This is a genomic window from Actinomycetospora sp. NBRC 106375, assembly GCF_030269665.1.
In the GTDB taxonomy this organism is placed as follows: domain Bacteria; phylum Actinomycetota; class Actinomycetes; order Mycobacteriales; family Pseudonocardiaceae; genus Actinomycetospora.
Genome location: NZ_BSTS01000015.1, coordinates 1 through 57,671 on the forward strand (window position 1 = coordinate 1; position 57,671 = coordinate 57,671).

Here is a 57,671-nt window from a genome sequence, read left to right on the forward strand (position 1 = left end):
CCCTGCGAACCCGCCTCGGGCTGCTCACCGACCGCCAACGCGCCCGCCTCGAGACCGTGTTCGCCTACGACGAGCACGTCGCGGTCGAGGTGACCTGGTGGGCCTACCAGCAGATCATCGCCGCCTAGGAAGACCACGACCGCCACCGCGGCAGAACCCTGCTCGCCGCCGTGATCGACCGGCTCCGATCCGGGCTACCGGCCGGGCTCGAGGAACTGGCCACGCTCGGGCGCACGCTGCACCGCCGCCGCGACGACGTCCTGGCCTACTTCACCCACCGCGCCTCGAACGGGCCGACCGAGGCCGACCGAGGCCATCAACGGCCGGCTTGAAGCCCTCCGACGCAACGCCCTGGGCTTCCGCAACCTGATCAACTACCGCATCCGAGCCCTACTGCACTGCGGCGCACTCGCACTCTAATTCCGGAAGAGCCGTTTTAGGCCAGGATCGCCGTACTGGACGCTGCAGCGGGAGCGACAAGGGACCCGCGCCCTGCTTGCACGGCCCCGCGGGCTAACATCAGTTCGGCGGCGACCGAGATGCACTTCGTCCCGTGCGGGTCATAGGAGCGTCCCCGGACGGGAAACACCGAAAGCTCGCCAAGCCCAGTCTTTCTATGCGCGGTGCGCAGAGCCAGCTAGCCGACCGATGAGCGATTCGAGAGCACGCGCGCGATACGACTCACGGAGATCAGGCGTCCCACCGTCGAGCGGCCCTTCCTGGAAGAGGCTGAGAGGTTCAAACGAGGTCACCGGGCGCGTGCTGATCCCGTCGCTCCGAGCGCGTTGAATCAAGAGCGTGAGCTCATTGAGGTGGAGCAGAAACTCGGGGCTCAGCGGCTGCGAACGCCCCTCCTCGATCGCGCACAGCATCTCTGCTACTCCAAGTAGCTTGTCCTGCGCATAAACCTCTCGGATCCGCAACCAGCTCACCAATCGCTGCTTGACCGATGTGCCCGCGTCGCGCTCGGCGCCGACGGCGTGCGACTTCCACTGCTGAACCAACGGTATGCGCCGCCCGCCGAGCCCAAATCGGCGGCCAAGCCACGGGTTGACACGCACACTGCGCAACTTTCTCGCACTCAAACTCGCTCGTGAGAAACGCTCAAGAAAGACAGGGGACCTGTCATGAAAGACGTTGTCAACGGATACTTGACCTTCCTCTCCTATGATCCTGAACGAGTGATCACGCGGCGCGACCCAACTGCACGTGACCCGAGCGGAAACACCGTTCGCGAACGTCAGCGTAGCGACCGAGAAGTCTGGCGTGTCGGCCGGCGAGAGGTCTTTCTCAGTCTTCCGATGCACAAGCCAGTGCGATGCCGCAACCACAGCCTCCGCTGGGCCGAACATCGCGCAGAGCCACACTAGATGATATCCGACGTGCTCTACCGTGCAACCTTCCTGCAGCTCCTCTTCGTACGGGAACGGCGCGCCCGTGGGGCTCCGCACAGACTCGAGGTGCATCAGGTGTGCGGGGCTGTCGTCGAGCTCCGCGTACACGAGGACTGGCTTGCCAATCGCGCCGTCTGCAACCGCCTTCCAAGCCGTGCGGACAGCGTCTGTGTAGACGTTGCTCGGGGCGCAGGTGAGAACGAGATTGCGGCTTGCCGCTAGTCGGAAGAGCTCCTGCGCGTTGCCGAGCTCGAGGGCAAGGGGCTTCTCTGAGTAAACGTGCTTCCCAGCCTCAAGCGCACGTCGAGTGACCTCGACGTGCGATCGAATACTTGTTAGGTTCACGACGACATCGACTTCAGCGTCGGCAAGAAGTTCAGCGAAGTCACCGTAAACGCGAAAGCCATAGTGTCGGCGGACGACTGCCGAGCGCTTGGTGTCGATATCGTAGACACCGGAAATCTCAATCTCTGGATATGCCCAGACCGTCCGCATGTAGATGTCGAAAACGTAACCACATCCAACGAACGCGATTCTCAACGCACATCCCCCTGGCGATCGTTCCGAGCAACCATTTCGCGAAGCTCTCCGATCGTCGTCGAGACGGAGATGCTGTCATTGAGTGGGATCACGTCCGACTCGATTGCCCCATCACGTACGCGCGCTGCTACTTCATCTGCCTCGTAATGGTAGCCATTCCCGAGATAGCGATGGGGCTCGCGGCTCCCTCGCCCACGCGAAGACCTGTCAAGACGTTGCGCCACCTGATGGACGAGCGCACTCTGACGCAGGCGGTCCTTCCAGCTAGAGCCCCCCGCGCGAAGTGCCACGGGCTCCTCCCGCGTGATCTCGACGCCGTGCGAACGTACGATCGACCCGCGCACGTTGGCCATCCCGCGATCTCCCATCACGCGGAAACCATCTGCTGCCCACGACCGAACGCTGACGTGATATGAACCCAGCACCCCACCCGAGTACTCCACTTGGACAGCGACACTCTCGTCGACACCGCTGTCACCCACCGTACCGATGGCATTGGTCTGACGTGGCGCACCAAATAGCCATTGGCCTAGCGACAACGGATATGGCGCAAGATGAGTCAGAGCACCTCCACCCAAGTGCGAGCTGAAGATGCTGCTGAGGGGGTCCGGAAGCATGGATTGGCCGAACTCGCCGGACACCACCTGGATCTCACCGAGGGCTCCGGACTGAATGTGGTTGTGCAGGGCCTGCGCGGCAGGAAGGAATCGCGTCCATAGCCCCTCCATGGCGAACACCCCTCGGGCACGGGCAGTATCAGCAAGCTTGCGTGCATCAGCACCGGTCGTCGCGAAGGGCTTCTCGATCAGCACGGGGATGTCGCCCTCGAGGCACAGCAACCCGTGGGCGACGTGCTCCGATGGTGGCGTCGCAATATAGACCGCATCAACGCCACCCGCGGCAGCGGCATCTCTGTACCCCTCAATCGCCCGAGGGGCCCCTACTTCCCTTGCGAGCCTTTGAGCACGCCCGAGGTCCCGTGACGCGACGAAAATGACCTCGGCATCCGTACCAGCCCTCAGTCCCGCTACGAACTTGGGAACAACTGATCCGGTACCGAATACACCCCATCTGAAACGCGACATATCACTTCCCTCCCCGAGGCCGGCCCAGTCCTAGTGCCCCACGCCGACTCACACTTCCGCGGGACGACGCGACTGTCCTAATTGCCCGACATACCTCGTCGACGAGCGGACTCAGAGCCTCTGCCCAGCTGTACTGCCGCACGGAATCTCGGACGACGTCCGGACAAGTTCGCTGCGCGGCGAGACGGACGATCTCGTCAGCGAAGACTTTCGGATCGTCTGCAATCACGAAGAACGTGCGATCAACGAGAGCCTCAAGGCCTAGAGCTCCAAGCCGTGTGGCAACGACAGGAGTGCCTGTCGCAAGTCCCTCAATAATCTTCAATCGGGTACCCCCGGCGGCTAACAAGGGTGCCGTACTAACTCGTGCACGTGCGAGGTAAGGAAGCACACTTTCCACATCGCCATCGATCAGCACGTCGTGGCTCGCGAGCCCGAGCACCTCGGGCGCAGGGCTACGTCCGACCAGACGCAGAAGTGCCCCTGGAAGCGCCCCACGCACATGTGGCCACACGGCCGTTACTAACCACTGAGCCCCATCGATGTTCGGACGCCATCCGAGGTGCGCAACAAAGACGATCTCGGGTGGTTCGCCGACGATCTGTGCCGCAAGCGAGAAAGCATCGCCACTAACGCCATTCGAAGCTACAGCCGGCCGGACGCCGCTTAAGCGCTCGAACACGTCGGCGTCATTATCAGACACCGCAGTGACGCCGTCCGCCCAACGGGGAATCTTCGCCTCGAGTCTTCGGAGGAACAACGCGTCGAGCGATGCGGCGAGCCGGAGCAGCCCCTTCGCGACCTTGGCGTAGTTGCCGATGATGTCAGCTTCGACATTGTGGAGATCGAAGGCGACCGGGCCGCCGAATGCGCGGCGGTACGGCGCGAGCTGTGAGAACGAGATGAGGAAAAGGTCAGGCCGGTGCCGTGCCGCCGCCACTACACGATCCACGGCCACGGGGCTGTACCACTTGAGCACAGAGGGCGACAACGTCGCGAGCGCGCTGATAAGGACACGCAGCCGTGCCCACCATGCAGGGGCCGGACGCGGTAGCGCCGTGTCGCCGCGAACCGCGAACGCGTCAACCACGAACCCCGCGTCCCGAAGGACATTGACCGCCGCAGCTGCCCTCAGCGTTCCGCCATCGCGTGGTAGGCGAAAGTCAATCTTCGAGACAAAGAGGATTCGCTCACCGATCCTCGCCTCGGAGTCGGATGACATTCCGTCCGACCCGCTTGAGTCGACGTGTGCGTACAGGCGAGCCCTGTGCTGGCGTCGCTGCTTCATCCCGCGCCACCGCAGTCGCATGAAGAGCCAACCCTCCCTAGGTTCCCAGGTACAGATGCCGCCAGCAGAGGCAAGGGAGCAGGCGGTTCAGACGGCTCTTGACGAACCCCAAGGCCTAAGCCCGCATGCTTGCGACCGCAGAAGTCAACCACGGAACGAGTGTGTATAGAGGCGAGTATGTCACGGCGAACCGCCTCATCATCGACAGACACTTCTGCGCCTCGTGAGCCTCGTCTGCACGGTCGCGGCTTCATCACGGTGCGCTCGGAGCCTTCGTTCGACGACCTGTTCTTGCTGCCTTCAGAAGCAAGAGCCAGGCAGGCAAGACTGAACAGAGTGCTGCGATCGCAAATCCAAACGCCGCGCCGCTGGCTCCTCCCACGTACACGCCAGCGACCGGCAGAACAAGGACAAGAACGCCGAGAACAACGCTAACAACAAGAGCAAGGTCGGCCCGGTTGAGTCCTCGAACTACGGTCGTCGCGCCAGCCGTCGCCGCGATTCCGCATAGATAGACACCAAAGCCCGGAAGGCAAGCGCGCGCCTCTACCCAAGTATCACCGAGCAGTGCCACACCCAGCGAATCGGGCAAGAAGAGCAGCACAACGACCCAGAGTCCGTGCACAATGAGCAGAACTGTCGACATCCAAGCAGCCCATTGAACATACTCCGCACGCGTCAAGCGACGCCGCGAGACCTCTGGCAGCACAAAAGCTGCCGCAGCAAACGATAATATGTTCAATGGACCCAGCAAAGTCTGCGCGCCTCTCAACGAGCCCACGTCCTGTAGAGAACCGATCGCAGCAATCAAGACAAACGAAATCTGGGCCGCACCGAGGGTCGCCATTGCTGAACCAAACGTCGGAAAGCCGACCGATCTCGTTTCTGAGACCCACGTCTGCAATCCACGAAACGTAGGCAGGACTCGATTCTTTGCACAACACAGCACGCTAGCGACGAGCCCCGACGCTCCCCAAGCCAAGACGAATGGATAGGCGGCCTCTACATCCCAGGCGATAAGAAGCACACAGAAGCAGCCCAGTGACAGCAATCCGAGCGAGTCCGCTAGCAGCGCGGTTAAAGGTCGGGCACGTGCTAGTAGGACCGCTCGCCATGTATCCTGCATCAATAGGAAAGGAAGACTTATTGCTAGGCAGAGCAGCACTGGTCGGAGGTCATCGGGCAGCAAGCTCGCTGCGAAGCACAAAAGAACGCCAATGAGAAGCCCGAACCCTAGGGCGCTCCCCGTCGACGTTCTCGCCGCATAAGTCGCCCGGGCACCCTCGGCATCAGCGAAGAGGATCGACACGACTTGTCCGGAGAAGGACGCAGACGCCGAGATTGAAAATACAAACACCGAGAACGCGATCGCGAAAGCGCCGAACTCGGTTGCCGAGACCTCACGCGCAACAACTAGAGACAGCCCGGCGTTTCCAAGGCTCGATACTCCTTGGTCGAGAGCAGTCCAGATTGCGCGCCGCTGTAGAGAGCCACTCCTAAGTTCCACTGATCGCCGCCATACTAATTGAGATCATCACGCTGTTGCAATCTCAAGCTCATTAGAAATACGCCCCACGTAAGATTCAAGGGTGTACTCCCGAATGACCTTCTCCCTCGCAGCGGCGCTTCTACTCGACATCAACGCTGTATCTCCAAGTCGCTCCAACGCACAAGTGAGCGATCCTATGTCGCCCGGGTGAGCTATGCCTGCCAGACACTCGGGGTCTAGGTAGTCAGCCAGTCCACTAGTCCCAGTGACAAAGACCGGCTTCGCCATAGACATCCCCTCGAGCATTCCGTTGACACCTGCCGCGTAGTCCGTGTTTGGCTCGATAGCAACTGCGACCGCCAGCGAACGGCGATAGAGTTCTCGGAGTTCCACCCACGGCAACCTACGCTGAACAACGATAACGTCGCTCCGCTCAGATCCCTGAGCTTCCTCGCCGACCCATTCGCTCGACGGGACGATGACAAGCGGAACTCCTGCCGTCCTTGCTGCACCGATCAGAGTCTTATAGTCGCGACGCTCTTGACCTACTGCCAACAGAAACTCACTGGGCAGTCCAAGTTCTCGCCCTCTACCAGCTGAACCTTGGCCAAAACCGCCGTCGCTAGAGTCGATACTTGGATCGAAGAATGCAGAATCGATATAATCTGAAAGCACCACGATCTTCCGTCGTTCTATGCCAACGCCCAGTAGGGCATCGCGTTGAGCCGTCGCGACAACGAAGATTCGCCTGAGTCGATTCATCCACCCTGTGGATTTGGCCAACGCTCTTCGCTGCCTGCTCAAATTGTGAGCGACACAGGAATGTCGGCTATTTGGCATGGCGAGCATAGCAGGAAACGCGAGACGTTCCGCAAAACTCAGCACCGAGCTTGGCCTTAGCCTCCTGGCAGCTAGAGCGTGCCGGAGCTCAGTCGAGGTAGCCGCCTCTAGAGCGGTTAGCACGACACGCCTATCTGGTTTCGGCACCATCGTGGCCCCGTACCGCTGCTGTAGAAGATCCAGATCTGTAAGTGGCCGCGACTCCAGAACTCGCCCTGGATTCGTCTGAGCGAGGAGCGCTAGGTCGGTCATTCTGCACGTCTCCAGTGATCGTACGAGGAATGTTGTGGCAATTTCCCTTGCCCTGGCGACCGACGGGGTTAACACTTGGATTGAGTAGCACCAAGAATAGGATCGTCGTGTAGGCGAGGGTAGGCTGGAGGAGTCCCGCGTTAATAACGAGGTAGGACACGAGTAGGCCGAGAGAGTACGGACGTCGATAGGCTTTACTAAATACCGCAGCCAGAAATATTAGAAAGGCTAGCCCGCCGTAGACCCCGTACTCGTATAGCAACTTGGGCAGGACCGGAGAAATTAGCGCTCGCAAGCCAAGATCTTCGATAACATTCGACGCACTTCCCGCTCCATGCCCCAGGAAGATGGACTGCATAGACTCGAAGGCTCGCGGAAGGAACACTTCATAAGGCTGTACAAGCCGAAAGTTGGCACTTGAGTCGTTGCTGTTAATCTCCGTGCTTCGGCTCAAGAATATCTCGCCCAGGGCTGTCGAGAGGAGAATCCCAGTTAGCGCAAGCACTGGGACCACCAACTTCAGCAGCACTTTGCGATACTTGCTCGCCGTAATCGTAATGGCCCCCAGGACAACGACTACGACACCATTCCCCGCTAGTGTCGGGGCGATGCCACCCATGAGAAGCAACAACACCAGCGTGCTCTTGCTCCGATACAGGGCGCAAACTACCCCGAGGCCGAGAAAGAACGAGATGAACGAAGGCTCGAGGAAAATCAAAGCATTTGATCTAATCAGTGGAGATCCATATACGATCGGGTCCCCGCTGTTGTAACCTCGTAATAGCAGGCTTTCTGGTAGGCCCCTCGCTAGTGGATCAATCCGACCGGATATACCAAACTGGAGGACGAACTGAGCGATCGATAGAATCGACGCTGCGACCATAATCCGTACGAATCGGTCAAGAAGGTAATCGATGTCCCCCCACGTCAGATTCGTTGGACGTAAGACTGCGAGTGAATAGATTGCGAGCAGTAGGACGAGGGATGTTGCCGATATCCCCGTGCCTGTCGAGACAACTGCGAAGCTTAGGATCCCTAGAATCCACAAAGCGATTGCGAAAACCGTGGCTGATGGCACATCGACTCGCAGAAATCCCAGCATCAGTCCAGCGACAGTAACGATAGTGACCACCGGTACAGTAGCTGGTATCTGCGACGAACCAATAGGAACAGCGAGACGTTGACTACCGAGTATTAGGCACAACAAGACGAAGAGGAAGGTCGACGTTCGACTAGTCGGCACGGCGCTACTCACCAACGCGAGGGGCCCACTCTTGCGCGGATTCATGGCACGAAATCTAATGGCGGTCCCGATGTCTTTCACCCGTGTCGGCGCCGAAGGCGTTTCGGACAGCGACACGATAGCGAAAGAGAAGCCAAGCGCCAGCCAATAGCAGACCTATGGCACCGCCGGTCGCTGCGCCGAGCGCTGGCGTCAGCGAACTTGGACGTTCAGGAAAGTCAGCCGCGGCGAGTACTTGCACTTGACCTGGAAATATCTCCGCAGCAGTCCGGAGCTGTTCTTGCCGCTCGACGAAGTCAGCGAGCTGGTTGTTCAGCGCTGTCCGAGCTCCTTCCTGAGCCGGTGAGACAGTCCCTAGGCGGGCCCTGACGCTGTCTATTGGTCTCTGCATTCCATCGGCCTGGTCTTGGAGCGCCCGCTTCTCGCTCTCCCGACTATAGTTTCCGTAGCTCGATGCCACCGTCGAGGTGAGAGTTCGAGCGTCCTCGGCGGAAGGTCCGTCACCTTCGATGATGAGAATGTCACTGTCCGGGACTGCGGTCACAGAGACGTTCTCGCGGAGATCGGACAACGACGAACTAGTCTGCTCGCCTACAGGTCCGAGAACGCCGTCGCCTAAGACCACATCGATCTGGGTGTTCAGCAGGCGTTGTCTTTCGCCATCGGACGAAGCCACAGTCCGACCGGTTATCGCCGCGTTCGAGTCCACACTAGTGAAAATAATTGAGCTTCGACTTGTATAGGTAGCCGGAAGGACGAACGCAAGGCCCGCCACCACGGCCGCGCAGACCACCATTGAACATAAGATGATCGCTAGATTGGCAACGGCCGGCGAGCTTCCAAACTTTGCAGTCAGCCGTCGTTCTGCGCTGCTATCTGCCGCTCTCCTCCTGCCGTCGGGTTCTTCTTGAGCATCCTGCTGACTCGTGGCTCCAAGAGCAGATAGCGGAACAGTCCCGTCAGCAACCCGGTACCCCATGTGACGTGGACTAGGGCTGGGACGACTGTGCCCTTCAACGGGCTGGCCATCTCTTGACGGGCCGACCTCGCTCCCAGAATTGCGGTCGCTATCGCGTAGGCGACTGTCAGCGCTATCAGACGACGGTCCCGTTGGGTTAGCGCTGCGGCGATCAGGAGTACAACCAGGAGCGGCGCTGCCTGCCGCACCCTGAACGACGTCGGGTGGAGTTTGAGGGTGAGAGCCTTGTAGTGGCCGTACCGGAACATTTGCTTCGCTAGGCCACGAGGGCTCTCTCTGACGTACCATGTTGACCTCGTTTCTGGGAGTAGCCAAATTTTCCGTCCATTGGCCCCCATGCGGACATCTGCTTCGAAATCCTCGTTTGCCTTGAGCCTCTCGTCCCAACCTTGTATGGCTTCCAAGGCTTCTCGACGATAGCAGCCGGAGAATACGTGCTGAATAGGACCACCTGCACCGCCGACGCGATGGCGTGCTCCACCGAGTCCCCACGGTTTGCTAAGGACTGAGGCTATTGCCCGGCCCCAGTCGCCGACTCCGGCGGACGCCATCATTCCACCGACTCCTGCCACCTCAGGGTTCTCGCGCAGGAAAGTCGACACTGATTCCAAGTAGTTCGGATCATAATCGGCATGCGTGTCCATGCGGGCGACATATTCGCCACGGCTGTGCCGCAGCGCCAGATTCAGCGCGGCAGGGACGTGGCGACGGATGTTGTCCACAACCTGCAAATCTATGAATCGTGGCGCTGCAAGTCGGAGAAGCTCCCTTGTTCGATCTTCAGACATTCCGTCAGCTACGATGATCTCGTCAGGTTGAATCGTTTGCTGTTCAAGATGGTCAAGGAACTTTGGAAGGCGCTTCTCTTCGTTCAGGCAAGGTACAATGACTGTTAGTCGTGGCCGCTCGGCGCACACACCGACCTCATCCTTGTCTCCGCGGTAACGACGCTGCTCAGATCTGGAATCATGCAAGTCGGGGCTACTATTGCCCGCTCCTCCCCCCAAGCCGCGGTCTCCAATCTCGTGCAGTTGGTCCGAAGCCTGAGAATCTGGCATTCTGGAGTCCCTGCGGGCGGTACGAGGTGCAGGAAGTTCCTCTATGTCGCTCGCGGCAGCCGACATATCTACCGTCCCTTGGCGAAGAGAACCTCGCCAACCGTTCTAAGTAGCACTTTGGCGTCGAGCCACAGCGACCAATTTTCGATGTAATAGTTGTCGAAACGTGCGCGATCGGAAATCGGCGTGTCTCCTCGGAGTCCGCTCACCTGGGCCAGGCCTGTCAAGCCTGACGGAACACGGTGCCGATATGCGTAGCGTGTATACTCCGCCGAAAACTTCTCGACGAAATGCGGCCGCTCGGGCCGCGGACCGACGAGCGTCATGTCACCGCGTAGGATGTTCCAGAGTTGTGGGAGTTCGTCGAGGGACGTCCGCCGAATGGCCTTCCCCACGGGTCCCACCCGCTTGTCCGTGCCGATGTTCCACTGCGTCGCCGACTCGGTGGACGTTGCCGGCTTCATCGAGCGGAATTTCAGGCACTCGAAGGTCCGCCCGTCGCGGCCGATCCGCTCTTGGTGAAAGACGATCCCCGGCCCGCCCTCGAGCCGGACGGCGATCGCGCATGTCAGGAGGACCGGCGACAGCAGTAGTAGTGCACCGGCGCTCAGTACGACGTCGAACGCCCGCTTGACCTGCCACGCCACACCGGACAGCGACGGGTTCCGGATGCGCATCACCGGGACCGACCCGATGTGGTCGGACTGGCCGGTCTGCGTGTGGAAGGCGTGCAGGCGCGGCACGACCAGGAGGTCGCACTCCGAGCAGTCGGGTTTGCGGACGTAGTCGAGGAGCTGGAGCTCGTCGAACTGGCCCTCGGTGACCAACAGGACCTCGATGTCGTTGGCAGCCACGACCAGCTCGAGGTCCTCGATGGCGCCGAGATGGGATGTCACAAAGGACGCATCGCAGCGGTCGCCGTCGTCCACGAAACCGGCCACGGAGAGGCCATAGCGCGGGTATCGCTCGAGCAACGTGGCCATCTCTGCGGCGAGGGCGCCGCCACCGATGAGGACGGTCCGGTGCGCGACGACCGCGCGGCGGCGTGCGTTGAGGATGACGGCAGTGGTGACGAACCGCCCGGCGACCAAGAGACCGATGCTCGTGGCGGCGAGGCCGAGGAAGTCGATAGCGGCGAAGGCGTCATGCCGCAGGACGAAGGCGAGCGCGACGATCGCCGTCGCGGTCAGCCCCCGCGTGACGAGGCCGGGGAGCTCGTCGAGCACGGACAGGTGGAGCTTCGCTCGGTAGCGGCCGCGGCCGATCAGCAGGCCGATCGAGGCCACCGAGAGCGCCATCAGGGCTGGGAAGGCGTACGGCGCCCACAGCACCGGCGCTAGCAACGACGCCGCGTCCACGGGGACGACGAGCATCCACGCCTCGAGCCCGCGGGCGGACCGGATGCCGACGAGCGGCTTCGGGCTCCTTGGTGGCTGCGCTCCGAGGTACTCGGGTTCTCGCACGCTGGACAGGTCGGTGGCAGTCGCCTCGTCCCCCCACCAGCGCTCGGCGAGCGCACCTGATCTGTTCCCCACGGCAAGACCCCCCATGCCTGCCTGCTGGGCACCCGCGGGGGCGCCCCCATCCCACGTCCTGCGACGGGACCGCTGCTGCGGAGAGCGGTCCGGGCGTCGAGGCTGCGTCCTGTTACATGCCCCAACGAGCCCGATACCATTCCGTGACACCCATCGGGATGTCGGCCGCGGACGGTAGACCACCCAGCGTAGGCAACACACCACCGACCGCTCGATCGTGCGACAAGAGGGTCCTGTGCGCCATGCGAGCGGTCCTTGCGTGCGGTGGACAGCGGGGTGGGGGGTGATCAGCGGCCCTTGGCGAAGAGCACCTCGCTGAAGGTCCGCAGGAGGACCTTGGCGTCGAGCCAGAGCGACCAGTTTTCGATGTAGTAGTTGTCGAAGCGGGCCCTGTCGCTGATCGGGGTGTCGCCCCGCAGACCACTGACCTGCGCCAGGCCCGTGAGGCCGGCGCGGACGCGGTGGCGGTGGTCGTACCGGTCGATCTCGGCGGCGAACTTGCTGACGAAGTGGGGACGCTCCGGGCGCGGGCCCACCAGGGTCATGTCGCCGCGGAGGATGCTCCACAGCTGGGGGAGCTCGTCGAGCGAGGAGCGGCGCAGCACCTTCCCGACAGGGCCGACCCGGTGGTCGTTCGCGATGTTCCACTGCGTGGCCGACTCGGCGGATGTCGCGGGCCTCATCGAACGGAACTTCAGGCACTCGAAGCTGCGGCCGTCGCGACCAACGCGCTCCTGGCGGAACAGGAAACCTGGCCCGCCCTCCCAGCGTGCGGCGGCGGCACAAGCAGCCATAACAGGCGCGAGGACCAGCAGCAGCAGCCCGCTGACCACGATGTCGAAGGCGCGCTTGATGGCCCAGGCGGGCCCCTCGAGCTTGGGGGTGCGGATCCGCATGACCGGGACGGAGCCGATGTGGTCGACCATCCCGGCCTGCGTGTGGAACTGGGGCAGCCGCGGGATGACGAGCAGATCGCAGTCGAGGCAGTCGGGACGGCGGACCACGTCGAGCAGCTCGGCCTCGGAGACGTCGCCGTCGGCCATGAGGACGACGTCCGCGCCCGAGACGGCGACCGCCAAGTCGAGGTCGTCGACGCGACCGAGGCGTGGGAGGACGTTCCCAGCGGCGCACGCGGTGCCGTCGTCGACGAAGCCGACCGGAGCGAGGCCGTACTGCGGGTAGCGCTGCAGGAGCGTCGCCATCTCCTCCGCGCGGGTCCCGCCGCCGATGAGGATGGTCGGGTGCGCGACAACGCGGCGCTTGCGCGCGGTGAGGATCAGCTGCGTGGTGACGATGCGCCCGACGATGACGAGGCCGATAGTTCCGAGCATCTCGGCCAGGAAGGGCGCGACCTCCTGCTGGGTATTCACCAGTGCGAAGAGAGTGCCGACGATGGCGCCGGAGGTCAGGAGGCGGCCGATAAGGCCAGGCAGCTCGTCCAACACACTGAGGTGGAGCCGAGCGCGGAAGCGGCCGGTGCCGTTGAGGACAACCATCGCGACCGCCGCCATGAGCAGGATTGCCTTGACATGAGAGCTCCACAGGAGTGGAAGGAGGAGCATCGCCAGGTCGACCGGCGGAACGACCATCCAGGCAGCGATCCGACGAGCGGACTTGATGCCGGCCAGCGGCTTCCCGTCCGGGACCGGCTTCGGGTTGACCATCGAGGCCTGGCGCTGGTTCGGGACGAGCGTCAGAGGCCGCTCCCGCACGACGACCAGGTGGTCACGCTCCGTAGGACAATCGGCTCGCGCTGCGCACGACTCGATCGATTCCGCTATGTCGACGCCACTGCTCATTCCCGATGTCCCCCCTACATCACGGATGGTGAACGACCACCCAGTGGTGTGACGCGCCGACCGGGTCCTCCCGTTGAACCGCATGCCGTCGCTCTTGACCCGCTATCGGCTGACGTTGTCCGCGTCGTTACACACCAAGTGGTCCGCTTTCCGGGCGTGTCTGCGCGACACGCCTGAGACTATGACGCTCATTCACTCGTTCGGAGTCATGTGGTCTACGTCGCTTCGTGACCGACTAACGCTGCGGCTGCGGATCGCAGATCACCTGACAGGGCGAAACATCACTCATCCGAGTACCAGTGGGTCTTGCCGCCGTCCTCCGCCCTTGGTGCACCGCCAGTCAGATCAGCGACACCACTAGGCCGTTCGGGCCACGGCGGTCGTGTTAGCCGTCCATGACCGCGAAAGGTGCGTGAAAGCGGGACCGGTTTAGCTCTGCGTCACGGGCCGCCAGGCCCGGCGGCAGGGGGGAGCGGGCCGATGTCGATCGATCCGCTCAGCCGCCGGTCCGGGCCCGGGGCCACGGGTGACGCTCTCGCCCGGCCTGGCGAGGGGGGTACGTCAGGACGGCGGGAGCAGCCCGAGCGGACGGGCGTCCGGCGGGAGGGGGGGACCTCCCGCCGGACGCCCCTGCGCGCCGCCGGCCCGGACAAGACGAGCGAAGCCGCGAGCGGCCTCGGCCCACGGCGCCCAGCCGAGACCGTCGGCGAGGGACGCGGCGAGAGCGAAGCGCTTCTTGGCCTCGGCACGATCGCCGACCACGGCCGCCGCGAGGCCCCGGTAGAGCGCTTGCGGACCGAAGGTGGCCGAGCCGATGCCGACCACGACGACGGCTGTGGGGTCCAGCGGCATGTCGCGGCGCACGACCTCGGCCGTGGCCTCGTCGCCCAGCGCGAAGGCGGCGCACGCGGCGAGGCAGAGGCCGGGGCGGTCGAAGAGCGCGCCTTCGCGCCCGTCGCGCTTGCGGTGCCAGTCGGCGAGGTGGCCGGCCGCGGTCTCGAGGTCGCCGGCCATGGCGGCGTCCACCGCGGCAGCGGCCGACCAGGCGGCGACCAGCGGGTAGAGGGAGGCCGCGCCGGCGGGCAGGCCCTGGAGAGACGGCAGGGTGCCGGCGAGCAGGTGCCGGACGAGCAGGTGGACCCCGTAGGCGCCGACGGCGTCGGGGAGCCCCAGCTCCTGGCCTCGCTGCATGGCTGCGAGCGCGGCAGCGTCGGCCTCGTCGGTGTCGCCGCGAGCCAGGGTCAGCCCGGCGTCGAGCAGGGAGACCATCCACATCGTCCGCGGCCTGTGGCGGTCGACGGCGAGCGGCTCGAGGTCGCGCCGTGCGGCGAGGGCGTCGTCCTGGCGGCCCGCGGCGAGCAGCGCGGCGATGCGCAGCTCCTCGGCCTCGAACCAGAGCGCGTCGTCCCCCGCCTCGTCGGCGAGCCGGCTGGCCTGCTCGCAGACGGCGAGCCGCTGGGTGGCGGGCACGGGCGCGTCGACGAGGTGGTTGGCCTCGAGGACGCGGACGCCGGCGAGCAGGCGGGCGTCCCCGAAACCCTTCGCGGCGAGGGCGAGCAGCTCGGGCAGGGCAGTCGGGTCGCCGACGTCGCCGTGGAGCTGTTCCTCCTCGAGGATCAGGCTGCGCAGGACCTCGGCGCGCTGCCGGTCGGTCAGGGGCAGGGTGCGGACGCGCCGCAGTCGCCGGGCGCGTCGGGGGCGTCCGGCGACGTTGATGCCCATCGCGTCGTGGCCGACCGCGGCCACGACCGCGTCGGCGACGACACCGTCGTCGACCTGGCGAGCGTCCGCCGGGGACTCGACCTCCTCGACCCCCGCCGTGAGGGCCGCGGCCTGCTCGACGACCTCGTCGAGCACCTCGTCGGCGTCTTCCTGGAGACCCATCGCCTCCAGCACGAGCCCGCGGTACAGGGCCACCGAGCTGGGCTGCGAGGTGTCGAGCACAGCGTCGAGCTGAGCCCGGGCTTCCTCGAGCGCGCCCTGGCCATACGCCGCGACACCCGCGCCGAGGCGGGCGTCGCCCACCTCCCGGTCGGTGAGCAGCGGACCGGCGCCGACGGCGTGGCGCAGCAGCGTGAACGGCTCGGGGACGGCCTGCTCGACGAGCACCCGGTAACGGGCGTGGTGCAGCGTCTGCGCGCTCGCCGGGGGCACGGCGTCCAGGACGGCGTCCCGCGTGAGGGCGTGCCGGAAGACGAACCCGTCGTCGGTCGGTGCCAGCAGCCCACGGTCGACGGCGCTGCGCAGCAGGTTCGACAGTGGGCGGGGCGCGACGTCGAGCATGGTGCCGAGATCGCCCAGCGAGAGCGGGGCGAGCACGGCGAGCGACTCGAGGGCCTCCCGGGCGGCCGGGTCGAGGCCGGCGAGCTGGTGGTCGAGCAGCGGCCGCAGGCGGGCCGGGATGACGGTGGCGAGCTCGTCGACCGCCTTCTCCCCGTCGGGCTGGTCGAGCCCGGCGAGCGACTCGATCACCGCCGAGACGTGCAGGGCGTGGCCGCGGGTGCGCTCCCAGAGGGCGTCGGCGACGCGTCCGGCGCCGTCGGGGGCGAGGCCGGGCAGCTGCCCGACGACGAGCCGGCGCACGGCGGCGCGGCCGAGCTCGGGCAGACGCACGTCGCTGACCGCCTCGAACAGCGCGATCTCGGCGTGCGTCGCGCTCCAGCTCGGGTGCGAGACGGCGTCGGGCTCGCGGGCGGCGACGAGCACCACCGTCCCGGCCCGCAGACCGGCCCGTCCGATCGCGCGCAGCGCGGCGAGGGTCGCCGAGTCGGCGAGGTGCGCGTCGTCGAGGGTGATGAGGACGGGCCCGGGCCGCGCGGAGAAGCGCTCCAGCAGCGCACGGCCGGGGGCGGGCTCGCCGGGGTGGACGGGGGCGGCGCCGAGCTCGGCGAGCGCCTCGGCCCAGGCGGACCAGGGCGGCGCGTCGGCGTCGCAGGTCCCGCCACCGACGCACGCCCCGCGCATCCAGGCCTCGCGACGGGCGGCGCGCAGCACCGCGGTCTTGCCGATGCCGGCCTCGCCCGTGACGAGTCGGACGGCGCCGGCGTCGGGGGCCTCGAGCAGGACACGGACCGCGGCGAGCTCCTCCTCGCGGCCGACGAGCGTCGGGCGCGGGTGGCGGCTCGGGACCGGGGCGGTGAGGCGGAGCTGGAGATCCTCGATCTCGGCGCCGGGGGTGACGCCGAGCTCGTCGCGCAGGTGCCGTCGGGTGGCGGTGAGGGTCTCGAGGGCCTCGCTCGTGCGCCCCTGGCGGTGGAGCCCGGACGCGGCGATGACGGCGAGGCGCTCGCGGGAGCGGTCGGCGGCGAGGTCGTCGGCGACGAGGTCGACAGCCTCGGCGGGACGGTCGAGGTCGAGCAGCGCGGCGCCCATGCGCGCGACGAGGCGGACCCGGCGGTCGATGGCGCGGGTCTTCTCGGCTTCGAGTCGCGGGCCCAGTGGCGTGCCGGCGAAGGGCTCGCCGCGCCACGTCTCGAGGGCCCGTCGGCCGCGCTCCATGACGGTCTCGCGCGTCGCCTCGGGGTCGAGGGCGGCCGCGGCGTCGTCGTGGAAGCGGTGGAGGTCGATGGCGTCGCGCGGGAGGTCGAGCCGGTAGGTCTCGCCGATCGGCGGGATCGGCAGCCGCGTGTCCTCGTCGGGCGCCTCCCGGCGCAGTCGGCTGACCAGCACCTGCAGCGCCCCGTCGGGCCGCTCCGGGAGGACCTCGCCCCAGATCTCGTCGATGAGCGACGGCACCGCCACCGTGCCGCGGCACGCCGCCGCGAGCAGTGCCAGCAGCGTTCGCAGGCGCCGCCCCGGCCACCCGACGGCGCCTGACGCGCCTTCGATGCAGACCTCACCCAGCACACGAATACGAACATCGGGGGATGACGACGATGACACCTGACCCCCAGGAAACACTCAGCGTGACGGCGAACGGTGACTCTACGTCCTTCCGGAGCATCGATCCAGGCGAGGTTCGGCCCGGCGACCTACTCTTGGTGACACAGATTCCCGGCGAGCCGCTCGGCCGGCTCATGGAGCGTCTGGACGGCACGCGCTTCTCGCACTCCGGTATCGCGGTGCGTGGACGCGATGTGACTGAGGGCCCCGCCACCCACATCGCCAGCGCCCTCGCCGAGAACCTGCGCCTCGACTTCGGCGGCATCCGCCGCGACCCGTTCTCGGACTTCTGGCCGAGCCGGGACTTCTACATCGTCGCGATGCCGGACGAGCTGCGCTCCCGGGCGCTGAAGTACCTGGAGGGCTACCCGGACGCACCGGGCGACGAGGGGACGTTCTCCTTCGTCAAGCTCGTCAACATCGCAGCCGGGCTGCGGTCGTTCGAGCTCTACGACCGCGACGCCGCGCTGGCGGAACGCCTCTACGGTGCGGCCCGGGACGTGGCGGAGTCGTGGGCGGCATCGAAGGATCACCCGAGCTGGTACTGCGCCGAGCTGGTCGCCAACGCGTACGGGCGGTCGTTCACCCGCGCGGACCTGACGCCGCCGCCATCCCTCGGAGCCCGCGAGGACATCCCGGAGCCGGACGAGCTGCCGTGGGTGGTCGACAAGCTGTTCGACCGCATCGAGCGTCTGGACGGTCGCAACGGCACGGCGGCGCGGCTGCTGACACTCCTGGCCGACGAGGACCGGCCCTTCCTCGTCGATGCCGTCACCGCGATCGCGCAGTCCGGCGGGAAGCTCTTCGGGGAAGTGCTCGACGACCTCGTCGATCGAGTCCTGGACTGGCTGCGCGGCGACGAGGAGCCCGACCCGGAGGAGGAGCCGCGGACACCGGACCCGCTGCTCGACCCGCGGCCGATGCCCGGCCTGCCGGACCCGGACGCGCCGCTGCCCTACGGCCTCGTCACGCCGCGGATGCTGTGGCAGGTGTTCGGGCGGGACTCGCTGTGTCGCGTGCGACAGAGCTCGTCCTAGGTTTCCCCGAAGCGGCCGTGGCTGTCGGGGGTGCTCGCTAGACTCGAACATGTGTTCGACGGCGCGGGGTTCCAGCCGCTGCCCGTCGGCATCGACGAGATGCCGGCCGGGGCAGCGCTGGGGGCTGCGCTGGCGTCGGTCGATCCGGCGCGCGTCTCGCCGTACGACACGATGCGGCTGGTCAGCGCCGAACGACGGCAGCTGTCCCACCAGGAGGCGCGGTTCCACACCGCGGCGCGTGAGGCGGCGCTGGCCGACCCCACCTGCCCCGGCGGCCGGGCCGATCGCGACCTGTCCGAGGCCGGCGACGAGCTCCGGGCCCGGCTCTCGCTGTCGCGGACGGCCATCGCCACGATGCTGACGCTGGCCGACGCCACGGTGTTGCATCCGGAGCTGGGCCGGCGGTGGGCCCAGGGTCGGCTCGACCAGAAGCGGATCGAGCACATCCAGCGGGAGACCCGCGATCTGTCCCGGGAGCACGCCGCGAAGGTGATCGCCCGGGTGCTCCCGGTGGCGGCCGGCATGCCCTATGGCGCGTTGATCGACCGGCTGCACGAGCTCGCGAAGGCGTTCGATCCGGAGTGGGCCGTGCGCCGCGAGGAGAACGCGCGCCGCCAGCGGCGGGTGCGGGCCACGGTGACGGCCGAGGGCACGGTCAACGTCTGCGGGCTCGACCTACCGATCCAGGCGGGCACGCGGATGACCCGCCAGATCAACCGGCTGGCCGCGCGGGTCAAGGCGCTCGGGCATCCCGGGAAGATCGACACTATCCGCGGGGACGTCTTCACCACCCGCTGGGACCCTGCCCTCTCCGGTGCCACCGACGACGAGATCGTGGCGGCCGTCCTCGCCATGGCCGACGAGGACGACCCGCCCGATCGCGAGACCCACGACCCCGCCGACGCGCCGCCGGAGCGGCCGGGTGACGACGCGGCACGGATGCCGACCGGGCCGGAGGGCAGCGGGCGTGGCGACGAGGACGACGCGGCCGGCGGCACGTCGGGTGCGGAGCCGACCGGTGGCGATCCTGCGAGCGGTGCTTTCCTCGACGGCGACAGGGCCGGCGGCGATGCTCCGGCCGACCCGGCCGACGACAGGGACGACCAGCTCGACCTGCTGCCTGTACCCGGTGATGGCGACGGGCCGCCGCCCGACGAGCCCGACGAGCCCGACGAGCCCGAGGAGGCGCCGGTCGTGCGGCGACGCGGGCCCCGACAGTCGCGGTTCGAGGTCCGGGTGCGGCTCTCGACCCTGCTCGGGCGTGACGAGAAGCCCGCGCGGCTGCCGGGATGGGGCACCATTCACGCCGGTCAGGCCCGGGAGCTGGTCGCCGCCCACGCCGACGCCGAGTGGCGGGTGGCGGTCACCGACGAGACCGGCGCACCGGTCGCCGTGCTGATCACCCGCCGCCGGCCCACGACCTGCACCACCACGCCGCAGGAGGTCCGTGCGCCCGGCCTACCGCGCGCCGTCGTCGAGATGCACGTCAGTGGGGCAGAGCTCGACCGGTTCCAGCCCGGCGACGATCCGGGGTGGGCCGCGGTGATCACCGATCTTCGGCACCAGCACGCCCTCTGGCGTGCGGCGCGTGCGCCCGTTCCCGACCCGCGTGCCGACACCGACGCGGCAGCCGACACAGCGGAGACGGCAGCGGCGGCGCGGCGACAGCGCGAGGCGATGGCGCGGTTCCCGCACGCGGCGCTCCGACGCTGGCTCGAGACGCGGGACGAGACGTGCGTCTTCCCGTCGTGCCGGTGCTCGGCCGTGAACGCCGAGATCGACCACACCCGGCGCCACGCCGCCCGCGGGCTCACCATCGAGATCAACCTGGGAGCGGTCTGCTTCCACGATCACCTGCTCAAGGAGCAGCCGGGGTGGCACCTCGAGCAGCCCCGACCCGGGTACTTCGAGTGGACCAGTCCCACCGGCCACACGTACGAGCGGGATCCGCAGCCGCTGTTCGACGGACTCCCCGATCCCGATCCACCCGACCCGCCCTCCAGCGACGAGCCGCGGTGGTACGCGACGAACGACCCGATCTGGGACGGCGATCCGTACCCGCGGAAGCCACCGCCGCGCGCCGGTCCGGATCCGGGAGCGAGGCCACCCGCCGCCGACCGCGACGTCACCGACGACGACCCGCCGCCGTTCTGAGACGCGGCAGGGGGCACTCTCCCGCACGCTCGGCTCTTCCCGAGCAGACACCGGGCGCACACGTCGAGCACGTCAGCACGTCAGCACGTCAGCACTGAGCCCCGTGCCCGGCGCCGAGGCCCGAGGCCGGGCCGGGCACCAGCCCGCTGGACGAGGGGTCACTCACCGGATGCATCACGCCAGATCTCGTGGTTCTGACATGCCACACTCAGCGCCGTGACCGGCAGCGTGCCTGCTGACCTGCAGCAGGAGATCACGGCCGGCTTGAGGGCGGCCGGAGCACGGTTCGCGCTCCTGCACGGCAGCCGCGCTGCGGGGACCCACCGTCCCGACTCGGACGTCGACGTCGCCGCCTACTGGGGTGGATCGGCGCCGGCGTCGTTCGAGGTGCTCCTGCCGCCCGACGTCGATCTCCTCGTCCTCGACACCGCGCCCCTGGAGATCGCCGGCCGGATCGCCGTCCACGGCGCACTGCTGTTCGACGACGACCCGCCGGTCAGGGTGCGGTGGACCGCCACGACCCGCAAGATCTACTTCGACGAACTCCCGCGCCTCGAGCGCAGCCGCCGCGAGTTCCTGGAGTCGGTGCGTCGTGGTCGATGAGGTCCGCGTCGAGCGGTTGCTCCGAGCCGTCGCGGACGACCTCGCCTTCCTCCGGATCGAGGCGGGTGCCGACCGAGACCGTCGCGACGACCCGGCCTGGTTACGGGCGATCAAGTACGCCTTCGTGACCGCGATCGAGGCGTGCGTCGATGTCGCCCAGCACCTCTGTGCCTCCGAGGGGTGGGGTCCGCCGGCGACCAACGCGGACGCGATGCTCGTGCTCGGCCGACACGGCGTCCTCGAGTCCGACCTCGCCCGACAGCTCGGGCGAGCGGTGGGCTTCCGCAACGTGCTGGTGCACGCGTACGTCACCGTCGATGGCGCTCTCGTCGTGCGGCGTCTCGAGGATCTCAGCGATCTGGACGGATTCGCGTCTGCTGTCGCGCACTGGATGACCGAGGTCTGACGGACGGTGAAGCGCCTGGTCGTCTGTTGTGACGGGACGTGGAACACGCCCGACGAGGTCGACGAGAACGGCGCCCCCTGCCCCTCGAACATCTCCCGCATCGCCCAGGCCGTCGCGGAGAAGGCCCCGGACGGCACCGCGCAGCGCCTCTTCTACGACAAGGGCGTCGGGACGAACGGACGTCTCGACCGCGTGATCGGCGGGGTGTTCGGGCGCGGCGTCGCCAAGAACGTCCGGGACGCCTACCACTTCCTGGTCGACGTCTACGAGCCCGGCGACGAGATCTTCTTCTTCGGCTTCAGCCGCGGCGCCTTCACGGCGCGCAGCGCCGCGGGATTCGTGCGCAACTGCGGCATCCTGCGCCGCGAGCACGCCTACCGCCTCGACGACGCGTTCGCGCTGTACCGGGCGCGCGACCCGCAGCACCACCCCACCGAGGTCGAGGCCGCGCTGTTCCGGCGGTCGTTCTCCCACGTGACGCGCATCCGCTTCATCGGGGTGTTCGACACCGTCGGCTCCCTCGGGGTCCCCCTGACCGGCCTGCCGCTCACCGATCTCGCCAACCGCCGCTACCGCTTCCACGACACGGCGCTGAGCGGCCAGGTCGACGGTGCGTTCCAGGCGCTCGCGATGCACGAGCGGCGGGGCTCGTTCGTGCCGGCGTTGTGGACCGGCGGTGCGGAGGGCCAGGAGGTCGAGCAGGTCTGGTTCACGGGCGTGCACTCCGACGTCGGCGGCGGCTACAGCGACCACCGGCTCGCCGACATCACACTCGCGTGGATGGCGGCGCGGGCCCGCCGCTACGGCCTGGCCCTGCACCTCCCCGACGACCTCGACCCCGACGCCCTCGGCCGCCGCCACGTCGCGATGGACGGCGTCTACCGGTGGCTGCCGCGCCGGCCGCGGTCACCGGTCGACGGCACGAGCGTCGCGTCGAGCGTCGTCGACCGGCAGCGGCGCTTCCGGGATGCACCACGACCGTTCCGCACGATGCTCGGCGACCCGGCGAGGAGGACGACCGTGGAGCACGTCGGGGGGACGCCGGAAGCCTGACCAGGGTCCATCCGTATCTGCGCTCCGGTCGATGCGTCGGCCGTCGACGCACCTCGCGACCTCGGCACTTCAGCGTTCCCCGAGCATGCCCCGGAGCACGCGGACGAGTGCTTCGGTGCCGGCGGGATCGGTCCTCAGGTCGTACGCCTCCCGCTCGCACAGCGGGCGGAGCACCGGCGGGAGCTGACGTTCGCGCGGCATCGCCGCGCCGTCCACGAGGACGGGGACGACGTCGAGCTCGGCGTCGAGGGCCGACACCAGCTCGCGGCGCACCCAGTCGTCCTCGTCCTCCAGTCGTCGGCGGCCGTCGGCGGTCACGACCTCGAGCCACGACGGGCCGATCACCGCGAGGACGACGGCGGACTCCGCGAGCTCGCGTTCGAGACGACGGGACCAGAGATCCCCGGGGCGCAGGCTCGTGTGGTCGTGGAAGACGCGGTCCGGGAAGGCGACACGGAGGGTCGAGGCCAGCCGGTCGACCGCGGGCCCCGTGTCGCCTCGCCGGTAGCTGACGAACACCGAACCCCGGCGAGGGGCGCGTGGCGGCGGCGCCGGGGCGGGCGGCGGCGGATCGGCCGACACGACCAGCGTGCCGGACGTGCGCGTCACCCTGCCGCCCGCCGCGACGTAGACGAGGCGGTGGACGGCCAGGGTGTGCGGTCCCGGCGTGTCGGCGTACACGGTCACGGAGTGGTCGTGCGTCCGGCCGGGGTCCAGTCGCCGCACCTCGATCGTTCGCGAGCCGCGCACCAACGACACCCCGCGGAGGGGACGGAGATCCAGGCGGATGTCCGAGCACGCAGCCGGGCCGGCGTTGACGAGCCGCACGGTCAGCGCCGAGGGGAGGCCGGCGACGACGCGGTCCGGCTCCACCGAGAACTCGATCACCGAGCGAACCTGCTCAGCCCCGGCAGGGCGAAGCGGTGGTGCTCGCGGCGGCACGACGAGCAGTGCACCGCCCAGCGGCCGCGCGTGGCGTGGCCGAGCACATCCGTGTCCCACAGCACGTACTGGTCGTCCCGGCACATCACCGCCCCGCAGTGGTGGCAGACGGCGTCGACGACCACCTTGCCGTCGGGCCGTTCCTCCCGACCGCAGAAGGTGCACTCCCAGCTCATGATCCACTCCGTCGGAAGGCCGCGTCGACGTGCTCGACCAGCTCGTGCTCGGAGGCCGTCGAGATCTTGCCCTGCCGCGTCGCCCGTTCCAGCAGCGCACGCACCTGGGACACGATGGATCCGGCGTTCTCGGGGTCACCGTCGCCGGGCGGCGACGACGCGGGCTTCTCGAGCACGCCGCGGATGCGACCCCAGAGGTTGCGGTGCTCGTCGAGCACCCTGTCGCGCATCTCGGGCGTGGCGTGGGCGCCACGGACATGCAGCTTCACCCGGGTCACCCCACGGCCCGCGCCCGGCACGGCCGGCTCCTCACCCGTGAGCTGGATGTCGAAGTCGACCGGGTAGACACCGAAGTAGTAACGGCCACCGATGTCCCACGAGCGGGTCAGGCTCGAGGACGTGCCCCCCACCTGCGGCCGGTTCTCCACCGTGCGCTTGACGTAGTAGCCGCCCTCGCTGAGCGCGTCCACGAGGAGCGCCACGGTGTCGTGGTCGGGAACCGTGCCGGGGAACTCGGTGGTGTCCTGGTCGCTCTCGCCCTCCGCCCTGTCCGGGACGGTGCGCATCGTCTGGTAGCGCGCCCCCTCCAGGTTCAGGTCGAGGTCGAGCAGGACGCGTGTGGTCGGCGCGGCGTTGCGGTGCCCGTGCGCGTTCCAGGGGTCCGGTCGCGTCGCGGGGCCCCTGGGCGAGGGGCGGTTCGGCGGGGCCGATCGTCGCCGCCTTGCGGCCCTCGGGGCGCTGCCCGCCGCCGGCGTAGTGCACCGCGGCGCCGGTGAGCCCGGACACCGCGCCGGTGAACCGGGCCTCGACCCGTGCGGTGAGCTCCGCGTCGTGCGGGATCGGGCCGGCCATGCGCAGGGCGAGCGGGATCGTCCCGTACGTCCTGCCCGCGGTGAACTCGTCGACCAGCCTCTTGTCCTGCTCCTGCCCGCGGCGGCGGAACCGGACGTCGACGCCCCGCAGGTTCTCCGGCTCGACCCGGACGTTCCTCCACTCGACCACGCGCGTGCCGGCGTCGTCGCGCCCGATCGTCGCGATCTCGGGATGGGAGGGCTGCTCGATCCGCCCCCAGCTCTCGGGAATCTCGACGCGGACGAGGTCGAGCTTCCTGAGCGCCAGACCGGTCTCGTAGCGCTCCTCGCCGCGCGTACGCCAACCGACATCGAGCTCGAGCGTGCGGCGGACCGAGTCCGGGCCGATCGTCGGCGTCACCCACACGTCCACGGCCCGCGCCGCCCTCTCCGGATCGGGGAGGTACGCCACGGTCACCGGCCACGGGCCGGTGGGCAGGGCCGCCGAGGGCAGCCCCTGGGCCGGGTCCGCGCGGGACGGCACGAGGCTCACCACCCGGTCGCCCGTCACGATCTGCCCCGGCGTCAGGTCGAGCCGCAGCGCCCCGGGCCCCTGGAGCACGACATGACCGACCGCGACGACGTCGGCATCGGCGCCGGCGGCCTTCGCCAGGGCCGCGCCCCCGCCGGATCGGGTCCACGACGCGTCGATCCACACCTCGCCCCGGACGGTCGTCTCCGCGGTCTCGTAGCGCTGGTCGGGATGCAACCGGGCGCGCGTCTCGACCGTCTCCGTCATCCGGACCTTCCGCACATGCGGGTCGGCGGCGACGAACGCCGGGAGACGGCGCCGGCAGCGGCCGGTCGTCCGCGCTCGCGTCAGCCGCGCCCCGACGCGCCCCACGGCGACCGCGCCGAGCACCGCCGCGGGGATGAGGAACGACGAGGCGAAGGCGCCGACCGCCAGCACCCCGGTCGACCCGGCCGCGAGCAGCTCCGCGTCCCACCGGCGATCGAGGGGAAGGCACGTCGGGCAGAGATGGCGATCCTCCGCGCGGGCCTGACGGTCGGCGGCCTCCCAGCCCGGCGCAGGTGACGGCGGTGGCGTGGCCCCGAGCGCGGCGAATGCCGTCGTGGTCGCCCCGGCCACCGGCCCGGTCGTGGGCTTCGGGCGGTCCGACCGCGCGGCGCCGCCGGCGTTCCCGCCGCCCGACGAGCCCGGCGACGACGGGCGCTCATCGTCCTGCTCGTCGTCATCGTCGGCGTCGTCGGCGGGCCGGGCGCCCGGCGGCCTCACCGCATCGGGACGCGAGGCCCCGGACGCGTCCGGGCCGGCCGACGCCGCCCACGCGGTACGCCGGATCCGCGCGGCACGACCGAAGGGGAGCCCACCGACGGGGTCGAGGATCGCGTCGTGCGCGCGGCACAGCCGCGCGCGGCATCCGCTGCAGACGGCCTCGACGGGGCCCGCGAGGCAGACATCGCACCGCGCTTCCCCGGACCGGAGCCGAACCTCGGGGTCCGGTGCGGCGGTCATCGTCGCGACCTCAGCGGGCGGAAGCGCTCGCGGAGGGCGCGGTGGAGCTCGTTCATGCGCCGCATGAGCTGGGCGACGTCGCCGGTGGCCCACCCCCAGACGAACAGCGTGAGGTCCCCGCTGTCGAGCCGGCTCGAGTACTGGTGCTCCGTCCCCTGCTGGGAGCGCCGATGGGTCGCTGCTCGGCGGCCTCGAACGATGACCACGACACCGCTGCTCGTCGCGCCTTCACCGCGGACGCCGCGCAGGGCGGACAGGAGCTCGCCCGGACCGGGCGGGTCGTAGTTCTGCTCCGGCTCGACCTCGAACCCGAGCATCTCGAGCACGGACTTGACGTCCCCGACGCGTCGCTGCTCGGGAACGAGCTCGTCGAAGAAGATGCTCTGGAACGGGGAGAACCGTCGGTGCGCGAACGCGTCGTCGAGGACCACCGTGCAGGTCGAGTGGACGACCGTGCGGCAGACGGGTCGCCGGGGTGGGGCGACCGGTGAGCCGGCCGCGTCGAAGAGTTTCACCTGCGTCCCGGACAGCAGGTAGCCGGGCAGTTCGACCTCGACGTGCACCGCGAGCTCGCGACGGTCGAACAGCTCACCCGGTTGCCCGAGCGCCAGGCGCATGCGTGTCGAGCGGAAACGGTGGCGGCGCGCGTCGTTCCCGCGGTCGTCCTCGTGCTCCTCCTCGACGGCCGTCGGGATGTCGCGCCACTCGACCGAGCGCGTCGGGGCGTGGTGCTGGAACGTCACCCGTCGGCGGGAGAACCGCAGCTCCAGGGAGTCCGGGTCCGCCGAAGTGAGATGGGGGAGCTCGACCGATACCCGTCGGACGACCGGCGGCTCCACCGCTCGCCGGCGCGGCGCGTCCACCGTCACGCAGACCTCGACGGCGAGCTCGAGCTCGCCGCGGAAGGTCGCGTGCTCCATCAGCTTGTGGGCCGCGTCCATGTCGACCTGGCGGAGCTCGTCGAGGTCCAGCACCCTGCGCGCCTCGTCGTCGGTCGTGTCCGGGTCGTCGATCCCGATCTCGCAGGAGACGGGGAAGACGTCCAGGTCCGGCTCGTCGGCCGCGCCCCACGGGCGGTAGTCAACGCGGCCCCGGGCCTCGTGCCGGCCGGTGGCGAGGTCCTCGCCGTGCGGGAACGCCGCCGGGTGGGTGGGCAGGGTGAGAGCCACGGTGTCGTGGTTCTCGCCGAGGGGTGCGGCGGCGGCGAGGTCGGTGTCCTCGTGGTCGGTGACGGCCAGCCGCCCCACGACGACCGCGTCCCGGAAGCGCAACAGCCGGCGTGTGGCCGCGGTCGACCGTGCGACGTGGCGCAGCCGCGGACCGTCGTAGGGCACCTGCCACTCGATGCTCCCCCGCGGCTGCTTCTCGCCCCATACGGTCGAGCGGTGCTCGGAGATCTCTTGGTCGAGGTGGTACTCCTCCTCGACGACCACGCGCCGCGGCTCCGCGTCGACGAAGATCTCGCGTGTGGCCACGGGCTCGGGGTCCGTCCGGCCCCTCGCGGCGGCCGGTCGTTTTCGCAGCATGCTGCGCCCCCCGAGGTGATGACCGGATCCCGAGTCCGAAACTCTCTGTCATCGTCGAGAGCTTCTCCGGGTCCGTCAACGCCGCCATCGGGATGAACGGTCGTCTGATGGCGACGAGCGGTACTACGGCATGACGTTCCGTTGCGCTCCGGCGCGCATCAGCTCCTCCTCACCGTCCTGCGCGTCGACCTGGTCGTTCTCGGCCCAGCAGACCGACGCCAGCGACACGAGCTCCAGCCACGCCAGCGCCACGAGGCCGATCGCGACGGGCGCGCGGGCGACCATCCCGGTCCCCGCGCCGACCAGCACCGACGAGATCAGGACGATCTCCCACCGCGCCCAGCCGCCGGCAAGGGTCGCGGTGGCGCCGGCCGCGAGCAGCCCGACCGCCAGGGCGACGCCGAGACCCGGCGGGATGAACGGCGTGGTGTCGACGAGCCCGACCAGCGCCAGGACCACCGCCAGCGCGATCCCGACATAGCGGAACCGCCGGTCGCGCTCGCTCCACCCGACCGTGCGCTCGGCCGGGCCCGTCGTCGCCGCGCGGTAGGCCGTCACGCACCACACCAGGGCGAGCAGGGCGATGACGCCGCCCGCGGCCGGACGGGTCGCGCCGGGGAAGGCGGGCACGGCGACCAGCGGGACGAGCACGGTCGCGACGCCGCCGAGCGTCATCCAGGTCGCGCGCGACAGCGCCCGCTCGCGGAAGAACCCGTACGCGTCCTGCCACGCCTCCCGCTCGGCGGCATCGCCGAGGTCGAACAGCCCCCACCGCGCGTCCTGTTTCGCGCGCAGGTGCCGCAGGAGTCCGGCGACGACGGCCAGCCCGGCCAGCCCGATCACCGCGCTCGTCCAGAAGAACGGCCGGCCCTCCCCCGGCGCGCCGAGGCCGCCCAGCAGGCCCGCCGTCGCGAACACGGCCGCGGCGACGACCATCGCGCGCACCGCGTTGACGGCCAGCGGCGCGAGGACGACGAGCGGGCGCCCGACCGCGAGCGCCGTCCGCGCCGCGCCGCGTCCCCAGCGGCTCGGCACGGCCCGCACGCCGTTCATCAGCGCCTGCCAGCTCAGGTCGGCGGCGCGGGTGGCGAGGCCGGTGAGGTAGACGGGCCGGAGGTTGCGGAAGCGCTCGGCGCCCTCGGTGGCGGGCAGGCCGCCGTCCGGCCCGGCCGCGAGCTCGCGGTCGACGGAGTCGGCGACGGCCCGTCGCAGACGGTCCAGGGCGCGGTCGTGGTCATCCGTGTCGAGCCCGTCGGACTCCGGGGCCGCGACCAGCTCGGCGGTCACCGCGTCCAGCTGCGCGGAGGTCGGCGGCGTGGCAGCCGCGCCGACGAGCACGTCCACCAGCGTCACCGCGGCGTCGCGGCGCCCCCACCACCAGTCGTTACGGCGCCACCGCGCTGCGAGGAAGCCGCTGAAGTTGGCCGCGCTGTTGCCCGCGAGCTTCGTCGAGGCGGTGAGCAGCTCGGCCGCCGATGGTGCCAGGCGCTCGTCGGCGCGCGGCCCGTCGCCGCGCAGCGTCTCCTCGATCCAGTCGCGGCGGGCGGCGGCCACGAGGTGCGGGAACCGCGTCGGGTCGGGGACCGCGGCGTTGCCGCCGACGACGTGGACGTCGACGAGCGCGCTGGTGGCGGGGACGGCGTCGGCGGCGGTGAACGCGGAGACGATCGTCGGGAGGTCGGTGCCCTCCCCGTCCACCGCGAGGACGGCGTAGCCGTGGAGGCGCCCGGCGACGAGGTCCGGGTCGTCGCGCATGTCCGGGGTGAGGTCGGCGAGCTCCTGGCGCCGACGCTCGAGCGACTCCCAGAGGAGGGCCGTCGCGCGCGGGTCGACGGCGTCGCCCGACGCGACGTAGCGCCCGACCTCGACGAGCACGTCCTCCTCGTTCATCACCCCGTTCTGGACGATCGCGGCGGCCGCGGTCGCCCGGTCGCTCGGGGCGCCGCCGAGCGTCGCGACCGCGGCGCGCAGCCGCGTCGTGGCGAGGTCGGCGGCGGGCGTGCCGTCGGGGAACGACCAGTAGCACGCGAGGAACCCGCGCTCCTGACGCTGCCGGAACACGCGGCACAGCAGCCGCACGCGGTAGAGGTGGCGCTTGATCGCGGCGAGGCGGTCGCCGTCCTTCGGGCGGGCGCGGTCCTGCAGGCGCCGGGTCCAGTCGATGAGCAGGGCGGTCGCGTCGGCGAGCGCGACGACGTCGTGGCAGCGGCTCCCCCGCGCCGCCCCGTCCGCGAACGCCGCGGCCACCCGCGTCTCGTCGAGGTCGACGGCGAGCGCCGGCACGGCCAGCGCGTCGTAGGGCGACCGGAGCTGCGCCTGGGCCGGGGCCCGCAGCAGCTCCAGCGCCCAGCGCGCGTCGGCGCGGTCGCGGATGCGGGCGTACTCCTCGGGGCCCGGCACCTCGAGCTGCGCGGCCGACGCCAGCACGGCAAAGCGGCCGTCGATCGCGCCCTCACGCTCGTTGTGGGTGCGGATCGCGTCGAGCTCGTCGGAGAGCTGCTCGCCGCGGCCCCGGATCGTCGTCACCCGCCGCACGACGGCGACCGCGCCGCCGAAGGCGTTCGGCGGGGTCGTCGGCGAGGCCGGGTCGGGGTCGAGGAACAGCAGCGTGCGGTGGGTGGGGCCGCCCGCGGGCATCGCCTGGATGGCCCGCAGCGCGCGGTCCACGGGGATGTTGTCGAGCACGCCGCCGTCGACGACGTGGTACGGCGGCACCTCACTCTCCCCCGCCCCGGCCGGCCGGTGCGCGCCGAACCACCGCGACATCTCCACCGGCGCGAGATCCCCGCTGCCGGTGGCCGTCGTCGCGTACGGCGGGCTCGTGCTGCGGACCCGGGCCGGCTCGAAGGCGTAGGGGAACGACGACGTCGTGCGGCCCGCGTAGGCGAAGGTCTCGAGCGTCCGGTCGGCGGGCTGCGGGTCGCGCAGGGCGGCGAGGTCGGGCAGGTCGGTCATCGGGTTCTCGGTCGCCGGCCCGAGGGCCGGCGCCGGACGCCGGTCGAGGTGGATGTGCCCGCGGCCGTCGCGCGCGTTCGCCTCCTCGCCCGGGCCGGCGTCGAGCACGGTCGCCGACAGATCGACGCTGACGTTCGTCGCGACGAGCTCCGCGGCGTGCTCGCGGTGCGCGAGCGAGCGCAGGGCCCGGTGCAGCTCGGGCGCGAAGTACCCGTCGCCGGCGAGCAGGGACGACACCTCGCGGTCGAGGAACCGGTGCCCGCGCAGGATCCGCCACAGCCCGCCGATGCCGACCCAGACGCGGTCGAGGTGGTCGATCGTCGTCCCGCGGGTGAGCGCGGTGGCGTAGAGGACGGAGTTCAGCCCACCCGCGCTGGCACCGGCGAGGACGTCGACCTCGACGGCGCCGTAGCCGCACAGCTCGAGCAGCTGCTGATAGGCGTGCCCGCGCTGCCGGGAGATCGCGTCCTGCTCCGCGGGCCGTGCGCCGTCGGCGGGGCGAGGCGGCTCCACGCCCCGGCGGCGCAGCACGTCGATCTCCGCGACGGCGCCGCCGATCCACACCGCGAGGCTGACGCCGCCGCGCATCGCGAGGGCGAGACGCAGCGTGCGCCGCTGCTTCTCGGCCCCCGTACCCTCCATGAGAGGAAGGTAGGCCACGGAGCGCTGCTGTGAATCACTTCACAACGGTATTGTTTCCCGCATTCGAGTGAAGGACGAGGCCGTCGAGGTGGGACGCCGACCTCGTTGGGTAGTGGATCGCTCACGGCTCGACTCGTCGAGGTCGGAACACGCGTGTCGCCCGCACAATGTCTCGGACATCACGCACAGCGAACAGGAACGTCGTTCGGAGAACTGTCGCCGGGGCATCCGCGTCGTTCGACGGGCTGATTGCGTGATGTGGGACTTATCCATTCGGCGCACGCGATGACCTGCAGCGACCAGTTGTGCACGGTGCTGTCGTCACGTGTACAGGAATGCACGGAGAACTGCGCCGTTCGGACTCGTGAGACATCGCGTGGCGTCACTAGCATGGACCCCACGAGTCGCGGGCGAGGCAGCCACTTCCGTCGTCCGGCGGCCGCGGGGGCAGGGGGTTCGGGGTGGCCTTCATCAGCGCAGTGCCCGCCGAAGGTGTCGGGCACGGGGTCGTCGCAGCGCAGTGCCCGCCGAAGGTGTCGGGCACGGGGTCGTCGCTCCGCGTGACGGGGGTGACCCCGTGCCCGACATCGTCCTCGGCGAGGACCACACCGCGGTCGCCGACGCCCTCGCCACCGTCCTGGCCGACGACGAAGGGTGCGTCGTCGCCGTCGCGGGCACCGTCGCGGGCGTCCGGCAGGTCGTCGTCGACCGGCAGCCCGATCTGTTGCTGCTCGACCGGTGGTTCCCCGACGGCGACGGGTTCGCACTGTTGACCGAGCTGGCCGAGGCGGCGCCGGACACGCGGATCCTCGTGATCACCGCCGATGCCGATCCCGGTCTCGCGCATGTGGCGCTCGCGCTCGGGGCGCACGGGTTCGTGCACACGACCCGTGGCGCCTCCGCCCTGCTCGGCGCCATCGGCCGGGCGCTCGCCGGGGAGAAGGTCGTCGAGCTGCCGCCGCGCTGGACCAGCGTGCCGCAACCGCGCGGTCGTCCGGCCCCGACCATCCACCTGACCACCCGCGAGCAGCAGTGCCTCACCCTGCTGGTCCAGGACGTCGGCACGGCGCAGATGGCCGAGGCGCTCGCGGTGAGTGTCACGACGGTCCGCACCCACGTGCAGGCGGTGATGACGAAGCTCGGGGTGCACACGCGGCGGGAGGCCGTGGCCTACGCGGCCCGCCACGGCCTGGTGCCGGACACCGGTGCCGCGCACGACCCTCTCGACCCGACGACGGAGCGGTATGCCTGAGGCCACGGGCCGGCCGTGTCGTCCAGGCCGACCTGCGGCGGAAGGATGATGAGGACGCCGACGCCGGCGCGAGCCGACCACGGCCCGACGACCGCCCCGCGGCGTCCGTACGTGGTGGCGTCCCTGCCGCCCGACGCGCTCGCCGGGGCGACGCGGCTGGTCACCGAGCACACCGACGTCGTGGACAGCGTCACGCCGTGCCTCTACCGGATCGGGCCACACGACGACACCGTCGAGCTCCTGGCCGGGGCGCCGGCGGCCGCCGCAGCGGTGGCCACGCTGCGCGCCGCATCGTGCTCCGTCCTGCCCGGGATCACCGACCGGTTCGGCGACGACCGGTCCGACGTCGTCCCGCGGATGCTGCGCGACCCCCTCCGGACCGCCCGTCACGTCACCGCCGTCGTCGACCTCGTGCGACGCCACGGCTACGCCGGGGTCGAGATCGAGTTCGTCACGGTCCGTCCCGAGGACCGGGACGCCTTCAGCGCCTACGCCGCGGACCTCGCCCAGGCCCTCCACGACACCGGCGCGCGGCTGGCCGTCACCGTCGGCGCCAAGACCCACGACCGCGACGGCGACGAGCACGACGCCGCCCACGACTACGGCGCGCTCGGAGCCGTCGTCGACGAGCTGCGGCTGCGCACCCTCGACTGCCACTGGGCGACCACTCCGCCCGGGCCGGTCGCGCCGGTCGACTGGATCCGTGCCGTCCTGACCTACGCGACCGCCCTCGTCCCGGCCGACAAGATCGTCATGGGTGTCGCGACCACGGGCTACCGGTGGACGGGCGACAGCGGGGCCCCGATCGGCCACCGCGACGCCCTCGCGCTCGCCGACCGTCTCGCGGGGGGCGAGGTGCGCTGGGACCCGCTGAGCGCCGCGCCGTGGTTCGGGCGCCGCGAACCCGGCGGCACGGCGCACGAGGTGTGGTTCGAAGATGCCCGCAGCCTGGCCGCCAAACGGTACGTGGCGGCCGAGGCCGGGGTGCACGGGTTGCTGCTGTGGCTCACCGCGCCACCCGATCCGCGGGTCTGGGGTGAGCTGGCCGGTTCGTGAGTCAGGGGGCCGGCTCGGCGATCAGCTCGGTCAGGTGCCGGTCGATGTGCGGCCTGTCGTCGGGGTTCACGGCGAAGAGCCCGAGGTGCCCGAGGACCTCGTTGACCACCCGCAGCTCCGAGCCCTCGATCTGGGCCTGCTCCGCGGCGCGACGCCGCAGAAGCGTCGAACCCGGGGCGGTGTGCGCGTCGATCCGGGTCAGCCGCAGGATCTCACTCGACGTCGCACAGCCACGGTCGTGAACCAGCGCTGGGGCTCTGCCGACATCCGTCACTCTGGGGGAACGCATGAAGGATCCGCTCGCCGGCCGGGAGCCCGGCCGGGCCCTGCCGCGCGACGCCCGCGTCTTCGTCGCGGGCTCGTCGGGGCTCGTCGGTTCCGCGGTGGTGCGCCACCTGCGGGGCGCCGGCTTCACCGACGTCGTCGGGGTGCGCTCGGCGTAGGTCGACCTGCGCGATCTCGGGGCCACCGTCGGGTTCCTGGAGGACACGCGCCCGGCCGTGGTCGTCGACGCCGCCGCGCGGGTCGGCGGGATCGCGGCCAACGCGGCCGAGCCCGTCGAGTTCCTGCACGACAACCTGCGCATCCAGGCCAACCTGCTCGACGCGTCCCACCGCGTCGGGGTCACCCGGCTGCTGCTGCTCGGCTCGTCGTGCATCTACCCGAAGTTCGCCGAGCAGCCGATCCGCGAGGACTCGCTGCTCACCGGCGCGCTCGAGCCCACCAACGACGCCTACGCGATCGCGAAGATCGCCGGGATCCTGGGCGTGCAGTCCTACCGCCGCGAGTACGGGCGGTCGTGGATCTCGGCGATGCCGACGAACCTCTACGGGCCGGGCGACAACTTCGACCTCGAGAAATCCCACGTGCTGCCGGCGCTGATGCGCAAGTTCCACGAGGCGCGTGTCTCCGGTGCGCCGACGGTGACGGTGTGGGGCACCGGGACGCCGCGCCGCGAGTTCCTCCACGTCGACGACCTCGCCTCGGCGTGCCTGCACCTGCTGGAGACCTACGACGACCCGGCGCCGATCAACATCGGCGTCGGCGAGGACGTCCCGATCGCCGAGCTCGCCGCGCTCGTCGCCCACACGGTCGGGCGACCTGGGGTGGAAAGCCCAGACCACGCCCGAACAACTCGCCCACCTCATGACCGACGCCGACCTGGCCGCCCTTCGGTCGTGAGCTGTCGCGACGCGGTCGGCGCGCCGGCGCGAGGTCCGAACCGGTGACCCTCAACCCCCCGTCCGGCCGGTAACGCAGGAGCCGCCCCGGTGCGACAGTGCGCGTAGAGGTACTCAGACGTTCAACGAGCCCGGGGGTTGCCTGCGATGAGCATTCTCTTGACGGCGGTGGCCGGCGCGACGGCGGGCGCCGCGGCGTGGCTGGCGGCCCCCTTCGTGAGCATGGCCGCGCACGGCACCGTCGACCAGCGGCAGTGGACCACCCGGCACTGAGCGCTTCCGGCAACCGGTCGTCACTCGAACGAGGGAACGTTCTGGTGGGTTGCCGTGATCGGAGTAACGATCCGTGCTCGATCCACGAGAACGGATCATCCGCCGGCGCCGACGCCGGCTCGCAGCTCCGGGGGGTTCACATGGCCAAGCACGCGGCTCCGCAGACCGCCGGCTCGATCGGCGTCACCGCCGGCACCGGGATCATCCGCCCGGTCGCGCTGAGCGCCGAGGCCTACCTCGGGCGGCTCCGCGCCGCGGCCACGACGATCGTGCCGGTCGCCGCGGGACGGCACTCCCGCGCCTGATCACGCCGGGAGGATCGTCCCCGCGGGCTCGATCCCCTGGTGCAGCGGCCCCTCGTCGTTGACGGCGAGCAGCACCGGCACCGAGCCGCTCGTGTCGATCCGGCACACCGCGGCGTCGACGAGGAACATCCGCCAGGCGATGTCGATCCCGACACCGAGCGCCCAGCTGATCGCCGCCTTGATCGGCGAGACGTGGCTGACCACGACCACCTCGCCGGTCGCCGCGTCGGCCGCCAGGTCCGTGCAGGCCGCCGCGACGCGCGCCCGGACCGCGGCGAGCGACTCCCCGCCGGCGGGCACGTGCTCCGGGTCCGACCGCCACGCGCGCCAGGCGTCGCCGTCCAGCGCCGTCATCGGCTGGCCGTCGAGCTCGCCGTAGTCCATCTCCGTCCACCGCGCGTCGACCTCGACGTCGACGTCCGCCCCGAAGAGCGACGCGGTCTCGCGCGCGCGGGCGAGCGGGCTGGAGACGAGCCGGGTGGGCCGCGGCAGACCGGCGGCGAGCGCGCCGGCCTGCCGGCGCCCCGTCTCGGTGAGCGGCGGGTCGGACCGACCGCACATCACCCCGCGGGCGTTGGCCTCACTCTGACCGTGGCGGACGAGGGTGAGCACGTACGCCACGGTAACGGCGCCAGCGAGACCCACCCGCGCGCATTCGGGCGACCCACGGCGTCCACGAGCAGGACGAGGGCGCCCGGCAAGCACGAGATCAGGGCCAGCACGCCGTAGACGACCGAGGTCGCGAGGCCCTGCCCCGGGTCGAGCCCCACGGCGGCGAACGCCACCGCGGCCGCGGCCTCCCGCGGGCCCCAGCCACCGACGGTCAGCGGCACCGACATCGCGAGCAGCGACACCGTGACCAGCGGCAACAGCTGCCCCAGCGGCGCCTCGACGCCGGCGACGCGGGCCGCGAGGACGAACAGCGCGAGCAGCCCGCCGAGCGCGATGAGCGAGAACAGCAGCACGGCGGGCGCGGTGCGCAGCCGCCCGAGACCCTCGCGCACGTCGCCGAGCGCGGCGACCACGGCGGTCCGCACGCGCGCCGCGCGGCGGGCTGTGGCGATCCACACGCCGGCGGCCACGAGCGCCAGGGCGACACCGCCGGCGACGAACCCGAGGCCCGGGCCGACCAGCGAGTGCAGCAGCGCCGGGCGGGCGAACAGCACCGCGAGGCCGACCGCGACCACGACGACCTGCCCGGCCACCCGCTCGATCACCACGGCGCGGGCGCCGCGGGCGTCGCCGGGGCGGTGGTGGCGCACGGCGCGGTGGACGTCGCCGAGGACGCCGGCGGGCAGCAGCGAGTTCAGCAGCGTCGCGCGGTAGGCGTCGGCCGTCGCGGCGCGCAGCGGGAGCGGGAGCCCGACACCGGCGGCGACGACGCACCAGCGGGCGGCGCCGGCGATGGTCGTGACGGCGCCGAGGGCGAGCGCCGCGGCGACGGTCAGCGGGGTGATGCCGCACAGGGCGTCGAGGACCCCGCCCGCGCCGAGGCGCGCGACGAGCAGGGCCGGCAGGCCCAGACCGACGACGAGACGGACCACACCGCCGAGGGTGACGCGTCGGCGGGCGTCGTGGGAGGGCTTTGCGGAAGAGACCGGGTCGTTCTCGGGGCTGGTCCGGGGCCCGGGGACGGCGGGTGCGGTGGTCGGGGGCACGGGGAGCTCGGTCGCGGGGAGCGGCAAGGGAGATCCAGACGGGGAGCGGGGAGCGTGCGGGGAGCGTGCTCGGGGAGGTCTGCGGGGTCAGGGGGTCAGGGGGTCAGGGCATCGCGAGGAGGTCGAGGTGGCCGACGGTGACGCGCAGCCGGCCTTCCTCGGCGGCCTCCAGGCGGCGGGCGAGGTAGGCGTCGGCGTGCCGCGCGAGGTCGGGGTCCTGCGCGGCGGCCGCCGCCACCCAGCCGTGGAGCCAGGCGACGACGAGGTCGACGTCGTCGAGCCCGAGGTGCCAGGGGCTCGACCGGGAGCGGACGTGGGCGCCGTGGCGGGCGAAGGCGTCCTCCGCGGCCGTCGCGGCGTCCGGGCCGAGCAGGCGGCGCCCGCCGACCACCCGCTGCTGGTGGGCGTCGAACGCGGCCGCGACGGGGAGATCGCGGGGCTCGGCCGGCTCGATCCGGACCTGCCCGACCACCGTGAGCGTCAGCAGCGCGGCGCAGCCGGCTCCGACGCACGCGGCGGCGAGCCCGTCGACCTCCTCGGCGGTGAGGACGTCGAGCAGCGCGGAGGCGGTCACGAGGTCGTGGCCGGCGAGGTCCTCGGCGCGCAGCGTGGTGATGTCGACCCGGCGGACCTCGCCGGTGACCGGGGAGCCGTCGCGGGCCGCCGTCGGGAGCCGGTCGTGGGCCTCGGCGAGCAGCGCGGGGTCGCGGTCGGTGAGCACCCAGTGCTGGGGGCCCGGCATCCGCGGCGCCAGCCAGCGCGCCATCGAGCCCGTGCCGGCACCCAGGTCGAGGATGCGGCCCGGGGCGGGGTGCCCGGCCCGGAGGTCCTCGACGAGGTCGATCGCCCGGGCCTCGGCGTCGGCCTTCTCGCGCAGGGCGAGCCAGTCACTCGCCGCCGGGGCCCCGGGGAGGGCGTGCTCCGGCGTGCGGGGGCGGGGTGCGGTGGGCTCGCTGCTCAGCCCGGGGTCGGCGGGGTGTGCAGGTCCGCCAGCACCTGCTGCACCCGTCGCGACGTCTGCGTCCACGCGGCAAGCGTGCATCGTGTGGATCTCGCTGAGAGACGCTGCCCAAAACGGTGCAGGGGTTCGTCGAACCAGCGGCGCAGTGTTACGACGAGCGCGGGAACGTTCTCAGCGGGGACTAAGGTCCCGCCCGCACCGAGGGTCTCCGGAAGACCACCGACCGCACTCGCCACGACGGGGATGCCCCGCGCGCGGGCCTCGGCCACCACCATGCCGTACGTCTCCACCCGCGAGGGCGCGACGAGCAGGTCGGCGTGTCGCCAGGTCTCGTCGAGGTCGACGCCCGCGCGGGGGCCGGGGATACGGAGGCGATCGCCGAGATCGTGGCGGGCGATCGTCGCGCGCAGGTCGGCGACGAAGTCCGGGGCGCGGCCGACGGGGCCGACGAGGTCGCAGGTCCAGGGGTGGTCGCGCAGCTCGGCGAGGGCGGCGACGAGGAGGTCCTGGCCCTTGGTCGGCGTCACGGCGCCGAGGCAGAGCAGCCGGTGCGCGCCGTCGGTGCCGGGAGCGAGCGGGGCGGGGTCGACGCCGGGGGTGGCGACGGCGACGTCGGCGAGGCCGTGGCGCTCCCGCAGGCGGCGGGCGGCCCAGGGGCTGGTGGCGACCACGGCGCCGGCGGCGCGCAGGACGTCCCCCTCCCCGGCGTCGAGGTCGGGCGACTCCTCCCCCAGCGGCAGGTGCACGAGCACGGCGAGGGGGCGCCGGGCGGCGTGGGGGATGACGACGTCCGGCACCCCGCACGCCACGAGCCCGTCGAGGAGCACGGGCCCGTCGCCGTCGGGCAGGACGTCGTCCAGGGCCCGTCGTGCCGTGGCGCCGGGCCGCGGCCACGTCCCCTCGACCTGGGCATCGTGGACCGCCCGGCCGTCCTCCCGCAGCCCGGCGATCACCCGCGCGTCGTAGACGTCGCCGCCGCTGACCAGCGCCGGGTCGGCGACCGGCCTCACGAACGTCAGCGCGCGCACCACCCCAGGATGCCTACGGTGCTGGCGTGAGCCTGCCGCCCCTCACCACCGAGGACCACGTCTGCGAGCCCTGCGGGATGCGCTTCGCGGACCTGTCGATCGAGGGGGCTGCCGAGCTGGTCGCGGCGACGCCGGCGCGGACCCGGGAGGCCGTCGAGGCGCTCGACCCGGCGCGGTGGCACGGGCGCCCGGCGCCGGACGTGTGGTCGGTCGCGGAGTACGTCTGCCACCTGCGCGACGTCGCGATGACCTTCACGATCCGGCTGCACCGCGTCCGCACCGAGGACCGCCCGGCGCTCGAGCCGATGTTCAACGACCTGCGGGCGCGCCGTTTCCGCTACGACGACCACGACGTCGCCGAGGTCCTCGACGAGCTGGACACCGTCACGCCGGGGCTGCTGCGCGAGGTCGCGCGCTACGGCGACGCCGACTGGGACCGCGTGTGCACCCGTCTCCCGCACGAGCAGCGCACCGCCCGCTGGCTCCTGCGCCAGGCCGCCCACGAGGGCGTGCACCACGTCGCGGACATCGCCCCCATGTGAGCAGTTGGCGCCCCTCCCGGGGCGCCAACTGCTCACGTATCGAGGCGGGTCCGGTCGACCTCGAAGTGCACCGTCGACCAGGGGTCGGGGCGGGCGTCGTGCACCTCGACGACCTCGTCGAGGCTGCGCCAGAACGCGAGCGCGCCGGGCACCGAGGCGTTGGTGTGCAGGCAGATGGGGTCGTAGCCCTCGACCACCGCCTGCTCGATCGCGGCGAGGGCCAGCGCCCGCCCGAACCCACCACGCCGGTGCTCCGGGTCCACCCACACGCGGCAGACCTGGCCGGTGACACCCGCGGCGTACCGCGCCGCCAGCCAGTCGGGCAGGTTCTCGGGGGCCGCCCCGCCCGCCTGGACCGAGGCCGTCCCGGCGAGCTCCCCCGCGGCGTCGACGGCCACGAGCAGGGCCCAGCCGGGGCGGTCGAGGTAGGTCGCGGCGAGGTCGTCGACGTCCGCGTGCAGCGCCGGGTCGTAGCCCCCGAGCTCGCGCTCGAGCATCCCGCGCATGTGCCGCTCGATGGCCGGGAGCTGATCGGGACGGGCGAGCGTGACGGTGCACGCAGGGACGGCAACGGCCATGGCCGCAGTGTTGCACAATACTGGCGGTAGGCGATCAATCGATCATGATCGCCCGGTCGGCGGGCGAGCGTCCCGCCCGTCCGTGGGTAGCGTCGCCGGACGTGACCGCGTCGGGGCCGCCACGTCTGCTCGTGGCGTCCCGGGTCGTGCCGGGCCCGCACGAGCCCGCGCTGGCCCCGGGCGCGGTGGTGGTCGATGCCGACGTGATCACCGCGGTCGGCCCGCCGGAGGTCCTCGCTCACCGGTACCCGCATGCCGAGCGCGTCGACCTCCTCGGCGCCACCCTCGTGCCCGGCCTGGTGAACGCGCACGTCCACCTGGCCTTCGAGCCCGAGCGCGACCCCGTCGCCCCGCCCGCCGACCGGCCCACCGCCGACCTCGCCGCGGCCGTCGCCCGCAACGCGCGCCGCCTGCTCGACGAGGGCGTCACCACGGCCCGCGACCTCGGCGACCGGGACGGGGTCGTGGCGGCGTGGCGGACGTCGGGGGCGCTCGGCCCGCGGGTGCTGACCGCCGGCGCGCCGATCACCACCCCGGGCGGGCACTGCTGGTTCCTGGGCGGGGAGGTGTACGGCCCGGGCGACCTGCGGCAGGCGGTGGCCGAGCGCGCCGCCGCGGGCGTCGACTGGATCAAGGTCATGGCCGGCGGCGGGATGCTCACCCCGACCTCGCCGCGGCCGTGGGAGACCCAGTTCTCCGACGACGCCCTCGCCGTGGTGGTCGACGCCGCCCGGGAGGCGGGGCTGCCCGTCGCCGCCCACGCCCACGGCACCGCGACGATGGCGGCCTGCGCCCGCGCCGGCGTCGACACCATCGAGCACGGCGGCTGGCTCAGCGGCCCCGGTGCCTCGCCCGGCGCGGCGCCCGCCACCGATCCCCGGCCGGAGGTGGCGGACGCGATCGCCGCCGCCGGCGCGGTGCTGGTGCCGACGCGGGCGCGAGGCTGGCGGAGCTGGCCGCCCGAGGGCGACCTCGACGGGCTGCTCGCCCGGCTGGCGTGGAACGCCTCCCGCGGCATCCGGATGGTCGTCGGCACCGACGCGGGCGCCGGACCGGGAGTCTTCGACGACGTCGTCGACACCCTGACGCTCTACCGCGCGGCGGGGTGGTCGGACGCCGCGGTGCTGGCGATGGCGACCACCGAGGCGGCGGCGGTGCTCGGGCTCGGCGACCGCGTGGGGCGCCTGGCGCCCGGCTACGCGGCCGACCTGCTCGCCGTCGACGGCGACCCCACCCGCGACGTCGAGGCCCTGCGCCGCCTGCGCCTCGTCGTCGCCGCCGGCCGCGACCACGTCCCTACGTGAGCGAACTTCGGGGCTATGGCCCCGACGTTCGCTCACATAGGGCTCAGCCGGGGGGACCGGGCGGCGGGGTGAGGCGGCCGGACGAGGTCGTCACGGTGACGGTCTGACCCTCGACGCCCCCGCCCAGTGGGTTCTCGCCGATCACCGTGCCCGCGGGCGCGCGGCTGTCGACCGAGTTCGTGGCCACGACGAACCCCGCCTGCTGCAGCTCCTGGCTCGCCTGGGCGCCCGGATCGCCGATCACCGCGGGGATGTCGGTCAGCCGCCCGCCGGTGACGAACCGCTGGTCGGGCGTGGGCAGGGGCTGGACGGGGCTCGCCCCGAGGATCGGCGTCATCGCCCGGTACCAGGTCTGCGCCGGGGTCGTGCCGCCGAACAGGTTGCCCGTCCCGCACGTCGTCGGCGGGCTGCCGGTGCAGATCGGGCGCGGTGACGACGAGTCGTCGAAGGTGATCGCCGCCGCAGACAGGGCCGGCGTCGTGGCGACGAACGCGCCCGACTCCGAGGTCTGCGTGGTGCCGGTCTTGGCGGCGGTCGGGCGGTTCCAGCCGGCGGTGGTCGCGGCGGCGGCCGAGGTGCCGCCGGGCTGGTCGTCCTTGGACAGGCCGGTCATCTCGGTGTCGGCGAGCGGGCCCGGCACCGCCTGCTCGCACACGGCCTCGTTCACCGGCACCGGAGCCCCGGCCGCGTCGGTCACCGAGGAGACGGGGCTGGGCGGGCACCAGACGCCGTGGCTCGCGAGCGTCGCCCCGACGTTGGCGAGCTCCAGCGAGCTCGTCGGCGCGACGCCGAGCGTGAACGACGCCTGGTTCTGCGCCTTCACCGTGTCGGCGATCGACGGCTGGCCCGGGCCGGGTGACTCGGCCAGCGAGCGCATCCCCAGCCGCACCGCCATGTCGACGACGGGCGCGATGCCGGTCGTCTCCTCGAGCTTGACGAACGCCGTGTTCGGCGACTGCGCGAGCGCGTCCTGCAGCGAGAGCTGCGGCGGGTAGTCGCCGTCGTTCGACACCACGAAGCCCGGCGTCAGCGGCGAGGCGTAGCCGTTGGCGGGCACCGGGATGATGTTCGAGATGCCGCCGCCCTGCGCAAGGTACGCGGACGACGTGAAGATCTTGTAGACCGACCCGGCGCCGAGGTTCTCCGGCGTGCCGGGCAGGTCGTAGGTGGTCTGGAGCTGCGAGGCGTCGAGCCCGTAGCCCCGGTTGGCGGCCATCGCCGTGACGTGGTGGGAGCTCGCTCCCGGCGACACGATCGACAGGACGTCCGCGACGTGCGGCTGGGTGGGGGGCACCTCGCCGTCGACCGCGGCCTTCGCCTGGTCCATCGCGGCGCGGTTCATCGTGGTGTGCACCGTGTAGCCGCCGCGGCGCAGCTCGTCGGTGGAGATCCCGCTGCGGGCGAGGTAGTCGAGCACGTAGGAGCAGAAGAACCCGGCGTCGCCGGCGCCGATGCAGCCCTCGGTGAGCCCGTGCAGGGCCGGGTCGACGCCGAGCGGCGCGGCGGTGGCCTGCGCGGCCTGGGCCGGGGTGATGTCGCCCTGCTCGGCCATCTGCTGGATCACGACGTTGCGCCGGCCCGTCGCGGCGGCGGGGTGGCGCACCGGGTCGTACTGCGCGGGGCTCTGCACCATCCCGGCCAACATCGCCGCCTGCGGGACGGTCAGCTTGTCGGCGGTGGTGTCGAAGTACGTGCGGGCCGCGGCCTGGACACCGAACGCCTGGTTCCCGAACGAGACGACGTTGAGGTACCAGGTGAGGATCTGGTCCTTCGAGACGCTGTGGTCGAGCTGCTCGGCGACCTCGGCCTCGCGGAACTTCCGCCCGAGGTTCGGGGCGGTCGCGCGCAGCTGCTCCGCCGGCGTCTGCGCGGCGACGTACTCGTCGTAGTTCTTGACGTACTGCTCGGTGAGGGTCGACGCGCCCTGGGTCGACCCGCCGCTCGAGTTGTTCACCAGCGCCCGCAGCACCCCGCGCGCGTCGAGCCCGGACTCGCCGAAGAACCGCCGGTCCTCGATCGCGACGATGGCCGCCTTCATGGCGAGCGAGATCTGGTTCGACGCCACGGACTGGCGGTTCTGGTCGTAGAGGTACGCGATCGGCGCGCCGGCGTCGTCGGTGATCGTCGTGACCGACGGCATGTCGCCGGTCAGCACCCCGGGCTGTGTCGTCTCCACCCCGCCCACGGCCGACGCGGCGAGCTGCCCGGCGCCCCCGACGAGGGGATAGACCAGACCGGCGACCAGCAGGCCGCCGATCACCGCGATCGCGAGCATGCGCGCCCCGAGCGTCACCGATCTCCGCACGGACGCCGATGATGCGCCTGTCCGGATCGGTCCGCCGTGAGCGGGTGACCTGCAAAAACGCGCAGATCGGACGTCATGGGCGCAGTCCGTCGCAAATCCCCTGCGAGATCCTCGTGACAGCAACCCCGGCGCCTCCCGCGTCCCCGCCGGGCAGCGCCCGCCCAGCGCCCGCCCCCCGTCCCGGCGACGGCGGGGTTGCGTGCGACCGTGCCGGGGAACGCGTTTGCACACCGCGTCGACCCCGACCGACGAGGAGGCACGCCATGGTGGGACGTCACCGTCGCTCCCCTGACACCCGGACGTTCCGTCGCACCACGCTCGCCCCGCTCGGCATGGCCTCCGTGGCCGTGCTGAGCGCCGCGCCGTTCGCGAACGCCGCACCCGCCCCGCAGCAGGCCCAGCCCGCCCAGCCGTCAGCGCATCAGGCCCAGCCCGGCGGTGTCCTCAGCCCCGACGATCCGCCGTGCTCGGACCGCGCCGACATCTGCGTCGACCTCAGCGAGCACCACGCCTGGCTCATGAACGACGGCGAGGCCACGGGCGACCCGATGTCGATCACGTCGGGCACCCCGGACGACCCCACGCCGACGGGCGACTTCACGGTGAACCGCAAGGAGCGCCACCACGTCAGCAAGGAGAGCGGCCGGGACGTCCCGATGCCCTACTCGCTCTTCTTCGACCAGGAGGGCCGGGCGTTCCACACGGGTGACACGGCCCGGAACTCCAACGGCTGCATCCACCTCGACCAGGACGACGCCCGCACGGTGTTCAACGCCCTGCAGGAGGGCAGCCGGGTCGAGATCCGGCGTTAGGCGAGCGTCAGCTCGTAGGACGCCGACGCCACGTGCGACTCGTGCAGCGTCACCGTGATGCCGGCGAGCCCGCCTGCGTGCGGGCCGAGCCGTCCGTCGCGGACCCGCTCGGCCAGGCGGCGCGCGATCACCTGGGCGAGGAACTCCGTCGTGGTGTTCACGCCGGCGAACTCGGGGTGCTCGTCGAGGTTCGTGTAGGTCAGGTCGGCCAGGGCGTCGTGGAGCTGCTCGGTGGCGAGCCCGATGTCGACGACGATGTTGTCGGCGTCGAGCTCGCCACGCCGGAACGTCGCGTCGACGACGAACGTGGCGCCGTGCAGCGCCCGCGCCGGTCCGAAGACCTCGCCACGGAAGCTGTGGGCGATCATGATGTGGTCGCGGACGGTGACGGCGAACATGCCCGCCACTGTGCCCTACGGGCATGTGAGCAGTTCAGAGTGCCCGAGCACGCCGAAGTGCTCACGGGCGCGGAGCGCACGCCGCCGCCACGAGGTCGAGCAGGCGGCCGAGGCGGACGCGGTCCGTCGAGCCCTGGGTCGCCACGAAGATGCCGACGAGCATCGTGACCACGTCGTCGGCGTCGACGTCGCCGCGCAGGTCGCCCGTGCGCGCCCCCGCCGCCAGCAACCGGCCGACCGCGCCGTCGATCGCCTCGCGCGTCTGCGGGGCCGCAACCGTCCCGTCGGCGACCATCGCCCGGAAGGTGTCGGCCATCCCGCGCTTGGTGGTGACGAACTCGGCGTAGCGGTCCATCCAGGCGCGCAGCGCCTCCGCCGGCGCGAGCGTCGCGAGCAGGTCGTCGACGCTCTCGCCGACCGCCGTCAGCTCGGCGCGGTAGACGGCCTCGACCAGCGCCTCGCGGGTCGGGAAGTGGCGGTAGAGCGTGCCGATCCCGACGCCCGCGTCGCGCGCGATCTTCTCCAGCGTCGGGTCGTCACCGGCGGCGAACCCCGCGGCGGCGGCGTGCAGCAGGTTGTCGCGGTTGCGGCGGGCGTCGGCGCGCAGCCGCGGCTCCTCGGCCATCGAAACGGAGGCACCTCCGTTTCCGTGCTAGCGTCGACTCCGTGAGCGGAGGGTCCTCCGCTTTCGACGACCAGTGTGCCACCGCCGAACGGGAGCCGTCATGACCACCACCGACACACGCCCGCACCCCGGTGGGTTCGCGACCCTCGCCGGCCGGTCCGTCGCCCGCGTCGGCTTCGGCGCCATGCAGCTGCGCTGGGCCGACGCCGACGACGAGCCGGTCGCCGTGCTGCGCCGCGCCGTCGAGCTCGGCGTCGACCACCTCGACACCGCCGAGTTCTACGGCGACGGCACCGTCAACCGCCGGATCCGCGCCGCCCTCGCGCCCTACCCCGAGCACCTGGTGCTGGTCACCAAGGTCGGGGCGACGGCGAACCCGGGCGGCGAGATCGAGCTGCGCCTCGCCCAGCGGCCCGAGGAGCTGCGCGCCGAGGTCGAGGCGAACCTGACGACGCTCGGGGTCGACCGCCTCGACGTCGTCAACCTCCGCCGCGCCGACATGCCGCCCGGCCTCATCGCCGAGGGCGACCAGGTCGTGGACCTCGACGACCAGCTCGCCGTGCTCATGGGGATGCGCGACGAGGGCACGATCGGCGCGATCGGGCTGTCGAACGTCTCGGCCGACCAGCTGCGCCGGGCGCTGCCGGCCGGGATCGTCTGCGTGCAGAACGCCTACTCGCTCGTCGACCGCACCACCGAGCCGGTGCTCGACCTCTGCCGCGAGCACGGGATCGCCCGGGTGCCCTACTTCCCGCTGGGCTCGAGCTGGCCGGGGACGCCGAAGGTCACCGACCTGCCCGCGGTGATCTCCGTGGCCGAGCGGCTCGGGGCGACACCCTCGCAGGTCGGGCTCGCCTGGCTGCTGGCGCATGCCCCGGAGACGCTGCTCATCCCCGGCACGCGCAGCGTCGCCCACCTCGAGGAGAACGTCGCCGCGGGCGGTCTCCTGCTCGACGCGGAGGCGATGGCGGAGCTGTCCTAGCCTCCGCCGCAGCACCCGCCGCCGCAGCAGCCCCCGCCCGCAGCCGGGGCCATGGCGGGGCGTGCGGGCGGCGACGCGGTCCGCGCCATGCCGCCGAGCCCGACCGTCGTCAGCAGCTTGACGGTGTCGTCATGACCGGCCGGGCAGTCGGCGGGGTCGCCCGAGGCCTGCATCGGCCGCTCGACCTCGAACGTCGAGGCGCAGGTCCGGCAGCGGAACTCGTAGCGCGGCATGGTCCGCAGCCTAGGCCGGTGCACGGCGTGCACGTGAGCACTTCGGACCGCTTTAGCGATCGAACTGCTCACGTGCGCGGAGCGCACCTCAGTAGTCCACGCGTACCCCGAGGCCCGGGCGCTCGCCGGACGCGAGGGCGGGCAGCACGGCCGGGAGGTCGGCGAAGGCGCAGCTGTCGCTGATCAGGGCGTCGAAGCGCGGGTCGGCGAGCAGGCGCAGGGCCAGGCGCAGGCGGTCGGTCGTGCTCCACCGGGCGCGGCGGGCCGGGGCGACGCGGCCGACCTGGGTGGCGCGCAGGGTCAGGCGCCGGGAGTGGAAGGCCTCGCCGAGCGGCACGCGCGGCGCCCGGTCGCCGAACCACGACATCTCGACGACCTCGCCCTCGTCGCCGAGCAGCTCCAGCGACCGGGCGAGCCCGGCCTCGGTCGTCGAGGCGTGCAGCACGAGGTCGCACTCGCCGGTCGCCGCGTCGGGGGTGGCGAACCCGACGCCGAGCGCCTCGGCCACCGCGGCGCGCGACGGGTCGACGTCGACCAGCTCCACGCGCACACCCGGCATCGTCGCGAGCACCGCGGCCACCGAGGCGCCGACCATCCCCGCGCCGACGACCGCGATCCGGTCGCCGACGCGCGGCGCGGCGTCCCAGAGGGCGTTGACCGCGGTCTCGACCGTGCCGGCCAGCACCGCGCGCGCCGCCGGGACGTCGACCGGGACGTCGACGGCCATGGACGACGGGACCACGAACCGGTCCTGGTGCGGGTGCAGGCTGAACACCGTCCGCCCGGCTCCGGGGCCGGACTCGACCTCCCCGACCGCGAGGTACCCGTAGATCACGGGACCGGGGAAGTCGCCGACCTGGAACGGCGCGCGCATGAGGTCGTACTGGCTCGGCGGGACCTCGCCCCGGAACACCAACGTCTCGGTGCCCCGGCTCACCAGGGAGTGCGACGTGCGCACGACGACGTCGTCGGGACCCGGCTCCGGGAGCGGGACGTCGACGATTCCTGCCCGACCGGGTGATTCGACCCGGAACGCCTGGGCCGTCTCGGTCACGGACCCACCCTCCTCACTCGGCGACGATCAGCGGGCGGCCATGCTGGCAGGTGTGCGACGCCCCGCCCCGATCCTGACCGCCGAGCTCGCCGGCGGCGCGGTGGCGAGCGCGGGGCTGCTCGGCGTGCTCGTCGAGGGCGCCGGGCTCGGGCCGTTCGGTCTGGTGGTGGGCGCCGCGGCCGCCGCGACGCTGGTCGTGGTCCTCCTCGGGGCGGGGGTCGACGCGCTGGGTCCCGCGGGGCGCGTGACGCTGCTGCGCGCCGTGCTCGTCGTCGGGGTCACCGCACTGGTCGCCGACCCCGTCTCGACCCCCGCGCTGGTGGCGCTGGCGGCGGTCGCGCTCGCGCTCGACGGGGTCGACGGCGCGGTCGCCCGGCGCCGGAACGTCGCCTCGGCGTTCGGGGCGCGCTTCGACATGGAGCTCGACGCGTTCCTGCTCCTGGTGCTGTCGCTGCACGTCGCGGGGCAGCTCGGGTCGTGGGTGCTGCTCATCGGGCTCGCGCGCTACCTCTTCGTCGCCGCGGGCGTCGTGCTGCCGTGGCTGCAGGGCGAGCTGACGCCGCTGCGCTCGGGCAAGGTCGTCGCCGCGGCGCAGGGTGTCGTCCTCGTGGTCGCGGCGTCGCAGCTGCTGCCGGTCGTGGTCGCGACCGTGCTCGTGGCGGCGGCCCTCGCCGCGCTGGCCTGGTCGTTCGGCCGCGACGTCGTCCGGTTGTGGCGCACGGCCGACACGCACCCCGTGCGCATCCGGCGCGGGCTGGCCGGCGTGCTCACGCTGCTCGCGGGCGCGCTGGTGCTCCTGGGCCTGCTCATGCCCGGCGACATCGCGCGCCTCGTGCCGCCGTCGGCGCTGCGCGTGCCGTTCGAGGTGCTGGTCGCGCTCGTGGTCGCGGCGCTGGTGCCCGTGTGGCCCCGGCGGGTGCTCGCGTGGGCGGCCGGGCTCGTGCTCGGCACCCTGCTGGTGCTGACGCTGTTCGACCTCGGCTTCTCGGTCGCCATCGCGCGCCCGTTCGACCCCGCGCGCGACGCGGCCCTGCTCGGCAACGCCTACGACTTCGTCGCCGAGACCTCCGGCCCGGCGGTCGGGACCGTCGTGGCGGTGGTCGTCGCCCTGCTCGGGGTCGGGCTCGTCGTGGGGACGGGCGCCGCGGTGGCCCGCCTCGCGCGCGTCGCCGCCGCCCACCGGTCCGGGGCGCTTCGACTGGCCGCCGTGCTGGCCGTCGCGTGGTTCGTGGCGTGGACGCTGTCGGTGCAGCTGGTGCCGGGCGTTCCCGTCGCCTCCCGCGACACCTCGATCCGGGCCGTCGACCGCGCCGTCGAGATCGACGCCGGCGTGCGCGACCAGCAGGCCTTCGAGCGGGAGGCGTCCGTCGACGCCTACCGCGGCGTCCCGCCGGACCGGCTGCTCACCGCGCTGCGCGGCCGCGACGTGGTCATCGCCGTCGTCGAGAGCTACGGCGTGGCCGCGCTCGACGACCCCGGCCTGTCCGGACCCGTCCGCTCCGCGATGGCGCAGGGCCAGCAACGGCTCGACGCCGCGGGCTACGGCGCGCGCACCGGCCTGCTGACCTCGCCCGTCGCCGGCGGCGGCAGCTGGCTCGCGCACGCGACGATGTTCTCCGGGCTGTGGATCGACGGCGAGCAGCGGCACACCGACCTCGTCTCCTCGGACCGCCTCACGCTGACCCGCGCGTTCCAGGAGGGCGGCTGGCGCACCGTCACCGTCCAGCCCGGGACGACGGGGCCCTGGCCGGAGGCGGCGTTCTTCGGCCTCGACCGCTCCTACACCCACGACGACCTGGGCTACCGCGGCCCGCGGTTCAGCTGGTCGCCGATGCCCGACCAGTACGCGCTGTCGGCGTTCGACCGCCTCGAGCCCCGCGGCCCCGGCACCCCGCCGACCATGGCCGAGCTCGTCCTGACCTCGAGCCACGGACCGTGGGCCCCGCTGCCCCGGACCGTCCCGTGGGACCAGGTCGGCGACGGCAGCGTGTTCGGCCCCGAGGAGCCGCAGCACTCGTTCCAGTCGATCTTCACGACGCCCGCGCCACAGGTCCGCGACGACTACCGCCGCAGCATCGAGTACACGCTCTCGACGCTCTACGACTGGGTCGGGCGCCAGGCGGCCGAGGACCCGGCCCGCGCGCCCGTGCTCGTCGTCTTCGGCGACCACCAGGCCTCGCCCGCGGTCACCGGGCCGACGACCGACCGCAACATCCCGGTCTCGGTGGTCAGCCGCGACCCCGCCGTGCTCGACCGGATCGCCTCGTGGGGCTGGTCGCCGGGGCTCGTCCCGGCGCCGAACGCGCCCGTGTGGCCGATGAGCGCCTTCCGCGACCGGTTCCTCGACGCCTACGGGCCGCAGCCGTAACTCAGTCGTCGATCTCCTCGGTCGCGAACCGCCCGGACGCGTAGCTGATGATCGTGCCCTTCTCGGCCGTCGAGAGGAGCCGGGCGAGGGCGTCGCGGCGCTCCGACGCGTCGTCCTCGTGGTCGACGCGGCCGGTGACGTCGATGTTGTCGTGGCGGTGGGTCTCGACCGTGACCATGAACCCGCCGTCGGGGTTGTGCGGCAGGGTCTTGACCGCGACCACCTCCGAGGCGCGGTACCAGTCACCGTCGGCGGCGCGGATCCAGCTGGGCTTGGCCATGCGCCGGATTCTGTCCGCCGTGACGGCCCGGCGTCACGCGCCGGTGACGGGACGCCGCCAGGCCGAGGAGAGCAGGCCGCTCGGGTCCCGCGGCGACAGGCGCGGTGTGCGGGGCGGACGCCCCGACAACACGGCTCCCACCGCGGCGAGCTCGCCCGGCTCGACCCCGAGGGCGGCGAGCATCTCCGCCGCCTGACCCCACGGCCGGGCGAGCAGGGCGGTGAGCAGGCCCGATGAGGTCACGGTGCCGTCGACCGCGGCGCCCGCGAGGACCTCCGCGACGGCCGGGCCGGCGACCGGCCCGCCCCCGTCGTGCGCCACCGGCTCCGACACCGACGACGACGCCACGAGCGACATCGCCGCGCCCGCGGTGGCGGCGGTGACACCCACGACCTCGAGCAGCCCCGCCTCCGGGCCCTCGGCGCGCACCAGCCCGAGCAGCAGGTGCCCGGTGCCGAAGGACCCGTGCCCGCGCTCCTCGGCCTCCCGCCACGCGAGCGCCACGATCCGCTCGGCGTCGTCGGTCACCGTGCGCGGCCGCGGGCGTGGGGCGGGTGCGACGCCGGGGAGCCCGGCGAGCGTGTCGTGGATGGGTGTCGTCATCCCCATGGCCGTTCTGTAGTGCGTCGCGCGGCGCGGGGCGAACAGGCGCGCGGGCACCCGGGCACGTCCGGGTCCGCGACGACACCGCCGGTCATCGCGGGTGACCACGCCCGGGGCCCGCTCGCTCGGGATGTGACGACCGTGGGGGACGGGGTTCGACGTCGCGTGACCCGGGGCTGCGGGGCCGGCGATGCAGCCGCCTGTCCGGCGGATTCGGCACCGACACGCCGGTCGGCGCAAGGATCGCTTCGCTGCGCGGACAGCTCGGATCGGCGGGGCGGGGATCGGGGTGCGGGGAGGCGGGGAGGCGGGGAGGCGGGGACCGAGGGACGCCCTGGGTGCGTGGCAGGCAGCGAAGGCGTCCCTCGCGCCGCGGGTGTGTGGTGGTGGGCGGAGACCGAGGGGTGCCCTGGGGTGTGGCGCCGGGGACCGAGGGACGCCCTGGGTGCGTGGCAGGCAGCGAAGGCGCCCCTCGCGCCATGGGGGTCGCAGCGAGGGCGTCCTTCGCTCCGTCTCGGCGCGCCGACTCTGCGGCCGATGCTTCGGCTTTCGAAGCGTCCGCGGCACCTCAGCACCCCCGCCCCGCCCCCGGACACCATCTCCGGCCGATGCTTCGGTATTCGAAGCGTCTCCCGGACCTCAGCGGCCTCCCCCGCACCGCCGGGCGCCCGCACCGACACCCCGCGGCCGACGCGTCGATGTCCGCGACGCCCCTCAGGACTCGACGGGCTCCCCGACCGCGTGGTCGTAGTACCGCAGCACCCCGCGAGCTCCGTGCACCGCGAACCCCGCGCCCGGGTCGACGGGCTCGGCGGGGGCGGCCGCGACCACGGCGCGCAGGTGCCGGTCCACGAGCGCGTCGAACGCCTCCCAGCGCGCGACGGCGGCGTCGAGGTCCCGGGGGTCGACGTCCGCGTCCGGCGCGAAGTCGCGCTCGGCCACGGCGAGGGCGTCGGCGAGAGCCGCGCGGGCCTGCGGGTCGATGCCCTCGAGGTCGGCGTCGAGGACCAGCCGCACCGCCCAGAAGACGTCGTCGACGTGGTACCCGAGCCAGTGCCGGCGCCGGTGGATCGCACCCAGGTCCGGCCAGCGCTTGCGTGCCGCCTGCCGCGAATGCCCGGTGACCCCGCCCAGGTCGGCGAGGCTCGCCCCGAGCCACACGGCCACCTCGGCCCGCCGGGCGGCCGCCGCGAGGCTCGCGGCGCGGACGTCGGCCTCGACCGCCAGCGCCGACCCGAGGCCGGCGAGGGCGCGGTGCCGCGCCGCGCGCTCGCCGCCCCGGTCGTCCGGCTTCGGGCCCGGGTCGGCGACGTCGACCCGATCGGCGCCCTCGTCCACGGCACGGTCGATCGACAACTTCAGGTTCACACCCCGCAGCGTCGCACATCGTGTCAACCGACGGTTCACACAAGACAGAACGTCACCGTTCCCGGCCGACGGAGGAGGCGATACGCTGAGCGGGTGAGATGAGGCACCGCCGATCTCACGCAGCGCGATCAGCCTGGGGGGTTGAGCATGACGAGCACGATCACCGGCGTCACCGCACCGGCCGCACTGGCCGCCCTGGCCGCCCTGGCAGCACTGCCGTCGCGGCGTGGGATGACACCGGCCGAGGCCCGCGCGGCCCAGGTGCTCGGGATGGCCTGGGAGCCGGCCGAGATCGTCGAGCTCGCGATCGAGTGGGTCGGAGCCGGCCGCGACGCCGCCTCCCTCGTCGACCTCGCCGGGCGCGGCTGGGACGACCCGGCCGTGCCGCTGCTCTGGGACCTCGCGCTCGACGACCTCGGGGCGGCGCACTCGACGCCGCGCACCGCCGATCGTCTCGTATCGGCCTACCTCGCCCGCCGGACCGAGCGCGCCGCCCGCGTCCCCGCCCCGCGCTGCACGTATTGCGGCACCGTCGGAACGGTGGTCACGCCGGCCTGACCTCAGGTCCCCACGAACCCGGTGCGCGGGCCCTCGTCGTGCACGCGCGCGAGCACGACGGCATCGGTGCGCACGGTGGTGCCGTCGCCGAGATCGAGCGTCGGGTGCGACTCGCGTGCCTCCAGGTGGGCCACGATCCGCGCGCGGAGGGACGCGGCCGCGTCGTCGTCGAGGTTGGTGACGGTGTGCTCGTGACCGCTGCGCAGGGCCACGTACAGGCTGGAGCTCATGGGTCCAGCGTGATCCCTCCGGCGGAGGGACGGGGCCGTGTTCGCCGAGGGCAGGACACCGTCCCGGAACCCGGGACCGATCGTCCCGAGTAGTGCGCCGAACGGACCAATGACCCACTAGGGTGATCGTTCGTGGCGAGCGGGGGCTGGACGGGTGCGCCCACGCCACGCCACGCCCGCTGGTGGGTGACGGGCGCCCTCGGCGTCGTCGTGCTGGTCGGGGTGCTCGTCCTCGTCCTGCGCTCGCCGACGTTCCGGGCCACCGCGACGGCCGTGGCGACGCCCGCCGACGTCGCCGGCACGGTCGTCGGCCTCGCCGCGACCGTCCCCGTCCGGTCCGCGGCGGCGCGTGACGCCGGCGTGGACACCGACCGGGCCCCCGACGTCGACGTCACCGCGTCCACCGCCGGGATCGTCACCGTCGCCGCGCCCGGCGACTCCCCCGAACAGGCGCGCGATCTCGCCCGCGCGACCGTCGTCGCGCTCGCCGACACGCAGGGCCGCCTCGACACCGCGCGGCTCCGCGCGGACCTCGCGCCCCTCGACGGGCAGATGCTGGAGCTGACGACGGCGCTGCGCGCGACGCCCCTCGGCGATCCCGCCCGGGGCCCGCTGGAACAGCGCTACGCCGCGCTCGCGACCGCCGTCGCCGAGCGCACCGCCGCCCCCGTGCCCCGGCTGCTGCCCGACGGCGACCCGGTGGTCACGACCGAACGACCGCCGTGGGTCGAGGTGCTGCTGACCGTCCTGGCGGTGGCGGCGCTCGTCGGGGTCGGCCTCCTGGTGGCGCGGGCCCTCCGCGGCGAGCGGGCCGCGCGAGCCCGCCGGGAGCGGACCCTCGCGCTCGCGCGCGTCGACGGTCCGCACGCCGTCGTGCACCCCGGCGACGACGTCCCGGCGGTGCTCACCCGCCTCTACGCCGACGTGGTGCGCGGCCGCGGACCGGTCCTGGTGTTCCAGCTCGCCGATCCGCGGGCGCGCGACGTCGGCCGCGACCTCGTCGAGGCCGCCCGCATCACCGGCGACGTGCTCCCGCGGCGCGACCTGACGGCCGACGGGCGGCACCCCGTGCCCGACGACCGGGACGAGCCGGCGGTCTACACGCTGCGTCGACCCCGCCCCGACGACGACGCGCTGGGCCGGGTGCTGGCGGTGGGCGTGCGGTCCGCGCTCGTCGCCGTCGACACCCGCCGGGCGCTGCCCGCGCGCCTGGCGGACACCGTCTCGGCGCTCGAGGGCGCCGCGGTCGGCGTCCGGGGCGTCGTGGTCTGGCGTGGCCGCTTCCCGCGGGCGCAGACTCCCCCGACCACCCGCGACGCGGCGACCGTCGCCGGTGGCGCTCCCCCACCCGGCTCGCCCGGTTCCGGCGGCGACACCGCCGCCGGCCCCTGACACGGCGCTCCCCCCGCTCCCCCGCACCACCCCCGCAGCCCCCCGTGGCCCTCCGGCCGCCTCCCGACGAGGAGCTCCCGTGTCCGACCAGGACCCGTCCCAGGACCCACCCCACGACCCACTCCACGACCCGGCACCGGGACCCGCCACGCCCCCGGTCGAGGACGGCGCGGTCCTGCGGTCCTGGCACCGCCGCCCGGTGGTGTGGGTGGCTGCGGCGCTGGTCGTGCTCGCGGTCGTGGGGGTGACCGTGACGGTCGGGGTCCGGCAGGCCACGGCCGACACCTCGACGGGCATGCTCCGCATCGCGCACCTGTCCCCGGTGACCCCGTCGGTGGACATGTACGTCACCGGCCCGGACCTCCCGGAGACCCTCGTCGCGCCGGGCGTCGCCTACCGCGGCACGTCGCCGTACCTCACCGAGCCCGCCGGCACGTACACGCTGACCGCGCGCCCGGCGGGCGCGCCGGCGGCCAGCCCGCCCGCGGTCCGGGTGTCGGTGGAGGTGCCGGCCGGCACCGCGCAGACCGCGGCGTTCGTCGACTCCACCGTCTCGGGTGCCCCGGAGCTGCAGGTGCTCGACGACCAGACCGCACCCGCGCCGGCGGGCTCCGCGCAGGTACGCGTCGTGCAGGGCGCCAACGGGGTCGGGGCGCTCGACGTCGACCTCGACGGCGGACCGCCCCTGGCCCGCGACCTGTTCTACGGCTCGACGACGCCGTACGTCACCGTTCCCGCGCGGGCGTGGGAGGTGCGGCTCCGGTCCCGTCTCGGGTCGACCAACCAGACCACGGTGCCGCTGTCGGACACCGGGGTGACGACGCTGTTCGTCGGCCGCGAGCCCGACGGTCAGCTCATCGTGGCGGCCGTCCCGGACGCCGCGACCGTGGCCGGGGTGCCCGCGCCGGGGACGGAGCCGACGACGCTCCCGGCGACCCCGACCCCGCGCCCGACGCCGGACCCGGAGACTCCCCTGCCGACGCCGCCGCGCGTGCCGCCGGTGCCGCGCGGGGGCACCGAGGCGGGCCTCGGCGGGCTGGCGCAGCCGACCCTGCCCTCGGCGATCGGCAACTGGTTCTCGGGCTTCTTCTCCGACGACGACGAGGTGCCGCCCGCACCGCGGATGCCGCTGGCGGCGGCACTGGCCGCGCCCGACGGCCTGCGCCCGACGGCCATGCATATCCCGTCGATCGGGCTCGCCGCGCTCAAGCTCGCCGACCTGCGCATCGATTACCGGGGAGCGCTGCAGGTGCCGACCGACTTCGGGCAGGTCGGCTGGTACACGTCGAGCGCGGTGCCCGGCGACCCCGGACCCGCGGTGTTCGCCGGGCACGTCGACACGCGGCGCGGGCCGGCGGTGTTCGCCCAGCTCGACCGGCTGCGCCCCGGCGACCTCGTCGAGGTCCCCCGCTCGGACGGGGGGACGGCGCGGTTCTCGGTCGACAGCGTCGAGTACTTCCCGAAGGACACGATGCCGAACGACCGCATCTACGGTCCCTCGACGGTGCCGCAGCTCCGTCTCCTGACGTGCGGCGGCCCCTTCGACGAGGGCACGCTGTCGTACCGGGACAACGTCGTCGTCTTCGCGACGCAACGCTGAGCGGAGCGGCGGGATCGAGGAGGGTCACGCGTGGACGCCATCGACGTGCTGGTCGACGCCTTCGCACGGGCGCAGGGAGATCTGACCCGGGCGGTCGACGGGCTGAGCCCCGACGAGCTGGCCTGGCGGCCGGACGGCGAGGCCAACCCGATCGCCTGGCTCGTGTGGCACCTGACCCGCGTGCAGGACGACCACGTCGCCGACCTCGCCGGCACCGAGCAGGTGTGGACCGCCGACGGCTGGGCGCGGCGGTTCGACCTCCCGCTCGACGACGCCTCGATCGGCTACGGGCACACCAGCGAGCAGGTCGCGGCGGTCCGCGTCGACGACCCGTCGCTGCTCACCGGGTACCACGACGCCGTCCACGAGCGCACGGTCGCCTACCTGCGGACCCTGGAGGGCGAGGACCTCGACGAGGTCATCGACGACCGCTGGGACCCGCCGGTGACCCGCGGGGTGCGGCTGGTCAGCGTGGTGGACGACGACATCCAGCACGCCGGCCAGGCCGCCTACCTCGCCGGCCTGGTCCGGCGCCGCCGCTGAGCTTCACCCCGTCGGGCACAGGCAGAACGGGTGGCCGACCGGGTCGATGAGCACGCGCCACCGCTCGCCGGGCTGGTGGTCGGGCACCGTCGCGCCCAGCTCGCGGGCCCGGGCGATCGCGGCGTCGAGGTCGTCGACACCGAGGTCGAGGTGGTAGCGCTTGGTGCCCTCCGGGTCCGGCCAGGGCGGCGGCGTCCAGCCCGGCACGCGACCGAACCCGATCGGCGCGCCCTCGCCGGAGATCATCGCGTACTCGTCCTCGGCGTGGACCGTCGTCCAGCCCAGCAGCGCGCCGTAGAAGGCGGCCTGGGCGCGGGGGTCGGGACCGTCCAGATTGATCATGGCCAGATTGATCGTGTCGAGCGTGGTGGGCATCGCGGCCTCCTGGCCTCGTGCGGGAGCGGACACCGACGACGCTAGGACCTGTTCCTGACAGGTCGCGTCAGGTAGCCGGCGACTTTTCCCGGCCCGCGTCCGACCGGGTCGTCCCCGGTCACCCGACGTGGTGAACCCGGACGTCACGGGCTTCAGGACGGTAACGACCACGAGTCTCCCTGCGACATCGCTCACACAGCGTCCGCATGGCCGCTGGTCGCTAGGCCATTCGGGGGTTGATCATGGGGCACCACCACCGGCGCGACGACGGTCCGGTGACGGTCGTGGCCGCGCCGACGGTGCCGCCCGTGCCGACCGTGCCCCGGCACGCCGCCCGCCCGGTCGCCCTCGACGCCCCGCCCGCGGGGCTCGGCTACCCGGCGCCGACGGCCTACCGCCCGCACCCCGTCACCGGGGTGCCGACGCCGCCCGCGATCCCCGCGCCGGCACGCACGCCCGCCGCACCCCGCCGGTCCGCCCGCCGCTCCGCCGGCACCCGCGCCCCGCTGACCATCGCGGTCGCCGGCGCGGCCATGGCGCTCGTCGGCGTCGGCTCGCAGCTGCCCGACCTCGTCCACGCCGTCGCGACCACGGCCGCGAG

General features: G+C 72.1%; 52 protein-coding genes and 1 pseudogene (1 of these 53 running past the window's edge). 23 read left to right on the forward strand and 30 right to left on the reverse strand.

Features of this window, described 5'->3' with window-relative positions; translation table 11 throughout:
• Window positions 1-146: 146 nt before the first annotated feature.
• Both QSK03_RS33440 and QSK03_RS33445 read left to right on the forward strand, forming a co-directional pair.
• Window positions 147-332: pseudogene (locus QSK03_RS33440) on the forward strand (transposase); the annotation flags it as partial.
• Window positions 316-420 (forward strand): hypothetical protein, encoded by a 105-nt coding sequence (locus QSK03_RS33445; RefSeq protein WP_502872210.1) that lies wholly within the window; start codon window positions 316-318, stop codon window positions 418-420. The pseudogene QSK03_RS33440 and the gene QSK03_RS33445, both read left to right, overlap by 17 nt.
• Window positions 421-614: 194 nt before the next feature.
• Here the strand turns inward: QSK03_RS33445 and QSK03_RS23030 are convergent, their stop codons facing one another.
• From QSK03_RS23030 to QSK03_RS23065, 9 genes are all read right to left on the reverse strand, one after another.
• Window positions 615-1,934 (reverse strand): Gfo/Idh/MocA family protein, encoded by a 1,320-nt coding sequence (locus tag QSK03_RS23030; protein WP_285657151.1) that lies wholly within the window; start codon window positions 1,932-1,934, stop codon window positions 615-617.
• The gene (locus QSK03_RS23035; RefSeq protein ID WP_285657155.1) at window positions 1,931-3,019 is read right to left on the reverse strand and encodes a Gfo/Idh/MocA family protein; all 1,089 of its coding nucleotides are present in this window, start codon (window positions 3,017-3,019) and stop codon (window positions 1,931-1,933) included. Before QSK03_RS23035 ends, QSK03_RS23030 begins: the two co-directional genes overlap by 4 nt.
• Before the next feature lies 1 nt (window position 3,020).
• Window positions 3,021-4,307, reverse strand: a complete 1,287-nt coding sequence (locus tag QSK03_RS23040) for a glycosyltransferase (protein WP_285657156.1) — start codon at window positions 4,305-4,307, stop codon at window positions 3,021-3,023.
• 253 nt (window positions 4,308-4,560) lie between these two features.
• Window positions 4,561-5,814 carry an oligosaccharide flippase family protein gene (locus QSK03_RS33195; protein WP_352232027.1) on the reverse strand — a complete coding sequence of 418 codons (1,254 nt, stop codon included), beginning with the start codon at window positions 5,812-5,814 and terminating at the stop codon, window positions 4,561-4,563.
• 27 nt (window positions 5,815-5,841) lie between these two features.
• A complete protein-coding gene (locus tag QSK03_RS23045) occupies window positions 5,842-6,474 on the reverse strand; it encodes a glycosyltransferase family protein (RefSeq protein ID WP_285657158.1) in 633 nt (210 codons plus the stop codon).
• A 2,509-nt stretch (window positions 6,475-8,983) separates the two neighbouring features.
• Complete coding sequence (locus tag QSK03_RS23050) at window positions 8,984-10,027, reverse strand: glycosyltransferase family 2 protein (protein WP_285657160.1); 1,044 nt, start codon at window positions 10,025-10,027, stop codon at window positions 8,984-8,986.
• Between the two features lie 209 nt (window positions 10,028-10,236).
• The gene (locus QSK03_RS23055) at window positions 10,237-11,718 is read right to left on the reverse strand and encodes a sugar transferase (protein ID WP_285657161.1); all 1,482 of its coding nucleotides are present in this window, start codon (window positions 11,716-11,718) and stop codon (window positions 10,237-10,239) included.
• A gap of 272 nt (window positions 11,719-11,990) precedes the next feature.
• Window positions 11,991-13,502 carry a sugar transferase gene (locus QSK03_RS23060; protein WP_285657162.1) on the reverse strand — a complete coding sequence of 504 codons (1,512 nt, stop codon included), beginning with the start codon at window positions 13,500-13,502 and terminating at the stop codon, window positions 11,991-11,993.
• Window positions 13,503-14,063: 561 nt separating this feature from the next.
• Complete coding sequence (locus QSK03_RS23065) at window positions 14,064-17,348, reverse strand: ATP-binding protein (protein ID WP_285657164.1); 3,285 nt, start codon at window positions 17,346-17,348, stop codon at window positions 14,064-14,066.
• 230 nt (window positions 17,349-17,578) lie between these two features.
• Here QSK03_RS23065 and QSK03_RS23070 point away from each other — a divergent pair, with 230 nt between their 5' ends.
• The 5 genes from QSK03_RS23070 to QSK03_RS23090 all read left to right on the forward strand — a co-directional run bounded on the left by QSK03_RS23070 (window position 17,579) and on the right by QSK03_RS23090 (window position 22,637).
• Window positions 17,579-18,421 carry a hypothetical protein gene (locus QSK03_RS23070; protein ID WP_285657166.1) on the forward strand — a complete coding sequence of 281 codons (843 nt, stop codon included), beginning with the start codon at window positions 17,579-17,581 and terminating at the stop codon, window positions 18,419-18,421.
• Between the two features lie 51 nt (window positions 18,422-18,472).
• Window positions 18,473-20,575: an HNH endonuclease signature motif containing protein gene (locus tag QSK03_RS23075; RefSeq protein WP_285657169.1), complete on the forward strand. Its 2,103-nt coding sequence runs from the start codon at window positions 18,473-18,475 to the stop codon at window positions 20,573-20,575.
• Between the two features lie 216 nt (window positions 20,576-20,791).
• Entirely contained in the window at window positions 20,792-21,178 is a 387-nt protein-coding gene (locus QSK03_RS23080) for a nucleotidyltransferase domain-containing protein (RefSeq protein ID WP_285657170.1), read from the forward strand.
• A complete protein-coding gene (gene hepT, locus QSK03_RS23085) occupies window positions 21,168-21,584 on the forward strand; it encodes a type VII toxin-antitoxin system HepT family RNase toxin (RefSeq protein WP_285657172.1) in 417 nt (138 codons plus the stop codon). The genes QSK03_RS23080 and hepT overlap by 11 nt, the downstream gene beginning before the upstream one ends.
• A gap of 6 nt (window positions 21,585-21,590) precedes the next feature.
• Window positions 21,591-22,637, forward strand: coding sequence for a T6SS phospholipase effector Tle1-like catalytic domain-containing protein (locus QSK03_RS23090; RefSeq protein ID WP_285657173.1), 1,047 nt, complete (start codon window positions 21,591-21,593; stop codon window positions 22,635-22,637).
• A 69-nt stretch (window positions 22,638-22,706) separates the two neighbouring features.
• Here the strand turns inward: QSK03_RS23090 and QSK03_RS23095 are convergent, their stop codons facing one another.
• The 6 genes from QSK03_RS23095 to QSK03_RS23120 all read right to left on the reverse strand — a co-directional run bounded on the left by QSK03_RS23095 (window position 22,707) and on the right by QSK03_RS23120 (window position 31,206).
• Window positions 22,707-23,525, reverse strand: a complete 819-nt coding sequence (locus QSK03_RS23095; protein WP_285657176.1) for a toll/interleukin-1 receptor domain-containing protein — start codon at window positions 23,523-23,525, stop codon at window positions 22,707-22,709.
• Entirely contained in the window at window positions 23,522-23,755 is a 234-nt protein-coding gene (locus tag QSK03_RS23100) for a hypothetical protein (RefSeq protein WP_285657178.1), read from the reverse strand. The genes QSK03_RS23095 and QSK03_RS23100 overlap by 4 nt, the downstream gene beginning before the upstream one ends.
• Entirely contained in the window at window positions 23,752-24,024 is a 273-nt protein-coding gene (locus tag QSK03_RS23105; RefSeq protein ID WP_285657180.1) for a hypothetical protein, read from the reverse strand. The genes QSK03_RS23100 and QSK03_RS23105 overlap by 4 nt, the downstream gene beginning before the upstream one ends.
• Before the next feature lie 40 nt (window positions 24,025-24,064).
• A complete protein-coding gene (locus tag QSK03_RS23110) occupies window positions 24,065-26,083 on the reverse strand; it encodes a hypothetical protein (protein ID WP_285657181.1) in 2,019 nt (672 codons plus the stop codon).
• On the reverse strand, window positions 26,080-27,558 hold the full coding sequence (locus QSK03_RS23115; protein ID WP_285657182.1) for a hypothetical protein: 1,479 nt from the start codon (window positions 27,556-27,558) through the stop codon (window positions 26,080-26,082). The genes QSK03_RS23110 and QSK03_RS23115 overlap by 4 nt, the downstream gene beginning before the upstream one ends.
• Window positions 27,559-27,732: 174 nt before the next feature.
• Entirely contained in the window at window positions 27,733-31,206 is a 3,474-nt protein-coding gene (locus tag QSK03_RS23120; protein WP_285657183.1) for a patatin-like protein, read from the reverse strand.
• A gap of 577 nt (window positions 31,207-31,783) precedes the next feature.
• Between QSK03_RS23120 and QSK03_RS23125 the strand changes: the two genes are divergently transcribed.
• The 6 genes from QSK03_RS23125 (at window position 31,784) to QSK03_RS23150 (ending at window position 35,273) form a co-directional block, all read left to right on the forward strand.
• Window positions 31,784-32,458: a response regulator transcription factor gene (locus QSK03_RS23125; protein ID WP_285657184.1), complete on the forward strand. Its 675-nt coding sequence runs from the start codon at window positions 31,784-31,786 to the stop codon at window positions 32,456-32,458.
• Between the two features lie 48 nt (window positions 32,459-32,506).
• Entirely contained in the window at window positions 32,507-33,514 is a 1,008-nt protein-coding gene (locus QSK03_RS23130) for a glycosyl hydrolase family 18 protein (protein ID WP_285657185.1), read from the forward strand.
• A gap of 287 nt (window positions 33,515-33,801) precedes the next feature.
• The gene (locus tag QSK03_RS23135; RefSeq protein WP_285657187.1) at window positions 33,802-33,957 is read left to right on the forward strand and encodes a hypothetical protein; all 156 of its coding nucleotides are present in this window, start codon (window positions 33,802-33,804) and stop codon (window positions 33,955-33,957) included.
• Between the two features lie 6 nt (window positions 33,958-33,963).
• Window positions 33,964-34,743 carry an NAD-dependent epimerase/dehydratase family protein gene (locus QSK03_RS23140; protein WP_285657370.1) on the forward strand — a complete coding sequence of 260 codons (780 nt, stop codon included), beginning with the start codon at window positions 33,964-33,966 and terminating at the stop codon, window positions 34,741-34,743.
• Window positions 34,744-34,842: 99 nt separating this feature from the next.
• On the forward strand, window positions 34,843-34,968 hold the full coding sequence (locus tag QSK03_RS23145) for a hypothetical protein (RefSeq protein WP_285657189.1): 126 nt from the start codon (window positions 34,843-34,845) through the stop codon (window positions 34,966-34,968).
• A 140-nt stretch (window positions 34,969-35,108) separates the two neighbouring features.
• Window positions 35,109-35,273, forward strand: coding sequence for a hypothetical protein (locus QSK03_RS23150; RefSeq protein WP_285657191.1), 165 nt, complete (start codon window positions 35,109-35,111; stop codon window positions 35,271-35,273).
• Here QSK03_RS23150 and QSK03_RS23155 read toward each other — a convergent pair whose 3' ends face one another.
• From QSK03_RS23155 to QSK03_RS23170, 4 genes are all read right to left on the reverse strand, one after another.
• Window positions 35,274-35,885 carry a histidine phosphatase family protein gene (locus QSK03_RS23155; protein ID WP_285657192.1) on the reverse strand — a complete coding sequence of 204 codons (612 nt, stop codon included), beginning with the start codon at window positions 35,883-35,885 and terminating at the stop codon, window positions 35,274-35,276.
• On the reverse strand, window positions 35,834-36,817 hold the full coding sequence (locus QSK03_RS23160; RefSeq protein ID WP_285657193.1) for a lysylphosphatidylglycerol synthase transmembrane domain-containing protein: 984 nt from the start codon (window positions 36,815-36,817) through the stop codon (window positions 35,834-35,836). Before QSK03_RS23160 ends, QSK03_RS23155 begins: the two co-directional genes overlap by 52 nt.
• A gap of 217 nt (window positions 36,818-37,034) precedes the next feature.
• Window positions 37,035-37,958 (reverse strand): class I SAM-dependent methyltransferase, encoded by a 924-nt coding sequence (locus QSK03_RS23165; protein ID WP_285657195.1) that lies wholly within the window; start codon window positions 37,956-37,958, stop codon window positions 37,035-37,037.
• Window positions 37,889-38,920 (reverse strand): glycosyltransferase family 4 protein, encoded by a 1,032-nt coding sequence (locus QSK03_RS23170; RefSeq protein ID WP_352232028.1) that lies wholly within the window; start codon window positions 38,918-38,920, stop codon window positions 37,889-37,891. Before QSK03_RS23170 ends, QSK03_RS23165 begins: the two co-directional genes overlap by 70 nt.
• Window positions 38,921-38,946: 26 nt before the next feature.
• Here QSK03_RS23170 and QSK03_RS23175 point away from each other — a divergent pair, with 26 nt between their 5' ends.
• Window positions 38,947-39,462, forward strand: coding sequence for a DinB family protein (locus QSK03_RS23175; RefSeq protein WP_285657197.1), 516 nt, complete (start codon window positions 38,947-38,949; stop codon window positions 39,460-39,462).
• Window positions 39,463-39,494: 32 nt separating this feature from the next.
• Here QSK03_RS23175 and QSK03_RS23180 read toward each other — a convergent pair whose 3' ends face one another.
• Complete coding sequence (locus QSK03_RS23180) at window positions 39,495-40,040, reverse strand: GNAT family N-acetyltransferase (RefSeq protein ID WP_285657199.1); 546 nt, start codon at window positions 40,038-40,040, stop codon at window positions 39,495-39,497.
• A 101-nt stretch (window positions 40,041-40,141) separates the two neighbouring features.
• Between QSK03_RS23180 and QSK03_RS23185 the strand changes: the two genes are divergently transcribed.
• Window positions 40,142-41,344: an amidohydrolase family protein gene (locus QSK03_RS23185; protein ID WP_285657200.1), complete on the forward strand. Its 1,203-nt coding sequence runs from the start codon at window positions 40,142-40,144 to the stop codon at window positions 41,342-41,344.
• Between the two features lie 43 nt (window positions 41,345-41,387).
• On the opposite strand, the gene QSK03_RS23190 is transcribed toward QSK03_RS23185, so the two are convergent.
• A complete protein-coding gene (locus QSK03_RS23190; protein ID WP_285657201.1) occupies window positions 41,388-43,649 on the reverse strand; it encodes a transglycosylase domain-containing protein in 2,262 nt (753 codons plus the stop codon).
• 263 nt (window positions 43,650-43,912) lie between these two features.
• Here QSK03_RS23190 and QSK03_RS23195 point away from each other — a divergent pair, with 263 nt between their 5' ends.
• A complete protein-coding gene (locus QSK03_RS23195) occupies window positions 43,913-44,461 on the forward strand; it encodes a L,D-transpeptidase (protein WP_285657202.1) in 549 nt (182 codons plus the stop codon).
• On the opposite strand, the gene QSK03_RS23200 is transcribed toward QSK03_RS23195, so the two are convergent.
• Both QSK03_RS23200 and QSK03_RS23205 read right to left on the reverse strand, forming a co-directional pair.
• Entirely contained in the window at window positions 44,458-44,859 is a 402-nt protein-coding gene (locus tag QSK03_RS23200) for a 6-pyruvoyl trahydropterin synthase family protein (protein WP_285657204.1), read from the reverse strand. The two genes, QSK03_RS23195 and QSK03_RS23200, sit on opposite strands and share 4 nt — an antisense overlap.
• 61 nt (window positions 44,860-44,920) lie before the next feature.
• The gene (locus QSK03_RS23205) at window positions 44,921-45,484 is read right to left on the reverse strand and encodes a TetR/AcrR family transcriptional regulator (RefSeq protein WP_285657206.1); all 564 of its coding nucleotides are present in this window, start codon (window positions 45,482-45,484) and stop codon (window positions 44,921-44,923) included.
• Between the two features lie 100 nt (window positions 45,485-45,584).
• Between QSK03_RS23205 and QSK03_RS23210 the strand changes: the two genes are divergently transcribed.
• Window positions 45,585-46,466: an aldo/keto reductase gene (locus QSK03_RS23210; RefSeq protein ID WP_285657207.1), complete on the forward strand. Its 882-nt coding sequence runs from the start codon at window positions 45,585-45,587 to the stop codon at window positions 46,464-46,466.
• Here the strand turns inward: QSK03_RS23210 and QSK03_RS23215 are convergent.
• Entirely contained in the window at window positions 46,463-46,699 is a 237-nt protein-coding gene (locus QSK03_RS23215) for an FmdB family zinc ribbon protein (RefSeq protein ID WP_285657208.1), read from the reverse strand. The genes QSK03_RS23210 and QSK03_RS23215 overlap by 4 nt on opposite strands.
• Window positions 46,700-46,787: 88 nt before the next feature.
• Window positions 46,788-47,753, reverse strand: a complete 966-nt coding sequence (locus QSK03_RS23220) for a zinc-dependent alcohol dehydrogenase (protein WP_502872209.1) — start codon at window positions 47,751-47,753, stop codon at window positions 46,788-46,790.
• Window positions 47,754-47,805: 52 nt separating this feature from the next.
• Here QSK03_RS23220 and QSK03_RS23225 point away from each other — a divergent pair, with 52 nt between their 5' ends.
• Window positions 47,806-50,121: a CDP-alcohol phosphatidyltransferase family protein gene (locus QSK03_RS23225; protein WP_285657209.1), complete on the forward strand. Its 2,316-nt coding sequence runs from the start codon at window positions 47,806-47,808 to the stop codon at window positions 50,119-50,121.
• Window position 50,122: 1 nt separating this feature from the next.
• On the opposite strand, the gene QSK03_RS23230 is transcribed toward QSK03_RS23225, so the two are convergent.
• The 3 genes from QSK03_RS23230 to QSK03_RS23240 all read right to left on the reverse strand — a co-directional run bounded on the left by QSK03_RS23230 (window position 50,123) and on the right by QSK03_RS23240 (window position 52,372).
• On the reverse strand, window positions 50,123-50,401 hold the full coding sequence (locus QSK03_RS23230; RefSeq protein ID WP_285657211.1) for a hypothetical protein: 279 nt from the start codon (window positions 50,399-50,401) through the stop codon (window positions 50,123-50,125).
• Between the two features lie 33 nt (window positions 50,402-50,434).
• The gene (locus QSK03_RS23235; RefSeq protein WP_285657212.1) at window positions 50,435-51,061 is read right to left on the reverse strand and encodes a Clp protease N-terminal domain-containing protein; all 627 of its coding nucleotides are present in this window, start codon (window positions 51,059-51,061) and stop codon (window positions 50,435-50,437) included.
• Between the two features lie 657 nt (window positions 51,062-51,718).
• The gene (locus tag QSK03_RS23240) at window positions 51,719-52,372 is read right to left on the reverse strand and encodes a hypothetical protein (RefSeq protein ID WP_285657213.1); all 654 of its coding nucleotides are present in this window, start codon (window positions 52,370-52,372) and stop codon (window positions 51,719-51,721) included.
• 147 nt (window positions 52,373-52,519) lie between these two features.
• Here QSK03_RS23240 and QSK03_RS23245 point away from each other — a divergent pair, with 147 nt between their 5' ends.
• Window positions 52,520-52,930, forward strand: a complete 411-nt coding sequence (locus QSK03_RS23245; protein ID WP_285657214.1) for a hypothetical protein — start codon at window positions 52,520-52,522, stop codon at window positions 52,928-52,930.
• A 2-nt stretch (window positions 52,931-52,932) separates the two neighbouring features.
• On the opposite strand, the gene QSK03_RS23250 is transcribed toward QSK03_RS23245, so the two are convergent.
• Complete coding sequence (locus QSK03_RS23250; protein WP_285657217.1) at window positions 52,933-53,160, reverse strand: hypothetical protein; 228 nt, start codon at window positions 53,158-53,160, stop codon at window positions 52,933-52,935.
• Window positions 53,161-53,292: 132 nt separating this feature from the next.
• On the opposite strand from QSK03_RS23250, the gene QSK03_RS23255 reads away from it, so the two are divergent.
• The 3 genes from QSK03_RS23255 (at window position 53,293) to QSK03_RS23265 (ending at window position 56,695) form a co-directional block, all read left to right on the forward strand.
• Window positions 53,293-54,552, forward strand: a complete 1,260-nt coding sequence (locus QSK03_RS23255) for a hypothetical protein (protein ID WP_285657219.1) — start codon at window positions 53,293-53,295, stop codon at window positions 54,550-54,552.
• 79 nt (window positions 54,553-54,631) lie between these two features.
• Window positions 54,632-56,152, forward strand: coding sequence for a class F sortase (locus QSK03_RS23260; RefSeq protein ID WP_285657220.1), 1,521 nt, complete (start codon window positions 54,632-54,634; stop codon window positions 56,150-56,152).
• A gap of 30 nt (window positions 56,153-56,182) precedes the next feature.
• Window positions 56,183-56,695 carry a mycothiol transferase gene (locus tag QSK03_RS23265; protein WP_285657222.1) on the forward strand — a complete coding sequence of 171 codons (513 nt, stop codon included), beginning with the start codon at window positions 56,183-56,185 and terminating at the stop codon, window positions 56,693-56,695.
• Between the two features lie 3 nt (window positions 56,696-56,698).
• Here the strand turns inward: QSK03_RS23265 and QSK03_RS23270 are convergent, their stop codons facing one another.
• Complete coding sequence (locus tag QSK03_RS23270; protein WP_285657224.1) at window positions 56,699-57,070, reverse strand: VOC family protein; 372 nt, start codon at window positions 57,068-57,070, stop codon at window positions 56,699-56,701.
• A gap of 242 nt (window positions 57,071-57,312) precedes the next feature.
• Here QSK03_RS23270 and QSK03_RS23275 point away from each other — a divergent pair, with 242 nt between their 5' ends.
• Window positions 57,313-57,671: the 5' portion of a hypothetical protein gene (locus tag QSK03_RS23275; protein WP_285657226.1), read on the forward strand. Its footprint extends 328 nt past the window's final position; 359 of the gene's 687 nt are visible here — the first part of the coding sequence; it begins with the start codon at window positions 57,313-57,315; the stop codon falls past the right edge of the window.

Bases quoted from the DNA above. Each gene is read 5' to 3' on its own strand.
- QSK03_RS23130 (WP_285657185.1), top strand. From the start codon at position 32,507: ATGAGGACGCCGACGCCGGCGCGAGCCGACCACGGCCCGACGACCGCC.
- QSK03_RS23270 (WP_285657224.1), bottom strand. From the start codon at position 57,070: ATGCCCACCACGCTCGACACGATCAATCTGGCCATGATCAATCTGGAC.
- QSK03_RS23035 (WP_285657155.1), bottom strand. From the start codon at position 3,019: ATGTCGCGTTTCAGATGGGGTGTATTCGGTACCGGATCAGTTGTTCCC.
- QSK03_RS23230 (WP_285657211.1), bottom strand. From the start codon at position 50,401: ATGGCCAAGCCCAGCTGGATCCGCGCCGCCGACGGTGACTGGTACCGC.
- QSK03_RS23150 (WP_285657191.1), top strand. From the start codon at position 35,109: ATGGCCAAGCACGCGGCTCCGCAGACCGCCGGCTCGATCGGCGTCACC.
- QSK03_RS23195 (WP_285657202.1), top strand. From the start codon at position 43,913: ATGGTGGGACGTCACCGTCGCTCCCCTGACACCCGGACGTTCCGTCGC.
- QSK03_RS23135 (WP_285657187.1), top strand. From the start codon at position 33,802: ATGAAGGATCCGCTCGCCGGCCGGGAGCCCGGCCGGGCCCTGCCGCGC.
- QSK03_RS23245 (WP_285657214.1), top strand. From the start codon at position 52,520: ATGACGAGCACGATCACCGGCGTCACCGCACCGGCCGCACTGGCCGCC.
- QSK03_RS23120 (WP_285657183.1), bottom strand. From the start codon at position 31,206: ATGGAGGGTACGGGGGCCGAGAAGCAGCGGCGCACGCTGCGTCTCGCC.
- QSK03_RS23040 (WP_285657156.1), bottom strand. From the start codon at position 4,307: ATGAAGCAGCGACGCCAGCACAGGGCTCGCCTGTACGCACACGTCGAC.
- QSK03_RS23055 (WP_285657161.1), bottom strand. From the start codon at position 11,718: ATGGGGGGTCTTGCCGTGGGGAACAGATCAGGTGCGCTCGCCGAGCGC.
- QSK03_RS23145 (WP_285657189.1), top strand. From the start codon at position 34,843: ATGAGCATTCTCTTGACGGCGGTGGCCGGCGCGACGGCGGGCGCCGCG.
- QSK03_RS23060 (WP_285657162.1), bottom strand. From the start codon at position 13,502: ATGAGCAGTGGCGTCGACATAGCGGAATCGATCGAGTCGTGCGCAGCG.
- QSK03_RS23180 (WP_285657199.1), bottom strand. From the start codon at position 40,040: ATGGCCGTTGCCGTCCCTGCGTGCACCGTCACGCTCGCCCGTCCCGAT.
- QSK03_RS23250 (WP_285657217.1), bottom strand. From the start codon at position 53,160: ATGAGCTCCAGCCTGTACGTGGCCCTGCGCAGCGGTCACGAGCACACC.
- QSK03_RS23215 (WP_285657208.1), bottom strand. From the start codon at position 46,699: ATGCCGCGCTACGAGTTCCGCTGCCGGACCTGCGCCTCGACGTTCGAG.
- QSK03_RS23110 (WP_285657181.1), bottom strand. From the start codon at position 26,083: ATGACCGCCGCACCGGACCCCGAGGTTCGGCTCCGGTCCGGGGAAGCG.
- QSK03_RS23210 (WP_285657207.1), top strand. From the start codon at position 45,585: ATGACCACCACCGACACACGCCCGCACCCCGGTGGGTTCGCGACCCTC.
- QSK03_RS23100 (WP_285657178.1), bottom strand. From the start codon at position 23,755: ATGAGCTGGGAGTGCACCTTCTGCGGTCGGGAGGAACGGCCCGACGGC.
- QSK03_RS23205 (WP_285657206.1), bottom strand. From the start codon at position 45,484: ATGGCCGAGGAGCCGCGGCTGCGCGCCGACGCCCGCCGCAACCGCGAC.
- QSK03_RS23200 (WP_285657204.1), bottom strand. From the start codon at position 44,859: ATGTTCGCCGTCACCGTCCGCGACCACATCATGATCGCCCACAGCTTC.